The 57223-nt window shown below is 65.3% G+C and carries 50 protein-coding genes (2 of these 50 cut by a window edge); 32 read left to right on the plus strand and 18 right to left on the minus strand.

Translation table 11 applies throughout. From position 1 onward, the window contains the following. On the plus strand, positions 1-753 hold the 3' portion of the coding sequence (locus V9L21_RS09720) for an NAD(P)/FAD-dependent oxidoreductase (protein WP_337311304.1). Its footprint begins 615 nt before the window's first position; only the last 753 of its 1368 coding nucleotides appear in the window; its start codon lies off the left edge, out of view; the stop codon is at positions 751-753. Here the strand turns inward: V9L21_RS09720 and V9L21_RS09725 are convergent. Together V9L21_RS09725 and panE are read right to left on the minus strand one after the other, a co-directional pair. Beyond that, the gene (locus V9L21_RS09725; RefSeq protein WP_337311306.1) at positions 740-1462 is read right to left on the minus strand and encodes an Asp/Glu/hydantoin racemase; all 723 of its coding nucleotides are present in this window, start codon (positions 1460-1462) and stop codon (positions 740-742) included. The genes V9L21_RS09720 and V9L21_RS09725 overlap by 14 nt on opposite strands. A gap of 13 nt (positions 1463-1475) precedes the next feature. Next, positions 1476-2408: a 2-dehydropantoate 2-reductase gene (gene panE / locus V9L21_RS09730; RefSeq protein WP_337311308.1), complete on the minus strand. Its 933-nt coding sequence runs from the start codon at positions 2406-2408 to the stop codon at positions 1476-1478. 178 nt (positions 2409-2586) lie between these two features. Between panE and V9L21_RS09735 the strand changes: the two genes are divergently transcribed. Beyond that, a complete protein-coding gene (locus V9L21_RS09735; protein WP_157613754.1) occupies positions 2587-3144 on the plus strand; it encodes an NADPH-dependent FMN reductase in 558 nt (185 codons plus the stop codon). A gap of 75 nt (positions 3145-3219) precedes the next feature. Here V9L21_RS09735 and V9L21_RS09740 read toward each other — a convergent pair whose 3' ends face one another. Next, positions 3220-3867, minus strand: coding sequence for an FMN-dependent NADH-azoreductase (locus tag V9L21_RS09740; protein ID WP_337311311.1), 648 nt, complete (start codon positions 3865-3867; stop codon positions 3220-3222). 130 nt (positions 3868-3997) lie between these two features. Here V9L21_RS09740 and V9L21_RS09745 point away from each other — a divergent pair, with 130 nt between their 5' ends. The 8 genes from V9L21_RS09745 (at position 3998) to V9L21_RS09780 (ending at position 10761) form a co-directional block, all read left to right on the plus strand. Then, entirely contained in the window at positions 3998-4912 is a 915-nt protein-coding gene (locus V9L21_RS09745; RefSeq protein WP_337311313.1) for a LysR family transcriptional regulator, read from the plus strand. A gap of 126 nt (positions 4913-5038) precedes the next feature. After that, entirely contained in the window at positions 5039-5680 is a 642-nt protein-coding gene (locus V9L21_RS09750; protein ID WP_258506056.1) for a peroxiredoxin, read from the plus strand. Between the two features lie 19 nt (positions 5681-5699). Further along, a complete protein-coding gene (locus V9L21_RS09755) occupies positions 5700-6275 on the plus strand; it encodes an RBBP9/YdeN family alpha/beta hydrolase (RefSeq protein WP_337311315.1) in 576 nt (191 codons plus the stop codon). Next, on the plus strand, positions 6272-7288 hold the full coding sequence (locus V9L21_RS09760) for a sulfate ABC transporter substrate-binding protein (protein ID WP_337311317.1): 1017 nt from the start codon (positions 6272-6274) through the stop codon (positions 7286-7288). Before V9L21_RS09755 ends, V9L21_RS09760 begins: the two co-directional genes overlap by 4 nt. Further along, complete coding sequence (cysT, locus tag V9L21_RS09765; RefSeq protein WP_337311319.1) at positions 7289-8176, plus strand: sulfate ABC transporter permease subunit CysT; 888 nt, start codon at positions 7289-7291, stop codon at positions 8174-8176. 1 nt (position 8177) lies between these two features. Then, on the plus strand, positions 8178-9071 hold the full coding sequence (gene cysW, locus V9L21_RS09770) for a sulfate ABC transporter permease subunit CysW (RefSeq protein WP_337311322.1): 894 nt from the start codon (positions 8178-8180) through the stop codon (positions 9069-9071). 89 nt (positions 9072-9160) lie between these two features. Further along, positions 9161-10258: a sulfate/molybdate ABC transporter ATP-binding protein gene (locus tag V9L21_RS09775; RefSeq protein ID WP_337311325.1), complete on the plus strand. Its 1098-nt coding sequence runs from the start codon at positions 9161-9163 to the stop codon at positions 10256-10258. Further along, positions 10255-10761 carry a disulfide bond formation protein B gene (locus V9L21_RS09780; protein ID WP_337311327.1) on the plus strand — a complete coding sequence of 169 codons (507 nt, stop codon included), beginning with the start codon at positions 10255-10257 and terminating at the stop codon, positions 10759-10761. The genes V9L21_RS09775 and V9L21_RS09780 overlap by 4 nt, the downstream gene beginning before the upstream one ends. Positions 10762-10769: 8 nt before the next feature. On the opposite strand, the gene V9L21_RS09785 is transcribed toward V9L21_RS09780, so the two are convergent. From V9L21_RS09785 to V9L21_RS09800, 4 genes are all read right to left on the minus strand, one after another. After that, complete coding sequence (locus V9L21_RS09785; protein WP_126746403.1) at positions 10770-11462, minus strand: mobilization protein; 693 nt, start codon at positions 11460-11462, stop codon at positions 10770-10772. A gap of 75 nt (positions 11463-11537) precedes the next feature. Next, positions 11538-12836 (minus strand): type II toxin-antitoxin system HipA family toxin, encoded by a 1299-nt coding sequence (locus tag V9L21_RS09790; RefSeq protein WP_337311328.1) that lies wholly within the window; start codon positions 12834-12836, stop codon positions 11538-11540. Further along, the gene (locus V9L21_RS09795; protein WP_337311330.1) at positions 12833-13153 is read right to left on the minus strand and encodes a helix-turn-helix domain-containing protein; all 321 of its coding nucleotides are present in this window, start codon (positions 13151-13153) and stop codon (positions 12833-12835) included. Before V9L21_RS09795 ends, V9L21_RS09790 begins: the two co-directional genes overlap by 4 nt. 60 nt (positions 13154-13213) lie before the next feature. Beyond that, positions 13214-13972, minus strand: coding sequence for a hypothetical protein (locus tag V9L21_RS09800; protein ID WP_337311333.1), 759 nt, complete (start codon positions 13970-13972; stop codon positions 13214-13216). A gap of 113 nt (positions 13973-14085) precedes the next feature. Here V9L21_RS09800 and smc point away from each other — a divergent pair, with 113 nt between their 5' ends. From smc to def, 5 genes are all read left to right on the plus strand, one after another. Continuing rightward, positions 14086-17601 (plus strand): chromosome segregation protein SMC, encoded by a 3516-nt coding sequence (gene smc, locus V9L21_RS09805; protein WP_337311335.1) that lies wholly within the window; start codon positions 14086-14088, stop codon positions 17599-17601. A 14-nt stretch (positions 17602-17615) separates the two neighbouring features. Beyond that, positions 17616-18722 (plus strand): cell division protein ZipA C-terminal FtsZ-binding domain-containing protein, encoded by a 1107-nt coding sequence (locus V9L21_RS09810; RefSeq protein WP_337311337.1) that lies wholly within the window; start codon positions 17616-17618, stop codon positions 18720-18722. A gap of 23 nt (positions 18723-18745) precedes the next feature. After that, positions 18746-20830: an NAD-dependent DNA ligase LigA gene (gene ligA / locus V9L21_RS09815; protein ID WP_337311339.1), complete on the plus strand. Its 2085-nt coding sequence runs from the start codon at positions 18746-18748 to the stop codon at positions 20828-20830. 110 nt (positions 20831-20940) lie between these two features. Then, positions 20941-21384 carry a hypothetical protein gene (locus tag V9L21_RS09820; RefSeq protein WP_337311341.1) on the plus strand — a complete coding sequence of 148 codons (444 nt, stop codon included), beginning with the start codon at positions 20941-20943 and terminating at the stop codon, positions 21382-21384. 55 nt (positions 21385-21439) lie between these two features. After that, positions 21440-21979: a peptide deformylase gene (gene def / locus V9L21_RS09825; protein WP_337311343.1), complete on the plus strand. Its 540-nt coding sequence runs from the start codon at positions 21440-21442 to the stop codon at positions 21977-21979. Between the two features lie 35 nt (positions 21980-22014). On the opposite strand, the gene V9L21_RS09830 is transcribed toward def, so the two are convergent. Then, positions 22015-22410: a DoxX family protein gene (locus tag V9L21_RS09830; protein WP_337311345.1), complete on the minus strand. Its 396-nt coding sequence runs from the start codon at positions 22408-22410 to the stop codon at positions 22015-22017. Between the two features lie 174 nt (positions 22411-22584). Between V9L21_RS09830 and V9L21_RS09835 the strand changes: the two genes are divergently transcribed. From V9L21_RS09835 to V9L21_RS09845, 3 genes are read left to right on the plus strand one after another with little or no spacing between them, the layout of a single operon-like run. Next, entirely contained in the window at positions 22585-23619 is a 1035-nt protein-coding gene (locus V9L21_RS09835; protein WP_337311347.1) for an amino acid ABC transporter substrate-binding protein, read from the plus strand. Continuing rightward, positions 23616-24614, plus strand: a complete 999-nt coding sequence (locus V9L21_RS09840; RefSeq protein WP_337311349.1) for an amino acid ABC transporter permease — start codon at positions 23616-23618, stop codon at positions 24612-24614. Before V9L21_RS09835 ends, V9L21_RS09840 begins: the two co-directional genes overlap by 4 nt. Beyond that, complete coding sequence (locus V9L21_RS09845) at positions 24611-25669, plus strand: amino acid ABC transporter permease (protein WP_337311351.1); 1059 nt, start codon at positions 24611-24613, stop codon at positions 25667-25669. The genes V9L21_RS09840 and V9L21_RS09845 overlap by 4 nt, the downstream gene beginning before the upstream one ends. A 22-nt stretch (positions 25670-25691) precedes the next feature. Here V9L21_RS09845 and pgm read toward each other — a convergent pair whose 3' ends face one another. The 3 genes from pgm to map form a co-directional block, all read right to left on the minus strand. Beyond that, entirely contained in the window at positions 25692-27347 is a 1656-nt protein-coding gene (gene pgm, locus V9L21_RS09850; protein ID WP_337311353.1) for a phosphoglucomutase (alpha-D-glucose-1,6-bisphosphate-dependent), read from the minus strand. An 84-nt stretch (positions 27348-27431) separates the two neighbouring features. Beyond that, the gene (locus V9L21_RS09855; RefSeq protein WP_337311355.1) at positions 27432-30038 is read right to left on the minus strand and encodes a [protein-PII] uridylyltransferase; all 2607 of its coding nucleotides are present in this window, start codon (positions 30036-30038) and stop codon (positions 27432-27434) included. Between the two features lie 34 nt (positions 30039-30072). Beyond that, positions 30073-30897, minus strand: a complete 825-nt coding sequence (gene map, locus V9L21_RS09860; protein WP_337311357.1) for a type I methionyl aminopeptidase — start codon at positions 30895-30897, stop codon at positions 30073-30075. 154 nt (positions 30898-31051) lie between these two features. On the opposite strand from map, the gene purL reads away from it, so the two are divergent. Beyond that, positions 31052-35035, plus strand: coding sequence for a phosphoribosylformylglycinamidine synthase (purL, locus tag V9L21_RS09865; RefSeq protein ID WP_337311473.1), 3984 nt, complete (start codon positions 31052-31054; stop codon positions 35033-35035). Positions 35036-35154: 119 nt separating this feature from the next. Here purL and V9L21_RS09870 read toward each other — a convergent pair whose 3' ends face one another. Continuing rightward, complete coding sequence (locus tag V9L21_RS09870) at positions 35155-35838, minus strand: GntR family transcriptional regulator (RefSeq protein ID WP_337311359.1); 684 nt, start codon at positions 35836-35838, stop codon at positions 35155-35157. 118 nt (positions 35839-35956) lie between these two features. Here V9L21_RS09870 and V9L21_RS09875 point away from each other — a divergent pair, with 118 nt between their 5' ends. From V9L21_RS09875 to V9L21_RS09885, 3 genes are read left to right on the plus strand one after another with little or no spacing between them, the layout of a single operon-like run. Beyond that, complete coding sequence (locus V9L21_RS09875; RefSeq protein WP_337311361.1) at positions 35957-36643, plus strand: DUF2848 domain-containing protein; 687 nt, start codon at positions 35957-35959, stop codon at positions 36641-36643. A 17-nt stretch (positions 36644-36660) separates the two neighbouring features. Then, positions 36661-38028 (plus strand): amidase, encoded by a 1368-nt coding sequence (locus V9L21_RS09880; protein WP_337311363.1) that lies wholly within the window; start codon positions 36661-36663, stop codon positions 38026-38028. Between the two features lie 37 nt (positions 38029-38065). Beyond that, positions 38066-39061, plus strand: a complete 996-nt coding sequence (locus V9L21_RS09885) for a Bug family tripartite tricarboxylate transporter substrate binding protein (RefSeq protein WP_337311365.1) — start codon at positions 38066-38068, stop codon at positions 39059-39061. A 49-nt stretch (positions 39062-39110) separates the two neighbouring features. On the opposite strand, the gene V9L21_RS09890 is transcribed toward V9L21_RS09885, so the two are convergent. The 6 genes from V9L21_RS09890 to V9L21_RS09915 form a co-directional block, all read right to left on the minus strand. Beyond that, complete coding sequence (locus V9L21_RS09890; RefSeq protein ID WP_337311367.1) at positions 39111-39896, minus strand: peptidylprolyl isomerase; 786 nt, start codon at positions 39894-39896, stop codon at positions 39111-39113. Between the two features lie 158 nt (positions 39897-40054). Beyond that, positions 40055-40336 (minus strand): BolA family protein, encoded by a 282-nt coding sequence (locus tag V9L21_RS09895; RefSeq protein ID WP_337311368.1) that lies wholly within the window; start codon positions 40334-40336, stop codon positions 40055-40057. Further along, a complete protein-coding gene (locus tag V9L21_RS09900; RefSeq protein ID WP_126746384.1) occupies positions 40333-40872 on the minus strand; it encodes a septation protein A in 540 nt (179 codons plus the stop codon). Before V9L21_RS09900 ends, V9L21_RS09895 begins: the two co-directional genes overlap by 4 nt. A gap of 33 nt (positions 40873-40905) precedes the next feature. Continuing rightward, positions 40906-41316 carry a peptide-methionine (R)-S-oxide reductase MsrB gene (msrB, locus tag V9L21_RS09905; RefSeq protein WP_126746383.1) on the minus strand — a complete coding sequence of 137 codons (411 nt, stop codon included), beginning with the start codon at positions 41314-41316 and terminating at the stop codon, positions 40906-40908. After that, on the minus strand, positions 41313-42806 hold the full coding sequence (locus tag V9L21_RS09910) for a protein adenylyltransferase SelO (RefSeq protein ID WP_337311372.1): 1494 nt from the start codon (positions 42804-42806) through the stop codon (positions 41313-41315). Before V9L21_RS09910 ends, msrB begins: the two co-directional genes overlap by 4 nt. Positions 42807-42881: 75 nt before the next feature. Beyond that, positions 42882-43958: an AraC family transcriptional regulator gene (locus V9L21_RS09915; protein ID WP_337311474.1), complete on the minus strand. Its 1077-nt coding sequence runs from the start codon at positions 43956-43958 to the stop codon at positions 42882-42884. A 150-nt stretch (positions 43959-44108) separates the two neighbouring features. Here V9L21_RS09915 and V9L21_RS09920 point away from each other — a divergent pair, with 150 nt between their 5' ends. From V9L21_RS09920 to V9L21_RS09965, 10 genes are all read left to right on the plus strand, one after another. After that, entirely contained in the window at positions 44109-45926 is a 1818-nt protein-coding gene (locus V9L21_RS09920) for a carboxylesterase/lipase family protein (RefSeq protein ID WP_337311374.1), read from the plus strand. Between the two features lie 117 nt (positions 45927-46043). Beyond that, complete coding sequence (locus V9L21_RS09925) at positions 46044-47687, plus strand: 3-(methylthio)propionyl-CoA ligase (protein WP_337311376.1); 1644 nt, start codon at positions 46044-46046, stop codon at positions 47685-47687. Between the two features lie 151 nt (positions 47688-47838). Then, positions 47839-49068, plus strand: a complete 1230-nt coding sequence (locus V9L21_RS09930; RefSeq protein WP_337311378.1) for a branched-chain amino acid ABC transporter substrate-binding protein — start codon at positions 47839-47841, stop codon at positions 49066-49068. A gap of 201 nt (positions 49069-49269) precedes the next feature. Beyond that, positions 49270-50511, plus strand: a complete 1242-nt coding sequence (locus tag V9L21_RS09935) for a branched-chain amino acid ABC transporter substrate-binding protein (protein ID WP_337311381.1) — start codon at positions 49270-49272, stop codon at positions 50509-50511. 78 nt (positions 50512-50589) lie between these two features. Then, positions 50590-51543 carry a branched-chain amino acid ABC transporter permease gene (locus V9L21_RS09940; RefSeq protein ID WP_258506096.1) on the plus strand — a complete coding sequence of 318 codons (954 nt, stop codon included), beginning with the start codon at positions 50590-50592 and terminating at the stop codon, positions 51541-51543. 73 nt (positions 51544-51616) lie between these two features. After that, positions 51617-52906, plus strand: a complete 1290-nt coding sequence (locus V9L21_RS09945) for a branched-chain amino acid ABC transporter permease (protein WP_337311476.1) — start codon at positions 51617-51619, stop codon at positions 52904-52906. After that, on the plus strand, positions 52906-53688 hold the full coding sequence (locus V9L21_RS09950; protein ID WP_337311383.1) for an ABC transporter ATP-binding protein: 783 nt from the start codon (positions 52906-52908) through the stop codon (positions 53686-53688). Before V9L21_RS09945 ends, V9L21_RS09950 begins: the two co-directional genes overlap by 1 nt. A 3-nt stretch (positions 53689-53691) precedes the next feature. Further along, positions 53692-54387, plus strand: a complete 696-nt coding sequence (locus V9L21_RS09955) for an ABC transporter ATP-binding protein (RefSeq protein WP_337311385.1) — start codon at positions 53692-53694, stop codon at positions 54385-54387. Between the two features lie 152 nt (positions 54388-54539). Continuing rightward, the gene (locus tag V9L21_RS09960; protein ID WP_337311387.1) at positions 54540-56645 is read left to right on the plus strand and encodes a 3-hydroxyacyl-CoA dehydrogenase NAD-binding domain-containing protein; all 2106 of its coding nucleotides are present in this window, start codon (positions 54540-54542) and stop codon (positions 56643-56645) included. Between the two features lie 20 nt (positions 56646-56665). After that, positions 56666-57223, plus strand: partial view of a M20 family peptidase gene (locus V9L21_RS09965; protein WP_337311390.1) — the start only. The gene runs 927 nt beyond the window's last position; only the first 558 of its 1485 coding nucleotides appear in the window; the start codon lies at positions 56666-56668; the stop codon falls past the right edge of the window.

Genomic DNA, 57223 nt, shown 5'->3' on the forward strand with positions numbered 1-57223 from the left:
TTCACCAACGCCGAAAGGCTCGAGGGCAAGAAGGAAGGCAACATCAGCATCTGCTGGTTTCCGCACGGCTGGTTCTGGTTCATTCCGCTGGCAGACGGCACCACCAGCGTGGGCGCGGTTTGCTGGCCTTACTACCTGAAGACGCGCGACAAGCCGCTGAAGGACTTTTTCTACGACACCATCGCGCTTTGCCCTGTGCTGGTAGACCGGCTGAAAAACGCCACGCTGGTCGACGACGCGGTGCACGCCACCGGCAATTTCTCGTACTCGAGCACCCATGCCACGGGCGACCGCTACCTGATGCTGGGGGATGCGTTCACCTTCATCGACCCGATGTTCTCGTCCGGCGTGTACCTGGCCATGCACAGCGCCTTCGACGGCGCCGAGCTGGTGGCCACGGCGCTCGACAAGCCGGCCGAGCTGGCGCCCGCGCGCAGGGATTTCGAAGCCATGATGCGCAAGGGCCCGCGCGAGTATTCGTGGTTTATCTACCGCGTGACCAACCCGACCATCCGCGACATGTTCATGCACCCGGGCAATCCGTTCCGCGTGAAGGAAGGGTTGATGTCGCTGCTGGCCGGCGACATCTACCGCGGCACGCCGATCTGGCGCGCGCTCGGCATGTTCAAGTTTCTCTATTACTTCATCTCCATTACCCACATGCGCCGCACGTGGGAGGGATGGAAGCGGCACCGCGTCAACATCCGCGACATGGGCGCGCTGAAGGGCGAGACGATTCTCAAATCGGAGTAGCGGAAGCAGCGAGGCTGCCTAGAGCGGCCGCCTGCGCGGCCCATGCCGTGCGCGAGGCGCGCAGCGTTGCCACCGCATGCGCAACGCCGGTGGCGGGACTCGCGAGCACCTCGATGCCCAGGTCCGCCAGTTCATGCGCGACCGGCGCCATGGAGGCCTGCGCCAGAACCACCGCGTCGGCGGCGACAGCGGCGGTGCGAATTGCCTTGGCCAGCGTCTCGATGTAGCGGGCGGTGTCGCCGGCCTCGAAGTACGGCCAGGCCTCCTCGACCCAGAGCACGCTCGGCTTGACGCCCGCGCCGGCCTGCGCCGCGGTTGAAAGAATCAGCGCCGTGGTGGGTTCCAGCGTGCTTTCTAGCGCAGCCGCAATCAGCACGCGCGGACCGGCACGCACCGCGCGCTCGGCCATGGCGCGGTCGATGCGCTGGGCGGTGAAGGCGCCGCCCGTCGCGGTTTTTTCCGCAATGCCGCCGATGGTGGAGCAGGTGCATGCGACCACGGCGGCGCCGTCGGATGCGGCCTCGCGCATGGCGTCGTGCACGCGGGCAGCCAGCTTCGCGTTGTCGATGCCGGAAGCGCGGGCTTCGTGCAGCAGTTCTTCCCTTACCAGGTGGCGCACCTCCAGTTCGGGCGCAATCTCGCGGGTGAGGCGCTCGAAGGTCGGCACATGAACCTGTGCGGTGTGGAGGAAGGCGATGGCGTCGGTCATCGGGGAACCCTCGTCAGGTGGCTTGGCGGGCGCGCTGCGCCTCGTAGGCTTTCAGGTGGATGTAGGCGATGCGCAGCACCGAAGGCGTGGCCGAGCGGCCTGCCGGTGCGCGGCCCAGCAGGTCTCCCAGAATGTGGTCGGCCTCGACCGGCGCGCCGCGCACGATGTCCTTGTACATCGACGCCGTCATCGGCGAGCCCGGCGCCGTCATGATGGCGCGTCCGCGCTCGATGGCTGCCGGGCGCGGCGCAAAGCCGTTGTGCGCGGCAATGGCGCAGCATTCGTCGAAGATCGCAAGCGCCACGTCCTGGCCGCCCGCACTTGCGATGTCGCCGATGGAGGCTCGCATCAGGCTCGTGAGGCCGGCCGCCGAGGCGATGAAGACCCATTTTTCCCACATGTCCTGCGAGATGGTTTCGCTTGCGGTGGCATCGAACTTCGCACCCGCGAACTGGGCTGCAATGGCATCGACGCGGGCCGAACGTCCGCCGGCGCGCTCGCCGTAGCTCAGGCCGTGCATGTCGTTGAGATGCAGCACGCGGCCTTCGTCGTCCAGCGTGGCGGAGATCATGCAGAGGCCGCCCAGCACGCGCTCGTCGCCGAAGCGGGCGACCAGGCGCTCGATGTGGCTCATGCCGTTGAGCAGGGGGAGGATGACCGTGTTCGGCCCGACGGCCGGTGCGAACGACTCCATGGTCGAGTCGAGGTCGTAGGCCTTGCTTCCGACCACGATCACGTCGAATGGCGCCTTGATGTCTTCAGCCAGCACGTGGGGCGGCGAGGGCAATTGCAGATTGCCGAACGGGCTCTGGACGACCAGCCCTGTCTTCTCGATTTGCGCCGCGCGCCGGGGGCGCAGCAGAAAGGTGACATCGCGTCCCGCCTCCAGCAAGCGGCCGCCAAAATAACCGCCGAGTGCGCCGGCACCCACCATCAAGAATCTCATCGTGCATTGCTCCTGGGTCGAAAGGACCGGGACGATGATGCCTTCGATTCAAAGCGCCTGCTTGAGGCGCCGAAAAGGCGGGCGCAGGGGAAGAGCTTTTCTGGAAAAGGTCTTGGACGCTTCGCATAATGGTTTTCGCCATCTGGATTCCCTTCACTCATCTCAAGGAGCTTCATTCATGAGCCAGACCCGAATTGCCGTGATCGTCGGCAGCCTTCGCAAGGATTCGTACAACCACAAGTTGGCCCTTGCGCTGGCGCACCTTGCACCGTCGGACTTCACCTTCGAGCATCTGCGCATTGACGATCTGCCCCTGTACAACCAGGACGACGACGGCAACCCGGCGGCTTCGGTGAAGCGACTGAAGACCGAGATTGCGGCAGCGCAGGGCTTGTTGTTCGTAACGCCCGAATACAACCGCTCGTTCTCCGGCGTGCTGAAGAACGCCATCGACCATGCGTCGCGGCCCTATGGGCAGAGCGCCTGGGGCGGCAAGCCCGCCGCCGTGGTGGGTATCTCGGTTGGGGCGACCGGCACCGCGCTGGCGCAGCAGCATCTGCGCAATGTGCTGGCTTACCTGGACGTTCCGACGATGGGCTCGCCCGAGATATTCCTGCAGTTCAAGGACGGCCTGTTCGACGACAAGGGCCACATCGGCAACGAGGGCACGAAGAAGTTCCTGCAGGGGTGGATGGACAAATACGTCGCCTGGATCAAGACCCACTCGGCCGTCTGATGCAGCGACCAGTTATTGGGCACGCATGAAAAAAGCCGCTCCTGGGAGCGGCTTTTGTTTTGACGCGAGCCAGGCTCAGGCGGCTTGTGCCACGTCCTTCTGGTTGGCGGCTTCGGCCGTTGCCGTGAGGATGTCGGCGCGGGCGGCAGCCAGCGCGGCGGCCTTGGGTGCGTCACCCATGGCCAGGCCTTCGGCGCGCACGAAGCGCACGTCGGTAACGCCGAAGAAGCCGAAGATCGCCGTCAGGTAGCTCTCTTGATGCTCCAGTGCCCGGCCGCCTTCGGTGGTCGAGTAGATGCCGCCGCGGCTGGACGCCACGATCACGGTCTTGCCGCCGGCCAGGCCCACCGGGCCCTTGTCGGTGTACTTGAAGGTGCGGCCGATCTGGGCGAGGCGGTCGATCCAGGCCTTGAGCTGGGTCGGGATCGAGAAGTTGTACAGCGGCGCGCCCACCACGATCACGTCGGAGGCGAGGAACTGGCTCACGAGCTTTTCGGAGAGCTCGTTTTCGCGCTGCTGAGCTTCGGTCGGCTGGGCCTGCACGCCTGTCTTGATGCCCAGCGCATCGGCGCTGAAATGCGGCGGGGTGTTCACGGCGAGGTCGAGATATTCGACCGTGGTGTCCGGATGCGCGGCTTTCCACGCGGCCACGATCTCGGCCGTGAGGAGGCGGGAGGTCGAGTTGGTACTCAGGATGCTGGAATCGACGTGGAGCAGTTTCATGGTGAATCGCTTTCGTGTGGTGGTCGACGCTCAAAAGTGGCCGACGATGTGAGAATTCTATTTTTGATGCGAGTCTTCGATAAGTAGGCGAAATTTGCCTACATCGTTCTATCTACAGGACAATAAAGGCATGCAGGACCTCAACGACATGGTTTTCTTTGCTGAAGTGGCGGAGCGGGGCGGCTTTGCCGCGGCAAGCCGCGCGCTTGGCGTTCCCAAGTCACGGCTGTCGCGCCGGGTGGCCGATCTTGAAGAGCGGCTGGGCGTGCAGCTCATGCAGCGCAGCACGCGGCGGCTTTCGCTCACGCCGGCGGGCGAGATCTACCTGAGGCATTCGGCGGCCATGCGCGACGCAGCGCAGGCGGCGGCCGAGGCGGTGGCGCAGGTGCAGACGGAGCCGAGCGGCACGGTGCGGCTGAGCTGCCCCATTTCCATCGCGCACAGCGGGTTGGGCCGGTTGCTGCCGCAGTTCATGGAGCGCTATCCGGGCGTGCGTGTCGACCTGCGGGTGATGAACAGGCCGGTCGACCTGATCGAGGAAGGCATCGACATCGCCTTGCGCGTGCGGCCGGCCATCGAGGACAGCACCACCCTGGTCGCCAAGGTGCTGGGAACGAGCCGCGCGGTACTTGTGATGAGGCCGGACTTGCTGAAGCGCCAGGGGCCGGTGAAAACGCCCGCCGACCTTGTGCGGCTCCAGACCGCGGCCATGTCGGCCAACGGCGAGGGGCGCAGCGAATGGCGGCTTGAAGGGCCGAACGGCGAGATTTACACGCACGTTCATACACCGCGCTATGTGGCGGACGATCTCGCGACACTGCAGATCGCTGTGCTCGAGGGCGCGGGTGCAACCCTGCTGCCCGGCTACATGTGCCGTGACGACGTGGAGGCGGGCCGCCTGGCGAGAGTGCTGCCCGAGTGGGGACCCCCAGCCGTCATTGCGCACATGGTTTTTCCGGCGCGGCGGGCGCTGGTGCCGGCGGTGCGGCGGTTGATCGACTTCCTGGCCGAGCACCTGCACGGGAGCGAAACCGGCATGTACTAGCGGCTGCCAATGACCGCCCGAGCGGTCGTTATGCGAAAAACGCCATAACCAAACAAGTAGATATTCGTTTGGCATTGAAGCAGGCCTTCGCACAATCCCAGGTCCCATTCCACCCAAGGAGCGACCATGGCGACCCTGCGACTCGGCGACACAGCCCCCAATTTCACCCAGGATTCCAGCGAAGGCCCCCTCGACTTCTATCAGTGGGCCGGCGATTCGTGGGTCGTGTTCTTCTCGCACCCGGCCGACTTCACGCCTGTTTGCACCACCGAGCTCGGCAAGACCGCGGCGCTGTCGGGCGAATTTGCCAAGCGCGGCGTGAAGCCCATTGCGCTGAGCGTCGATCCGGCCACCAAGCACAAGGAATGGATCGGCGACATCAACGAGACGCAGAACACCACGGTGAACTTCCCGATCGTGGCCGACCACGACCGCAAGGTGGCCGACCTGTACGACCTGATTCACCCCAACGCATCGGCCACGGCCACGGTGCGCAGCGTGTTCATCATCGATCCGAAGAAGGTGATTCGCGCGACCATCACGTACCCGGCTTCCACCGGCCGCAATTTCGACGAAATCTTGCGGGTGATCGATTCGCTGCAGCTCACCGACAGCCACAAGGTGGCCACGCCCGTTAACTGGAAGGACGGCGACGACGTGGTCATCATCCCGAGCATCCAGGACCCGGCTGAACTGGCGGAGCGCTTTCCCAAGGGCTTCAAGGCCGTGAAGCCTTATCTGCGCATCACGCCGCAGCCCAACAAGTAAGCGGGCCGGACAGCGCCGCATGCAGACTTCCGTGATCATCGTGCCCGGCTGGCGCGACTCCGGGCCCGGCCATTGGCAGAGCCTGTGGGAGCAGCGCATTCCGGGAGCGGCACGGGTGGTGCAGGACGATTGGGCTTCGCCCAAGCGCGAGGCCTGGGTGGCCACGCTGGCCAGGCTGGTGCTCGAAAGCCCCGGGCCGGTGGTGATTGCCGCGCACAGCCTGGGCTGTATTGCCACGGCGCACCTGCCGGCCGAGGCCGCCGCGCGCATCCGCGGGGCGCTGTTGGTGGCGCCGGCCGACCCCGAGCGCCGGGCAGTGCTGTCCGACTTTGCGCCGGTGCCGTACGCGACCCTGCCGTACCGCAGCATCGTGGTGGCAAGCAGCAACGATCCGTATTGCCCGATCCGCCTGGCCGGCGCATATTCCCGCGCCTGGGGCAGTGAGTTTGTCCGCATGCAGAATGCGGGGCATATCAACATCGATTCGGGGCATGGAGACTGGCCGCTTGGCCTGGCCTTGCTCCAGTCGTTGACCGACGAGCCCGCCGCCTGGCCGGCGGGCCGTGAATTTTCAGAAAACTTGGCAACCACATGACTTCCAGACTCAAGACCTTCGCCGCCGTGCTCGCGTTGGCGTCCTCCGCATTCGCGGGCAGCAACGCCTTTGCACAGGGCACCACGCTGCTGAACGCCTCGTACGACGTGGCGCGCGAGTTCTACAAGGACTACAACGCGGCGTTCGTGGCCCATTACAAGAAGGCCACGGGCAAGGACGTGAAGATCGACCAGTCGCATGGCGGCTCCAGTGCGCAGGCGCGCGCTGTGGCCGACGGCCTCGATGCCGATGTGGTGACCATGAACACCTCCACCGACATCGACTTTCTGGCCAACACCGGCGTGGTCGCGAAAGACTGGAACAAGCAATTCCCCGAAAACGCATCGCCGACCACCTCGACCATGCTGTTCCTGGTGCGCAACGGCAATCCCAAGGGCATCAAGGACTGGGAAGACCTGGTCAAGCCGGGCGTGCAGGTCGTCATCGTCAACCCCAAGACGGGCGGCAACGGGCGCTATGCCTACCTTGCGGCCTGGGGCTACGTGAAGAAGAAGGGCGGCACCGACGCCCAGGCGGCCGAGTTCGTGGGCAAGCTGTTCAAGAACGTGCCGGTGCTGGCACGCGGCGGCCGCGACGCGACCACCGCTTTCCTGCAGCGCAACATCGGCGACGCGCTGATCACCTTCGAATCCGAAGTGGTGTCGATCGACCGCGAGTTCGGCACGGGCAAGGTCGACTCGGTCTACCCGTCGATCAGCATCGTGGCCGAGAACCCGGTGGCACTGGTCGAGCGCACGACCAAGAAGAAGGGCACCGGCGAGCTCGCCAAGGCCTATCTCGACTGGCTCTATTCCGAAGAGGCGCAGGAAATTGCGGCCAAGCATGCGCTGCGCCCGCGTTCGCAAGCCGTGCTGAAGAAGCACGCCGCCACGTTCAAGCCGCTGCAGCTGTTCACGGTGCAAGAGCTTTTTGGCAGCCTTGGCGATGCACAGAAGGTGCACTTCAACGACGGCGGCCAGTTCGACAAGCTCTACACCCCTGGCGCAAAGTAAATGAGCGGCGCTGTTTCTTCGGCGCTCCCGTCCGCGGGAGCGCCGCTTTCGCATGTGAACCGGGCAGGGGGCTCCAGGCGGGTGCTGCCGGGCTTTCACATCACGCTCGGCTTTTCGATTTTCTATCTCTGCCTGATTGTTCTGATCCCGCTGTCGGCACTGGTCTTCAAGACCTTCACGCTGAGCTGGGAGCAGTTCTGGGTGGCCGTGACCGCGCCGCGTGTCATGGCCTCTTACCGGCTCACGTTCGGCGCATCGCTGCTTGCAGCCATGGTGAATGCGGTGTTCGGCCTGCTGGTGGCCTGGGTGCTGGTGCGCTACAAGTTTCCGGGCAAGCGCATCGTCGATGCGCTGGTCGACTTGCCTTTTGCGCTGCCCACGGCGGTGGCCGGCATCTCGCTGACCGCGCTGCTCGCGGGCAACGGCTGGATCGGCCAGCTGCTCGAGCCGCACGGCATCAAGCTCGCGTTCACGCCGGCCGGCATCGTGATTGCGCTGATCTTCATCGGGCTGCCCTTCGTGGTGCGCACCGTGCAGCCGGTGCTCGAAGACGCCGAGAAAGAGCTTGAAGAAGCAGCCACCTCGCTCGGCGCGACACGCCTTCAGACTTTCACGAAAGTGATCTTCCCGTCGATTGCGCCCGCGCTGTTCACGGGCTTTGCGATGGCTTTCGCGCGGGCCATCGGCGAATACGGCTCGGTGATTTTCATCGCCGGCAACATGCCGATGATCTCGGAAATCACGCCGCTCATCATCATCGGCAAGCTGGAGCAATACGACTTCGCCGGCGCAACCGCGGTCGCGCTCGTGATGCTGGTGATTTCGTTCATCCTGCTGCTCGTCATCAACGGCTTGCAAGCCTGGCAGCGCCGCCGCGCAGGAGCTTGAGATGAGCGCCCCTTCCAAAATCATTCGCCGCGCGCAGGCCGGCACCACCGAGTCGCCTTGGGTGCGATGGCTTTTGATCGGCCTTGCGCTCGCGTTCATGTTCCTGTTCCTGGTGCTGCCGCTCGCGGCCGTGGCGACCGAGGCCTTGCGTAAGGGCCTTGGCGCCTACCTCGAAGCGCTGAAGGAGCCCGACGCCTGGAGCGCGATTCGCCTCACGCTGATCACGGCCGCCATTTCGGTGCCGCTGAACCTGGTGTTCGGCGTTGCCGCGGCGTGGGCCATTGCCAAGTTCGAATTCCGCGGCAAGGCCTTTCTGACCACGCTGGTCGATCTGCCGTTTGCGGTGTCGCCGGTGGTGGCGGGCCTGATCTACGTGCTGGTGTTCGGCGCGCAAGGCTGGTTCGGCCCATGGCTTGCGGAACACGACATCAAGATCATCTTCGCGGTGCCCGGCATCGTGCTTGCGACGGTGTTCGTGACCTTTCCGTTCATTGCGCGTGAACTCGTGCCGCTGATGCAGGCGCAGGGCACCGACGAAGAGCAGGCCGCCATCGTGCTGGGCGCGACCGGCTGGCAGACCTTCTGGCGCGTGACGCTGCCCAACATCAAGTGGGGGCTGCTGTACGGCGTGATTCTTTGCAACGCACGCGCCATGGGCGAGTTTGGCGCGGTGTCGGTGGTGTCCGGCCACATCCGCGGGCAGACCAACACCATGCCGCTGCATGTGGAAGTGCTCTACAACGAGTACCAGTCTGTGGCTGCGTTTGCCGTGGCCTCGCTTCTGGCCATCCTGGCGCTGGTCACACTGGTGATCAAGTCGGTCATCGAATGGCGCCACGAGCGCGAAATGAAAGCCATCGCCGAGCTGCCGCCGGAACGTCCCACGCAAGCTTGAAAAGTCCCGCGGTGAGGGGAGAACCCTCACCCCGACCCTCTCCCCAAGGGGAGAGGGAGTCATCAGAAGAAGGCAGAGGAAGAGATTCCATGAGCATCGAAATCCGCAACATCAGCAAGCAGTTCGGCGACTTCCGGGCGTTGAACAACGTGAACCTCGATGTCGAATCGGGCGAACTCGTCGCACTGCTCGGCCCGTCAGGCTGCGGCAAGACCACGCTGCTGCGCATCATCGCGGGGCTGGAAACGTCCGATACCGGCAGCATTCTTTTTTCGGGCGAAGACACCACCGACGTGCATGTGCGCGAACGCCAGGTGGGCTTCGTGTTTCAGCACTACGCGCTGTTCCGCCACATGACGGTGTTCGAGAACGTGGCTTTCGGACTGCGCGTGAAGCCGCGCAAGGAGCGCCCGAGCGAAACGCAGATCAAGCAGAAGGTGACCGACCTGCTCAAGCTGGTGCAGCTCGACTGGCTGGCCGACCGCTATCCGTCGCAGCTCTCGGGCGGCCAGCGGCAGCGCATTGCGCTGGCCCGGGCGCTCGCAGTCGAACCCAAGGTGCTGCTGCTCGACGAGCCCTTCGGCGCGCTCGACGCCAAGGTGCGCAAGGAGCTGCGCCGCTGGCTGCGCCGGCTGCACGACGAGCTGCACGTCACGTCGATCTTCGTCACGCACGACCAGGAAGAAGCGCTCGAAGTGGCCGACCGCGTGGTGGTCATCAACAAGGGGCGGATCGAGCAGGTCGGTTCGCCGCAAGAAGTGTGGGACCAGCCCGCAAGCCCCTTCGTCTACGGCTTCTTGGGCGACGTGAACCTGTTCCATGGCCGGGCCGACAACGGCGCAGTGCAGCTGGACGGCATGCGCCTGGATTCGCCCGAGCACAGCGGCGCGCGCGACGCCAAGGCCATGGCCTATGTGCGCCCGCATGACCTGACCGTGGAGCGCTACACCGCCGGTGCCACCGGCATCGTGGCGACCTTGTCGCGTGCCATCGTGGTCGGCCCCATCGCTCGGCTGGAACTTGAGCCCACCGAAACGAATCCAGATAATCCGGGCTCCGGAACCATCATCGAAGCGCAAATCCCTGCGCAACAGTTCCGTGAACTGGGCTTGAACGAGGGCGACACAGTGGTCGCCACGCCGCGCAAGGCCCGGGTGTTCGTAGAAGAAGATTGGGTTTCCCCTTGATCGATTGGTACTTCGGCGCGCCGCGCCGTGCGTATGGGCTGATTTGCCTGGCCTGTGTTCTCATGCTGGCCTTCGGGCTCTATCTGCAGCATGTGGTGGGCCTGGAGCCGTGCCCGATGTGCATCGTGCAGCGGTATGCCCTGGTTCTGGTGGCGCTCTTTACCGGGCTGGCAGCCGTGTTCCGCAGCCGCGGCTTGCAGGTGGCGGGTGGGGTGCTGGCATTGGTGTCGGCCATCGGCGGTGCCTACACGGCCGCCGCACAGAGTTGGCTGCAGTGGTATCCGCCCGAGGTCGTCTCGTGCGGACGCGACCTGTACGGAATGATCGAGACTTTCCCGCTCAAGCGGGCGCTGCCGATGATCTTCCGCGGCGGCGGCGATTGCTCGAAGATCGACTGGTCGCTGTTCGGGCTGACGCTGGCGAACTGGTCGTTCGTCGCCTTCTTCGTTCTTGCAGTTCTGCTGCTTGTGCTGATCTTCCGCAAGCGCCCAGTGGCGCGTTGAACTGCCGCCTAGAGCGGCAAAGTGTCGAAAGCCGCGTAGGCGGTGGCAAGCCACGACTTCACGCGCTGGCGTTCCAGCAGGCCCAGCGCGTGCGGCCCTTCGCGGTCGTTCACGGCCTTCCAGAAGCTGGTGTTCTGCGCATCGATCTTGCGCATGCTCGCCTCGTGCAGGCGCGGCAGCGTGATCACGCGGGCGCCGTTCGCGGTCGCCTTGGAGAGCGATTGCGACGCGAGCAGCATGCCAAAGTCGCTGCCGCGGCCGTAGTTCTGCACCACGATGTAGTTGGGCCGGTTGCCGAAGGTGTCGATCAGCGTGCCGAGCAGGTCGGTGGAGTCCTTGCCGTCGTCCAGCACATGCCAGAAGTTGACGGCCACGCCCAATTCGACGAACACGTCGAACAGATCCGATTCCTTGATCCAGCGCGATAGCGGCGCCAGTGTCTGGGCGGCCAAGTCGACGATGACGCTTTGCTGCGGATTGGTTTCGAAACCGTTCACCACGGTGTCGAGCCCCTCGAAGCTGTCGACCACGATGGGCGACGCAAAGCCTTCGTAGAAGCGGGTGAACGAGCTGTGCGAGCGGTCGGTGTCAAAGCCCGTGAAAGGCCGGCTGTGGTCGATGAAGTACTGCGCCAGCACGCGCGCGGTAACCGACTTGCCGACACCGCCTTTTTCGCCGCCGATGAAATTGATGGAGCTCATGAGTTGCTGCTGCCTCGAATGGGTTGAGGAGTGAAGGGCTGATTCATTCTAGGGGCGTGTTTTCCTTTCTTTTTCTCATTTGCCGCGCTTCGCCATCCCTTGCAGCAAGGGGTGTGCCTGCAAGCGCTGCTGCAGCCGCTTTTTCCACGGCGCAGGCAGCGTCGATGCATCGATCATTGCGGGCCATTGGCTGCGCGCGAGCCGCGCGGTATCTGCAATGACGCGTCGGACCAGCGGCTCGTGCAGCCCGGTCGAGAAGCAGAAGGCGCGTATGTTGGCGGGCGTGAACAATGCCGTGCGTTTGGGTGCGGCACCTCCGCCCGCCGCTGGCAGAAGAGGCAAGGCATGGCCGTCGACGCCCTGGAGCGCGGCATACGCCACGATGTCGTAGGCCGGCGCCAGCCGCGGCGCGATACCGTCCGGATAGATCACGCCTAAATTCTTCAGGTGTGCATCGGGGTTGCCGAGCAGGTCGTTCACCGCCAGGCGCCGCACGAGTTCGAGCACCGCCTCTTCGCCCATCGAAGGAAAGGCGCGCATGGCAAGCGCCATGTCGAGGTAGCTGGCGCTGTACTTGTGCATCGGGTCGACCGCGAGCACCTGCGCAAAATCTTCGAAATGAATGCGGCGCGCGCCCTCACGGTCGAAGCGCGTGACCGCGAGGAAATCAGGCTCGTCGGGCAACGCGTAGCTGTGTTCGGCCGCAATGGCGGAGAGCGGTGCCAGTTCGGCATGGCAGACCTCGACACCGGCCGCGCCCGCCATTTGGAGCGAAAGCATTTCGAGCTGCGGCATGTGCGGACGGCCGGCCATGGGCAGCTTGGCGATCACGCGGGTGCTTGCCCCGGCACGCGTGCGGGCCACGTAGCGGCCGCCCTGGCGGCGCAGGCCGAGCTTGGGCTGCACACCCGACACTGAAATGCCCTGCGGCATGGGCAACTCGACCACCGACATCTCGAGCGCATCCTGGTCCTGCGTGATGAGCCGCTGCAGCGTTCCGCGGTCGACCGAGACCGGCCGGGCGCTCACAGCGCCGGGGAGGTCGCCCCCGCAAGCCGCGAGGAGCTCGAAATGGTCGTTTTCGCGGCAGCCGCGCAACTGCGCGATATGGCTGCGCAGAACGCCTTCGGGCAAGAGGTTCTGAAAGAAGCGCGGAAGCTGGCCACCCTGTGCATTGAAGAGCGGGTTCTTCACGTCGCTCCACAGTGCCGCCTGGGTGGCTGGATCGCTTGCCACCATTGAAAGCGACAGCACTTCAGCCGGCGGAGCGGCCACCAGTTCGGGTTCCGCCACGAAGCGGCACAGGTCGGCGTATTGAAAGAGCTTGCCGAAGCGCCGCGAGCCTAGCGAAATTTCAAGGATCTTGACGTTCATGGCGAACGGCGCCGCTTGTTGGCGTATGGCGGCGGGGAGGGCGCCTGCGCGATGGCGTGGCCCACGCGGGTGGCGACCGGGCGGTAGCCGTCATCGGTGGCCGTGCTCTCGCCGAAGCCCTTGGGCGCAAGCTGCAGTTCGAGGCCGATGGCGTCGACCAGAGCCAGCAGCGAAGACAGCTGTGGATTGCCCTTGAGACTCAGCGCGTTTCGCACCGAGCGCTCGGTCAGGCCGGAGCGTTGCGCGATATCTGCGTTGGAGAGACCCGCGGCATCGCGGCGGGCGGTGAGAGCGGCGATGAGTTCCTGTTTGATCACGGAAACATATTACCGCAAGCTGATGTTTGGGAAATATATTTCCGAGATGTGCCTATTGCCTTATCGGGGAATCAAGGTGAAGAAGGGCATGATCACGCCCATGATCCAGTTCTGTCCGAAGTCGAGCGCCGCGCGGCGGTATTTCTCGTCGGCCTGGGCGGCGAGCAGGTCGAGCCGCGCCACCACCTTCGACAGCTCACGGTCGGCCACGAGGTTGCGCCCACGCTCGCTGATTTCGGTGGCCAGCAGCAAGGGCTGGCCGTCAGGTCCGGTCTTCGAGGAGATCAGCCACAGCGATATTTCGAAGTTGCGCGCGGCGCGGTAGCTGTTTTCGGCATTGACGCCATCCAGCATGGTCTGGTCCCAGGTGTCGCCATTGGCTTGCTTGAGCATGGACGCCCAGCCAACGACCAAGGCTGCAACCCGGTCGCCCTGGTACCCCTGCGGGCTGGTGTCGAAGGCCAGGCGTATGGCGTCGATGCCGGTGGCGCCACGCAGCTCGGGCAGGGCGGGGCCTGTCAGCACCGCGTCCCAGGCGCGCTGGGTGGCCGCTTCGATGCTTGCCGCCGATTTGCGCCATTCGCGCGGGTTGCGCCGGTACAGCGTGGTTTGCACGCGCCGGATCGATTGCAGGTTGTCGCGCAAGGAAAGATTGGCAATGCGGTTGGCGCTCGATTGCAACCATTCCTGGTTGGCATAAGGTTCGGCGCGCTCGGTGGAACGGGTGGCCGCGCAACCGCCAAGGCCCAGCAGTGCAGCTGCGCCGGCAAGCAGGTAGCCGCGGCGCGCGGTGAAGGGTGAAACCAGGGAATCGCTCATGCCCTGACGTTATCATCCACAGCTGGGGCGGCGGCCTGCTTCAAGCGGCAGGCCCGTGCAATTTTCCTTACAAATCAATACCTTGGCGCTATGCCAAGGCAGGCCGACAAGTCGTGCGTCTCAATTCCATCAAGCTTTCAGGCTTCAAGTCGTTCGCCGAACCGACCAACTTCCTACTGCCAGGCCAACTGGTCGGCGTTGTCGGGCCCAACGGTTGCGGCAAGTCGAACATCATGGATGCGGTGCGCTGGGTGCTGGGCGAGTCGCGCGCGTCGGAGCTGCGCGGCGAGTCGATGCAGGACGTGATCTTCAACGGCACGACCACGCGCAAGCAGGCCAGCCGTTCGAGCGTGGAGCTGGTGTTCGATAACGCCGACCATCGCGCGGGCGGCCAGTGGAACCAGTTCGGCGAAATTGCCGTGCGGCGTGTGCTCACGCGCGACGGCACCAGCAGCTACTACATCAACAACCAGCCAGTGCGCCGGCGCGACGTGCAGGACGTGTTCCTGGGCACCGGCCTCGGCCCGCGCGCCTACGCCATCATCGGGCAGGGCACGATCAGCCGGATCATCGAATCCAAGCCTGAAGAGCTTCGCCTGTTCCTGGAAGAAGCCGCGGGTGTTTCCAAATACAAGGAACGCCGGCGCGAAACCGAGAACCGCCTGGGCGACACGCGCGAGAACCTCACGCGCGTCGAAGACATTCTTCGCGAACTGAACGCGAACCTCGAAAAGCTGGAAAAGCAGGCCGAGGTGGCCGCGCGCTACAACACGCTGCAGGGCGAAGCCACCAAGAAGCAGCACCAGTTGTGGTTCTTGAAGCGCAGCGAAGGCGATGCCGATCAGGCCAAGATCAAGGCCGACTCCGAAAAGGCGATCAACGACCTGGAGTCGCGCACCGCCGACCTGCGCCGCATCGAATCCGAACTCGAAACCGTGCGCCAGGCGCACTACGCGGCCGGCGACCAGGTCAACCAGGCCCAGGGCAAGCTCTATGAAGCCAGCGCCGAAGTCGGCCGCCTCGAGGGCGAAATCCGTTTCGTGGTCGAAGGCCGCCAGCGCGTGGAGCAACGGCTCGTTCAGCTGCGCGAGCAAATGGGCCAATGGGGTCGCCGCCGCGAAGAGGCCGAGGCAGAGATTGAAACGCTGGCCGGCCAGGGCGTCGATGCCGAAGAGCAGGCCGTCATGCTGGCCGCGCAGCTCGAAGAGCACGACGCCCGCATGCCCGAACTGGAAGAAGCGCAGCAGCGCGCCCAGGACGAAGCCAACGCGCAGCGCGCCGCGGTGGTGCAGATTCAGCAGCAGATCCAGGTGTTGGCGGCCGACCAGCGCAACATCGAAGACCAGAGCCGGCAGCTCACGCAGCGCGGCGAACGCCTGCGTGCCGACCAGAGCGCGCTGGCCGCGCCCGACGAAGCCCGCCTGCAATCGATGCAGGAAGAGCACGCCGCCGCTCAAGAAGCCGCGAGCGAAGCCGACGCGCGCCTGCATGAACTGCAAGAGTCGGTGCCGCAGCTCGACGACGACCGCCGGACGAAGCAGCAGGCCGTCAATACCGAGAGCGCCCGGCATGCCGAACTTTCGGCACGCCTCGAAGCACTGCGCGCGCTGCAGGAAAAGGTCAAGACCGACGGCAAGCTCGCGCCCTGGCTCGCCAAGCACGGGCTTGAGGGCATGCAGGGCCTTTGGAGCCGTATTCACATAGAGCAGGGCTGGGAAAACGCGCTCGAAGCGGCGCTGCGCGAGCGCTTGGGTGCACTTGAGGTCAGCCGGCTCGACATGGTGCGTGCCTTCGGCAGCGATGCGCCGCCCGCCAAGCTGGCGTTCTACAGCCCGCCCGATGCCGGTGTGCCGCCAGGCGCTGCCGCGCTACCGCGCCTGTCCAGCCTGTTGCGCCTGAACGATGCGGGCCTACAAGCCCTGCTGACCGACTGGCTCCACGGCTGCTATACGGCCCAGAGCTTCGAAGAAGCCCTTGCGCAGCGCGGCACGCTGCAGCCGGGCGAAGTGATCTACGTGCAGAGCGGCCACGCTGTGTTCTCGCACAGCGTGAACTTCTACGCCCCCGATTCCGAGCAGGCCGGCCTGCTGGCACGCCAGCAGGAAATGGAAAACCTGGAGCGCCAGCTGCGCGCCCAGACGCTCATCAGCGAAGAAGCGCGCACCGCGCTCGTCCGCGCCGAAGCCGCCTACGCCGATGCTGCGCAGCGCCTTGTGACGGCACGCCGTGAAGCAGCCGAGACGCAATCGCGTGCGCACGAACTGCAAGTCGAAACCCTGCGCATGACGCAGCTTGCCGAACAGACGCGGGCGCGCAGCGAGCAATTGGCCGCCGACCTCGCCGAAGTCGATGCGCAGCTCGAAGAGCTGCAGGAAAAGCGCATGGCCGCCGAAGGCCGCTTCGAAGAGCTCGACATGCAGCTGGCCGACAGCCAGGAGCGCCACGCGCAACTCGACGAACGCGTGATCGAGGCCGGCCGTGCATTGGCCGCCAGCCGCGAGCAGCACCGCAGCCTGGAGCGCCAGGCGCAGGAAGCCACTTTCTCGCAGCGCACGCTTGAAGCCCGCCGCGGCGAGCTGAGCCGGGCCATCGAAACTGCATCGCAGCAGGTGGTCGCACTAACAGACGAAGACGAGCGCGCCAGGGCCGAACTCGGTCGCCTGTCGGACGCCGCGGCCCAGGCCGGGCTGCAGGACGCACTGGCACTCAAGCTCGAGCGTGAAGGTGCGCTGGGTGCGGCACGCAGCCAATACGACGACCTCACGCTGAAGCTGCGCGCCAGCGACGAGCGCCGGCTGCAGCTCGAACGCGAGCTTGATCCGCTGCGCCAGCGCATCACAGAATTCCAGCTCAAGGAACAGGCCGCGCGGCTGGGTGTCGAGCAATACCAGCAGCTGCTGGACGACGCGGGCGCCGATCTCGAAGCGGTAGCCCAGTCGATCGAAACCGACAAGGTGCGCCTTACCGGCCTGCAAAGCGAAATCGACCGCCTGAACCGCGAAGTGGTCGCGCTGGGCGCGGTCAATCTGGCGGCGCTGGACGAGCTTGCCATTGCCAGCGAGCGCAAGACCTTCCTGGATGCGCAGTCGGCCGACCTGAACGAGGCCATCGGCACGCTCGAAGACGCCATTCGCAAGATCGACGGCGAAACGCGCGAGCTTCTCGGGGGCACCTTCAAGATCGTGAACGAGCACTTCAGCCGCATGTTCCCCGAGCTCTTCGGCGGCGGAAACGCAAGGCTGATGATGACGGGCGACGAAATCCTGGATTCGGGCGTGCAGGTGATGGCACAACCGCCGGGCAAGAAGAACCAGACCATCCACTTGCTCTCGGGCGGCGAAAAAGCGCTCACGGCCATTGCGCTGGTGTTTGCCATCTTCCAGCTCAACCCCGCGCCTTTCTGTCTGCTCGACGAGGTGGACGCGCCGCTGGACGACGCGAACACCGAGCGCTATGCCAAACTCGTGACCGCCATGAGCCGCGAAACCCAGTTCCTCTTCATCAGCCACAACAAGATCGCCATGGAAATGGCCGAGCAGCTGATCGGCGTAACCATGCAGGAACAGGGCGTGTCCCGCATCGTTGCGGTCGACATGGAATCGGCCGTCTCGATGGTCGAAGCTGCTTAAGCCGAGCAGCGCGCATGAGCAATCTCACTCTCGCCCTGGCCATCCTCGGCGGCCTCGTTCTCGCGGCCGTCGTGGCCTACAACACCGTCACTTCGCGCCGCAATGCGCCGCGGCAGCCCGACGCCGCCAGCGACGATTTTTCCGATGCGGAACGTTCGCCGGCGTCTGCGGCAGATGGCGTGGAGCCGATGCTCCACATCGATCCGCACCAGATGCCGCCGGGCCAGGAGCGGCACGAGCCCTTGTTCGACCCTGATCTGCCGGCGCCCAGCGCCAGCCCGCTGCCCACCGCCGAGCGTCGCGGCGGGCTCGATCCGCTCATCGATGTGATCGCACCGGTGTCGCTGGACGGCCTTGCATCGGGCGATGCGGCCATCGCGGCCATGCCGCCCACCCGCCGCGCGGGCAGCAAGCCCGTTGCCATCGAAGGCCTGAACGAGCACACCGGCCAATGGGAGCCGCCCGTGGCGGGCCAGCGCTACAGCGCCTTCCAGGTCGGCGTGCAGCTGGCCAACCGCACCGGCGCGCTCAACGAAATCGAGTATTCCGAATTCGTGGTGAAGGCGCAGGCGTTTGCCGACGCCGTCAACGGCGCACTCGAGTTTCCCGAAATGCTCGACGAAGTGGCGCGAGCGCGCGAACTCGACCAGTTCGCCAGCGCGCACGATGCGCAGCTGGGTTTTGTGCTGCGCGCGCTGCACGCGGCCTGGAGCCCTGGCTATGTGCAGCAGAACGCGGCGCGGTTGGGCTTTGTGGCGGGCATCATCCCCGGCCGCATGGTGCTGCCGACCAGCGAAGTCGGGCTGCCGCCGATCCTCGGGCTTTCGTTCGACACCCAGGCCGCGCTGGCCGACGATCCGGCGCAGTCGGCCATTCGCGAGCTCAGCCTGAGCCTGGACGTGCCGCAGGTCGACCGTGCCGAGCAGCCGTTCCGCCGCATGCGCGAAGCCGCCGCCACGCTGGCGCGCGAGATGGACGGCGTGGTGACCGACAGCGACGGGCAGCTGCTGCGCGAGGAAACCATGGACGTGATCGGCGCCGACCTCGAACAGCTCTACGACACGCTCGAGTCGCGCGACCTCGCCGCCGGTTCGCCTTTGGCGCGACGCCTCTTCAGCTGATCCGATTTCTTCGGGAGACACCCATGACAACGCGCGACGAAGCGGCACGCGAAGCCGCCGCACTGAGCGAACTGCTCCACAAGCACGCCCACCTGTATTACGTGCTCGACGCGCCCGAGCTGCCCGACGCCGAGTACGACAAGCTGTTCCAGCGCCTGCAAGCCATCGAAGCCGAGTTTCCCGACCTGCGGACGCCCGATTCACCCACGCAGCGCGTGGGCGGCAAGGTGCTCGACGGCTTCGTGAAGGTGCGCCACAAGGTGCCGATGCTGTCGATTCGCACCGAGACCGACATCTCGCCCGGCGGCGCCAGTGCTTTCGATGCGCGGGTGCGCAAGGAACTGGGCCTGGCTGAAGACGGGCCTCAGGTCGAATACGTCTGCGAACTCAAGTTCGACGGCTTGGCCATGAACCTGCGCTACGAGAACGGCGTGCTGGTGCAGGCCGCAACGCGCGGCGACGGCGAGGTGGGAGAAGACGTCACGCAGAACATCCGCACGGTGCGCGATATTCCGCTGCGGCTCAACGGCAAGGCGCCGCCCGTGGTCGAGGTGCGCGGTGAGGTCTACATGAAGCGCGCCGACTTCGATGCGCTCAACGAGCGTCAGCGAGAGAAGATTGCGGCCGGCCAGAAGAACGAGAAGGTGTTCGTCAATCCGCGCAACGCGGCGGCCGGCGCGGTGCGGCAGCTCGACCCGGCTATCGCCGCGGCGCGCCCGCTCAGCTTTTTTGCCTATGGCCTGGGCGAGGCCACGCCGGCCAGCGAGGGCGGCCCGGATTTTCCGACGCAGTTCGACTGGCTGCAGCAGTTCGACGCATGGGGTTTTCCGGTGGCCAAGCAGACGGCGCGTGCGAGGGGGGCGATTGAGTTGATCGCGTTCCACGAGAACATCGGCCGTCAGCGCGATGCCTTGCCCTACGACATCGACGGCGTGGTCTACAAGGTCGACAGTCTGGAGCTGCAGCGGCAGCTCGGCTTCGTCTCGCGCGAGCCGCGCTGGGCCGTGGCGCACAAATACCCGGCCCAGGAACAACTCACCGAGGTGCTCGGCATCGAAGTGCAGGTGGGCCGCACCGGCAAACTCACGCCGGTGGCCAAGCTCGCACCCGTGTTCGTCGGCGGCGTGACCGTGACCAACGCCACGCTGCACAACGAGGACGAGGCACGCCGCAAGGACGTGCGCGTGGGCGACCAGGTCATCGTGCGACGCGCGGGTGATGTGATTCCCGAAGTGGTCGGCGTGGTGCCCGAGAGCCTGGCCAAGCCCGAGGGCGAGCGCGGCCCGCTTTTCACCATGCCGCGACAGTGCCCGGTGTGCGGATCGGAAGCGTTGCGCGAAGAGGGCGAGGTCGACTACCGCTGCACTGGCGGCCTGTTCTGCGCCGCCCAGCGCAAGGAAGCCATCCTGCACTTTGCGGCACGGCGCGCGGTCGATATCGACGGGCTCGGCGACAAGCTGGTCGAGCAATTGGTCGATGCCAACCTGATCCGCACCTTGCCCGACCTGTACAGGCTCGGCTTCACCACCTTGGCGGGCCTGGACCGCATGGCGGAGAAGTCGGCCAAGAACCTCGTCGACGCGCTGGAAGCATCGAAGAAAACCACGCTGCCGCGCTTCCTGTTCGGCCTGGGTATCCGGCATGTGGGCGAAAGCACCGCGAAAGACCTGGCCAAGCATTTCGGCAAGCTCGACGCGATCATGGATGCGACCGAAGAACAGTTGCTCGAGGTCAACGACGTCGGTCCCGTGGTGGCGCAAAGCCTGCGCACCTTCTTCGACCAGCCGCATAACCGCGAAGTGGTCGAGCAGCTGCGCGCCTGCGGCCTGACATGGGAAGAGGGCGAACCCGCCGCCCGCGCGCCCAAGCCGCTGGCGGGACTGACCTTCGTCATTACCGGCACCCTTCCTACGCTCAGCAGGGACGAAGCAAAGGACAAACTGGAAGCAGCCGGTGCCAAGGTGGCCGGTTCCGTCAGCAAGAAGACCAACTACCTGGTTGCGGGCGAAGAGGCCGGCAGCAAGCTCGACAAGGCCCGCGAACTCGGCGTGAACGTGATCGACGAGGCGGGTATGCTGGAGATACTCGCCAGCGGCGTGCCAGGCTGAAGAGGGTGGAGGCTCGGCGTCCTTACCGCTGGTTACGTGACTTCACACCAGCGCAGTCAACAGGGACTACAAGCTGGCGTTGAAGACAAAAGGCTGACAAGGAGTCCCTTATGCAGAAAATTCGTGTTCTCGGTACCTGCGTCGCCATCGGCGGCATCGCGCTGCTCGGCGGCTGCGTTGCGGTGCCCGGCGATCCTTACTACAACGGGGGCTATTCGCAGCCGTATTACGACAACCCGGTGGTCGTGCAGCCGGCGCCCGTCTACATCGAAGGCGGCGCCTACTACGAAGGCCGCCGGCCTTACTACGGTGGGCGGCCCTATTACGGCGACCGGCCGTACTACGGCCGGCCAGGTTATCCGGCGGTGCGGCCGGGCTACCCCGCGGGACGCCCGGGCTGGGGCGGCGGACGGCCGCCTGGTGGTGGCGTGATCGTGCCGCCGACCGGGAATACCGGCGTTTCCCCATTGCCGCAGTACCGCTCGGCGCCGTCAAACACCCGTCAACGGCTTCAAACCACGCCCGATTCGGCGAGGAACCAAACCCCTCCCTGATCGCGGCGCAGGCAGGTAGCCCATGGCAGCACTTGGCTGTCGCGATAATTCCGCCATGGCCATTCGCGAAATCCTGAAAATGGGCGACCCCCGGCTGCTGCGCGTTGCGCAGCCGGTGGCCGCTTTCGACACCGACGAACTGCACCTGCTGGTGCGCGACATGTTCGAGACGATGATTTCGGTCAACGGGGCCGGGCTGGCCGCACCGCAGATCGGCGTCGATCAGCAGTTGGTCATTTTCGGCACCGACGTCGTCAATCCACGCTACCCCGACGCACCTCCGGTGCCCCGCACCGTGCTGCTGAATCCCGTCATCACACCCATCGGCGACGAGGAAGAAGAGGGCTGGGAAGGGTGCCTTTCGGTGCCGGGCCTTCGCGGCGTGGTGCCGCGCTTTTCGAACATCCGCTATACCGGCTTCGATCCGTATGGCGATCCGATCGACCGGACCGTAAGCGGTTTTCATGCACGCGTGGTGCAGCATGAGGTCGATCACCTGCTTGGCAAGCTCTACCCGATGCGGGTGCGCGACTTTTCGCGCTTTGGCTACACCGACGTGTTGTTTCCTGGGCTCGACGCCAACGACGACGACTGAAAAAAAGCGGCCGGTTCATCACCGGCCGCGTGCGTTCAGTTGTACTTGCCGCCCAGGCCGAATCGGCCACCGCCGAAGAGCGCGACGGCGATTGCCGAGAACAGGTACATGCCCTGCAGCTCCAGCGCCCAGCCGCCTTGGCCATTGAGGGCGCCCAGGTCCTTCTGGTGCACCAGCCAGATCGCCACCACCATGTTGATTGCAACGATCAGCGCTGCGGGGCGGGTGAAAAGTCCCACGATCAGCAGCACAGGAGCGAGGATTTCACCGACGTAGACCAGGTATGCCATGGCCGCCGGCAACCCTTGCGAGGCCAGCATGCCGCCGATGCCGTCGACGCCCTTGCCGACCTTCGCAATGCCGTGCAGCAGGATAAGAATGCCGAGTGCGACGCGCAGAACGAGCTTGCCGGTGTCATCGGATTTGGTCATGAGCAGATTCCTGGTGAAAGTGATTGAAGGGCCATATGTTAGTGAATGTGCCGCGGGCAGGAAAAGCCCGGGCCGGCGCGCGATGCGGCATATGCATTCAACCGTCCGTTCTTTGGCAGAGTCGTGCGCGGCCCCGTACACTGCCTTTTGCTTGTTGTTGAGGAGAACACACCAATGAAGAGTCGATTCCGTCCCGCGCTGGCCGTTGCCGCATCCGCCTTTGCTTTTGCAGCCGCCGCACCGGCCTTCGCCGGCAAGACCCTCGATGCCGTCAAGCAGCGCGGCACCGTGAAATGCGGCGTGACGAACGGCGTAGCCGGCTTTTCCGCACCTGATACGCAGGGCAACTGGTCGGGTCTGGACGTGGACACCTGCCGCGCCATTGCCGCTGCCGTGCTGGGGGATGCGAAAAAGGTTGACTTCGTGCCGCTCAATTCGCAGCAGCGCTTCTCGGCCCTGCAGGCCGGCGAAATCGACATCCTCGCGCGCAACACCACGTGGACGCTGACGCGCGACGCTTCGCTGGGCTTCAACTTCACCACCATCACCTATTACGACGGCCAGGGCTTCCTGGTGCCGAAGAAGCTCAAGGTCACCAGCGCCAAGCAGCTCAAGAACGCGACCATCTGCACGCAGTCGGGCACCACCAACGAGAAGAACGTGTCCGACTACTTCCGCGCGCAGAACATCCCGGTCAAGACGGTGGTGTTCGAAAGCTTCGAGGCTTCGTTCAAGGCCTTTTTCTCGGGCCGCTGCCAGGCTTTCACCACCGACGCTTCGGCGCTCGCGGGCCTGCGCAACAAGGAGGCGCCGAACCCCGACGACTACGTCATCCTGCCCGAGCTCATTTCCAAGGAGCCGCTTGCGCCGCTGGTGCGCCGCGGCGACGACGAATGGTTTGCCATTGCCAAGTGGGTGCCCAACGCGCTCATCGAGGCTGAAGAGTTCGGCGTCACCCAAGCCAATGCCGATGAGCTCAAGGCCAACAGCAAGGACCCGGCGCAGCAGCGCCTGGTCGGCACCGGTGAAGACCTGGGCAAGCTGCTCGGCCTCGACAAGGACTGGTCGTTCCGCGCCATCAAGGCTGTGGGCAACTACGGCGAGATGTTCGAGCGCAACGTCGGGCCGAAATCGGTGCTCAAGCTGCCGCGCGGCTCGAACAACCTCTGGAACAAGGGCGGCCTGATCTACGCACCACCTGTTCGATGAGCCGGGAAGCCTCGCGCCGCGGCGCCTGGCTGGCCTGGGGTGTCCAGGCGCTGCTGGTGCTGGCCGTGCTGGCCGGCGCCGTCTGGGTGGTGAACCATGCGCTCGAAGTCCTGCGCTCGCGCGGGGTTCGTTCGGGCTTCGACTTTCTGACGGAGCCCGCGGGCTTTTCCATCAGCGAAGGCTGGCTCGACTTCGATGCCAGCCAGCCGTTCTGGCGCGCCTTCCTGGCAGGGTTGATCAACACCGTGCGGGCGGCGGTGCCCGCGGCCGTCTTTGCAGTCGTGCTCGGCACCTTGATTGGCATCGGCCGGCTCGCGCCGCACGTGCTCTTGCGCGGCATTTGCACGGCATACGTTGAAGTGCTGCGCAACGTGCCCCTGCTGGTGCAGCTGTTGATGCTGGCCTTTGCCATGGCCAACCTGTTGCCCGACCCGACCGAGCCCGTGCGCCTGCTGCCCGGGGTGTGGCTCAGCAAGGGCGGCTTGAGCGTGCCCTGGCCTGCATCGGGCGAGGGCGGCTGGTGGCCCACGCACTTCGAATGGCCCGAGAAGGGCGACTTCGGCGTGAGCGGCGGTGCGGCGCTGAGCCCGGAGTACGTGACCATCGTCGCGGGGCTGTCGTTTTACTCGGCGGCTTTCGTGGCGGAAATCGTGCGCGCCGGCATCCTGTCGGTGTCGCAGGGGCAGGTGCTGGCCGGGCAGGCGCTGGGCCTCACGCCGGGGCAGCAATTGCGCATCGTGATCCTGCCGCAGGCGCTGCGCGTGATCGTGCCTTCGCTCACCAACCAGTTGCTCAGCCTTACCAAGAATTCATCGCTTGCGGTGGCCGTGGGCTATCCGGAACTGGTGTCGGTGGCCAACACCACCATCGGCTCGAACGGGCGCGCTTTCGAGTGCATTGCGATCATCATGGCGGTGTACCTGCTGCTGTCGCTGCTGATTTCATTCGGCATGAACCGCTACAACGCACGCGTTGCGCTCAGGGGCTGGCAATGAGAAACGCCGCTCAAGGCCCCATTGCGTGGCGCAGCGAGCTGTGGGGTTCGCCGCTGCGGGCATTGGCCACGGTGCTGCTGCTCGCGCTGCTTGCATGGGGCGGCTTTCAAGCTTTCGAATGGGGCGTGCTGAATGCGGTGTTCCGGCCCGACGCCGAAGCCTGCCGCGCCGTGCAGCATGGCGCTTGCTGGGGCGTGGTGGCTGAAAAATGGCGGCCAATGCTGTTTGGCCGATTTCCCTATGACGAGCAATGGCGACCTGCCATTGCCGTGGTCGTGTTGTCGGCCGTCACGGTGCTCAGCGCCTGGCCGCGCAGCTGGCGCTGGTGGCTGGTGCCGCTCTGGATCGTGGCTTTGCTGCTTTTCGTGCTGCTGATGCGCGGCGGCGTGGCTGGCTTGGTCCATGTGCCGACCAGCCGCTGGGGCGGCTTGCCGCTCACCATCGGCCTTGCGGTGGTGGGCCTGGCGCTGGCATTTCCGCTGGCGCTGTTGCTTGCGCTGGGGCGCCGCTCGGGCTGGCCGGTGGTTCGCACGCTGAGCGCGAGCTACATCGAGCTGGTTCGCGGCGTGCCGCTCATTTCAGTGCTCTTCATGGCTTCTTTCCTGCTGCCGCTGCTGTGGCCCGCGGGCTGGCAGCCCGATGTGCTGGTGCGCGTGCTGGCCGGTCTGACGCTTTTCGTGGCCGCCTATCTGGCCGAGATCATTCGCGGCGGCCTGCAGGCCGTGCCGCGCGGGCAGACCGAAGTCGCCATGGCACTCGGCTTTGGCCGCTGGCCGGTGCAGCGAGACATCGTGCTGCCGCAGGCGCTGCGGCTCGTGGTGCCCGCGCTGACCAACAGCGTGGTCGGCACGCTGAAAGACACATCGCTGGTCACCGTGGTGGGGCTGTTCGAGCTGACCGGCGCGTTGGGCCTGGCCCTCGGCGGCGACCCGACCTGGCGGCCGTTCTACCTCGAGGGGTACCTCTTCATTGCTGCGGTGTACTGGGTGCTGTGTTTCGGCCTGTCGCGCTACAGCGTGTGGCTGGAGCGGCGGCTGGGGGAGGGCACGCGCTGAAGCAGCGCTGCCCCGCCTTTCATCAGGCTGCCGACAGCGCCTTGTCCACCAGCTGCTGCGCTTCATCGAGGATGCGCCCGAGGTGTTCGGCACCGAGAAAGCTCTCGCCGTAGATCTTGTAGATGTTCTCGGTGCCGGAGGGCCGAGCGGCAAACCAGCCATTTTCCGTGACCACCTTCACGCCGCCGATGGCTGCGCCGTTACCCGGCGCATGGCTCAACACGTTCTGGATTTTCTCGCCCGCAAGCTCCGTCGACAGCACCTGCTGCGGCGACAGGCTCGAAAGCTTCTTCTTCTGCTCGACTGTGGCCGCTGCGTCGACGCGGTTGGACACGGGCTTGCCCAGCGCCTGTGCCAGTTCGGCAAAACGCTCGCCGGGGTCGCGGCCCGTGCGCGCGGCAATCTCCGCCGAGAGCAGTGCGGGGACCATGCCGTCCTTGTCGGTGGTCCACACCGAACCGTCGCGCCGCAGGAAGGTCGCGCCCGCGCTTTCTTCGCCGCCGAAGCCGAGCGACGAATCCACCAGCCCGTCGACGAACCACTTGAAGCCGACTGGCACCTCGTACAGCTTGCGGCCCAGGTTTGCGGCCACGCGGTCGATCATCTGGCTGCTGACCGCCGTCTTGCCGACGGCCGCATGCGCCGCCCACTTCGGCCGGTGCGTGAAGAGATAGTCGACCATCACGGCCAGGTAGTTGTTCGGCGGCAGCAGCCCTGCACTGCGCGTGACGACGCCGTGCCGGTCGTGATCGGTATCGCACGCAAAGGCAATGCCGAAGCGGTCCTTGAGGCCGATGAGCTGGTGCATCGCATCGGGCGACGAGGGGTCCATGCGAATGCGGCCGTCCCAGTCGAGCGACATGAAGCGGAAGGTCGGGTCGACCTCCTGGCTGAGCACGTTGAGCCGGTCGAGCTTGTAGCGCGCGGCAATGGCGGGCCAGTAGCGCACGCCGGCGCCGCCCAGCGGATCGACGCCCAGGTCGATCGGCACGCCGCGAATCGCGTCCATGTCGAGCACTTGCGCCAGGTCTTCCACATAGGTGTTCAGGTAGTCGTGGCGGTGCGTGGTCGAAGCGCGCAGCGCCTGCGCGAGCGGCAGGCGCTTCACGCCCTGCAGACCGGCGGCAAGATAGCCGTTGGCCGCGGCCTCGACGGCCGAGGTGATGTCGGTGCCCGCGGGGCCACCGTTGGGCGGGTTGTACTTGAAGCCGCCGCTTTCGGGGGGGTTGTGCGAAGGCGTGATCACGATGCCGTCCGCCAGCCCGGTCGTGCGTCCGCGGTTGTAGACGAGGATGGCGTGCGAAACGGCGGGCGTCGGCGTGTACTCGTCGTCCTTCGAGAGCATCAGCTCCACGCCGTTGGCCGCCAGCACTTCCACCGCGCTGTTGAATGCGGGCGTGGAGAGTGCATGCGTGTCGATGCCCAGGAACAGCGGGCCGTCGATGCCTTTCTGCTTGCGGTAGTCGGCAATCGCCTGGCTGATGGCCAGCACATGCCACTCGTTGAAAGCGTCGTCGAAGGAGGAGCCGCGGTGCCCCGATGTTCCAAAGGCGACGCGCTGGGCTGGCACCGAAGGATCGGGCCGGCCCGTGTAGTAGGCCGAGATGAGGCGCGGGATGTTGACGAGCAGGTCCAGCGGTGCGGGCTGGCCTGCGAGAGGGTTGGTCTTTTGGCTCATGTCGAGTGTTGCCGTTCGAGTTGAATCAAGTCGGCAACATCATGCCGCAGGATGCGCCTGCGAACGAAACAAGCGGAAAGCGCCTCAGGAGGCCAGCGCCTCCATCAGCTCCGTCTCGATGGCCAGTTGGGTCTTCTGTCCCTGCAGCTCGGGGCCGCTGATAAGGAACGTGTCTTCCACGCGTTCGCCGAGCGTGGTGACCTTGGCGAGCTGCAGGTTGAGGTGGTGTCGTGCAAGCACCCGCGCCACCGAATACAGCAGCCCCGCGCGGTCGCTGGCCGAGATGTTGAGCAGCCAGCGCTGCGCCTTGTCGTCGGGCAGCAGGCTGATGCGCGGCTTGATGGGAAAGCTGCGCACCCGGCGCGACACCCGGCCCACGCTGGGCGGGGGCAGGGGACCGGCCTCGGTGAGCGTCTGAGCAAGGCCCAGCTCGACCATGCTGATGAGATCGCGGTAATGGTCGGGCAGGAAAGTAGTTACAACCTGGAAGGTATCGAGGCCGTAGCCGTTGCTGGTGGTGTGTACTTTTGCGTCAAGAATGCTGAACGACGACTGGTCGAAATAGCCGCAGATGCGCGCGAAGAGGTCGGGCTGGTCGGGCGTGTACACCACCACTTGCAGCCCTTCGCCCACCGGCGAAAGGCGCGCCCGCACGATCGGCGGCGCCTTGGGGTCCACCGGCACGTTGGGCGGCGGCACGAAGCGCGAAAGCTGCTTGGCGTGCCAGGCGATTTCGCTGGCCTCGTGGCGCATGAAGTAGCCGACGTCGAGCGTGTCCCACAGCGCCTTGTGCGCTTCGAAGCGCTGCGCATGCAAAGCAAGCTGCACCAGCGCCTCGCGCTTGCGCGACTCCACCTCTGCGTCCGGATCGGGCATGCGGCCACCCAGCGCGCGCAGGGTGTAGCGGTAAAGGTCTTCGAGAAGCTTGCCCTTCCAGGCATTCCACACGCGCGGCGATGTGCCGCGAATATCGGCAATGGTGAGCAGGTAAAGCGCCGTGAGGTAGCGCTCGTTGCCCACGCGCTTGGCAAAGGCGCCAATCACTTCCGGGTCGCTCAGGTCTTGCTTTTGCGCCACCTGGCTCATCACCAGGTGTTCGGCGACCAGAAATTCGATCAGCTTCGCGTCTTCGCGCGCAATGCCGTGCTGCTTGCAGAAGCGCTGCACGTCGCGCGCGCCGAGCGTGGAGTGGTCGCCGCCGCGGCCCTTGGCAATGTCATGGAACAGCGCGGCCACGTAAAGAATCCACGGCTTGTCCCAGCCGGCCGCAAGCTGCGAGCAGAACGGGTATTCGTGCGCGTGCTCGGCAATGAAGAAGCGCCGCACGTTGCGCAGCACCATCAGGATGTGCTGGTCCACCGTGTACACGTGGAACAGGTCGTGCTGCATCTGCCCGACGATGCTGCGAAACACCCGCAGGTAGCGCCCCAGCACCGAGGTCTGGTTCATGAGCCTGAACGCATGCGTAATGCCGTACGGCTGCAGCAGGATGCGCATGAACGTCTCGTGATTGGCCGGGTCGTTGCGGAACTTGCTGTCCATGACATGCCGCGCGTTGTAGAGCGCGCGCAGCGTGCGTGCCGACAGGCCCTTTACGCCGATGGTCTTCTGGTAGAGCAGGAAGGTCTCGAGAATGGCGCGCGGCTCCCGCTCGTACAGGTCGTCGCTTGCAATCTCGATCAGGCCGGCCCGTTCGTAAAAGCGCTCGTTGATCGGCGTGTGCTGCTCGTCGCTGGGCTGCAGCCGCTCCGAGATGTTGAGCAGCAAGATCTGGTTGAGCTGCGTGACCGCCTTGGCCGCCCAGTAGTAGCGCCGCATCAGCGCTTCGCTCGACTTGCGCTGCGATTCACTCTCGTAGCCAAAGCTCGCGGCCACGGCGGTCTGCAGGTCGAACACCAGCCGGTCTTCGCGCCGGTTGGCAATCACATGCAGCCGCGCGCGAATCAGCGAAAGCAGCGCCTCGTTGCGCTTGATCTGCTGCGCCTCGAAAGGCGTGGCCAGGCCATTCTTTGCCAGGTCGTCCCAGCGGCTGCCGTAGCCGGCGGCCTTGGTCATCCAGAGAATGGTCTGCAGGTCGCGCAGGCCGCCCGGCGATTCCTTGCAGTTGGGTTCGAGCGCGTACGGCGTGTTGTCGAACTTCTGGTGGCGGTGCCGCATTTCCTGCGACTTGGCCACGAAGAAAGCCTGCGGATCGATGGCGCGGGTGAAGCGGCGGCGGAAGCCGACAAAGAGCTTCTTGTTGCCCGCGATCAGCCGTGCCTCGAGCAGCGAGGTCTGCACGGTGACGTCTTTTTCGGCCTCGGCCAGGCATTCTTCGACCGTGCGCACGCTCGAACCAATTTCAAGCCCCGCGTCCCAGCAATGCCCGATGAAGGCCTCGATGCGCGCCGGATCGATTTCGCTGGCATGGCCCTCGGGCGGCAGCAGCAACAGCACGTCGACGTCGGAATACGGAAACAGCTCGCCACGGCCAAAGCCGCCCACGGCCGCCAGCGCGAGCGAATCGCCAAAGTCGGCCTCGCGCCAAAGCGCGCACAAGGTCTGGTCGGCCAGCGCCGATAGCTGCCGCAGCACCGTATGCACGCTGCGCGTGGGTGCGCGTGCAAAACGCAGAGTTTCGAAGAGCGCGAGCTTCTTTGCGCGATAGGCTTCGCGCAGCGTTGCCACGTCGATCTTGGCTGGTTCGATCACGGCTTTGTCCGGGGCCGTGCGCCGCTTGCACGGCTCACGTTTTCGTGGAGGTGACGAAGGAGGGCAGGGGCGGGCTGCCTTCAGACAGCGTGAGCACCTCGTAGCCCGTTTCGGTGACCAGCACCGTGTGCTCCCATTGCGCCGAGAGCGAATGGTCGCGCGTGACGATGGTCCAGCCGTCGTATTGGCCGCCCTTGAAGTCTTCCTTCACGTCGCGCTTGCCGGCATTGATCATCGGTTCGATGGTGAAGATCATGCCGGGCTTGAGTTCTTCGAGCGTGCCCGGGCGGCCGTAGTGCAGCACCTGCGGTTCTTCGTGGAAACGCTGGCCCACGCCGTGGCCGCAGAACTCGCGCACGACGGAAAAACCGTGGCCTTCGGCAAATTTCTGGATGGCGTAGCCGATGTCGCCCAGGTGGGCGCCCGGGCGCACTTGCAGAATGCCGTGCCACATGGCTTCGAAGGTGATGCTGCACAGCCGCTTGGCCGCAATGGAAGCGTCGCCGATGATGTACATGCGGCTGTTGTCGCCAAACCAGCCGTCCTTCACCACCGTGACGTCGACGTTCATGATGTCGCCCTTCTTCAAGGGCTTGTCATTCGGAATGCCGTGGCAGACCACGTGGTTGACCGAGGTGCAGAGAGACTTCGGAAAGGGCACGCTGCTGGCGCCCATGTAGCCCACCGTGGCCGAGGTGGTGCCCTGCTTGACCATGTATTCGGCGGCGAGCCGGTCGATTTCGTTCGTGGTGATGCCCGGCTTGATGAACGGCGTGAGGTAGTCCAGCACCTCGGAGGCCAGGCGGCAGGCGACGCGCATGGCTGCGATGCCCGCTGCGTCTTTGTAGGTAATGCTCATCCCGGAATTATCCCATTCAGCAAGCTAAAATTCCGGGTTAACGCGGATGACCCCAGTCAGCGGTCTTCCGCCTCGATTCTTTGATTCCCAACGCGGCCCCAAGGCCCCATCGACCGTGACGCAGCCCGCATCCCAAGCCCTTCCTGTCGTAACCATGTTCGAGGGCGGCAGCGCACTCAGCGATTTCCGCGCGCGGCAGCTGCTGCCCAAGCTGCAGGCCGTCGAGCCGCGCATCGAGGGCATTTCAGCCCGCTTCGTGCACCTGGTGGTCACCGACGCGGCGCTGAGCGCTGCCGAGCACGACCGCTTTGCCGCGCTGCTGACCTACGGCGAGCCCTTCGAGGCACCGGCCAAGGCAGCCACCTCGGTGGTCGTCACGCCCCGCCTGGGCACCGTGTCGCCCTGGGCCTCCAAGGCCACCGACATCGCCCACAACTGCGGCCTTGCGCTGCGCCGGGTCGAGCGCGTGACGCAATACCACCTGAAGCTCAAGGCCCCGCTGATCGGCAAGGCGCCCGTGCTGGAAGGCGACACGCTCGCCGCCGTGGCAGGCCCGCTGCACGACCGCATGACCGAATCGGTGCTTGCCACCGTCGAGCAGGCCGCGAGCCTCTTCAGCGAACTGCCGGCCCAGCCGATGGCGCTGGTTGACGTGCAGGGCGGCGGCCGTGCCGCGCTGGTGGCGGCCAACACGGGTTTTGGCCTGGCGCTGGCCGAAGACGAGATCGACTACCTGGTCGATGCCTTCACCCGGCTCGGGCGCAATCCGAGCGACGTCGAACTGATGATGTTCGCGCAGGCCAACAGCGAGCACTGCCGCCACAAGATCTTCAATGCCCAGTTCACCATCGACGGCAAGGCACAGCCCCAAAGCCTGTTCTCGATGATTCGCCACACCGAAAAGCAGAACCCGCAGCACACGGTGGTTGCCTACGCGGACAACGCCTCGGTCATGGAGGGCACGACCGTCGAGCGCTTCATCCCGGCTTCGGGTTCGCAGGGCTATCAAAAAGATAGCGCGCTGAGCCATGTGCTGATGAAGGTCGAGACGCACAACCATCCGACCGCCATCTCGCCGTTCCCCGGCGCCTCCACCGGTGCCGGCGGCGAGATCCGCGACGAAGGCGCCACCGGCCGCGGCTCCAAGCCCAAGGCGGGCTTGACCGGCTTCACGGTATCGAAGCTCTGGCCCGAAGAGGGCCACTACGGCAAGCCCGAGCACATTGCCAGCCCGCTGCAGATCATGACCGAGGGCCCGCTGGGCGGCGCCGCGTTCAACAACGAATTCGGCCGGCCCAACCTGCTGGGCTACTTCCGCGAATACGAGCAAACGGTGGCGAGCGACATCGATACCGTGCAGCGCGGCTATCACAAGCCCATCATGATCGCGGGCGGCCTTGGCAGCATCGACGCCACGCAAACCAAGAAGATCCAGTTCCCGGCCGGCTCGCTGCTCATTCAGCTCGGCGGCCCCGGCATGCGCATCGGCATGGGCGGCAGCGCTGCGAGTTCGATGGCGACCGGCGCCAACGCAGCCGAGCTCGACTTCGACTCGGTGCAGCGCGGCAACCCCGAAATCGAACGCCGTGCGCAAGAGGTCATCAACCACTGCTGGCAGCAGGGCGCGGCCAACCCGATTCTCGCGATCCACGACGTGGGCGCAGGCGGCCTGAGCAACGCCTTTCCTGAGCTGACCAACGACGCCGGCCGCGGCGCGCGCTTCGATCTGCGCGCGGTGCCGCTCGAAGAATCGGGCATGGCGCCCAAGGAAATCTGGTGCAACGAAAGCCAGGAGCGCTACGTGCTGGCCATCGCGCCGGAATCGCTCGAGCAGTTCAAGGCTTTCTGCGAGCGCGAACGCTGCCCGTTCTCGGTGGTGGGCGTGGCAACCGAAGAGCGCCAACTGCTGGTGGCCGACGAAGGCGCCGCGGTACAGCCGGTCGACATGCCCATGGACGTGCTGCTCGGCAAGCCGCCCAAGATGCATCGCGACGTGAAGACCGTCGCGCGCAGCTTCAAGCCGCTCGACCTGACCGGCGTCGATCTGCAGAAGGCTGCGATCGACGTGCTCTCGCACCCGACCGTCGCCTCCAAGCGCTTCCTGATCACCATCGGCGACCGCACCGTGGGCGGCCTGAGCCATCGCGACCAGATGGTCGGCCCGTGGCAGGTGCCCGTGGCCGATTGCGCCGTGACGCTGGCGGACTACAAGGGCTTTGCGGGCGAAGCCATGAGCATGGGCGAACGCACGCCGCTGGCCGCGCTCGACGCACCGGCCTCGGGCCGCATGGCGGTGGCAGAAGCCATTACCAACCTGCTGGCCGCGCCCATCGAACTCTCGCGCGTGAAGCTCTCGGCCAACTGGATGGCGGCCTGCGGCGAGCCAGGCGAAGACGCCGCGCTGTATGAAACCGTCAAGGCCGTGGGCCTGGAGCTGTGCCCGGCACTGGGTGTGTCGATTCCGGTCGGCAAGGATTCGCTGTCGATGCGCACGCAATGGAACGACGATGGCGAAGCCAAGAAGGTCACTTCTCCCGTCAGCCTGATCGTGACCGCGTTCGCAACGCTGGCCGACGTGCGCGGCACGCTCACGCCCCAACTCGATGCGCAAGAGGCCGACACCACGCTCGTGCTCGTCGACCTGGGCCGCGGCCAGCACCGCATGGCCGGCAGCATCCTCGCGCAAACGCTCGGCCAGAGCGGCGACACCGTGCCCGATCTCGACGATCCGGCCCAGCTCGTGGCGCTGGTGAATGCCGTGAACGCACTGCGCGCCGACGGCAAGATCCTCGCCATGCACGACCGCAGCGATGGCGGCCTGTTCGCCACCGCCTGCGAAATGGCCTTTGCCGGCCATGTGGGCGTGGCGCTCAATGTCGACATGCTGGTCACCGAAGGCGACGGCATTTCCGACAGCCGCATGGAAACCGGCGACGCCAAGAACTGGGCGCAGCAGGTCAGCGCGCGGCGTGAGGAGCTCACGCTCAAGGCGCTGTTCAACGAAGAACTCGGCATGCTGCTGCAGGTGCGCACGGCCGAGCGCAACGACGTGATGCAGGTGCTGCGCGCCCATGGCCTCAGCGCGCACAGCCACTTCGTCGGCAAGACGCGTCCGGCCAGTTCGACCATGGAGGCGGGCAAAGGCAAGATCGAAGTCTGGCGCGATGCCAAGTCGGTGTTCAGCGCCAGCCTGCACGACCTGCACCAGGTGTGGGACTCCGTCAGCTGGAAGATCGCCCGCGAGCGCGACAACCCCGCCTGCGCCGATGCCGAGCACGCCGCAGCCGGAGAGCCTTCAGACCCCGGCATGCACGTATTTCTCCCTCTGCCTCCGGGTGAGGGCAGCAGCCTCAACGCCCCCGCCATCCTTCAGCACCGCCCCAAGGTCGCCATCCTGCGCGAGCAGGGCGTCAACTCGCATGTCGAAATGGCCTACGCCTTCACCGAGGCGGGTTTCGAGGCCTACGACGTCCACATGACCGACCTGCAGACAGGCAGGGCGGACCTCGCCAACTTCAAGGGCGTGGTCGCGTGCGGCGGCTTCAGCTACGGCGACACCCTGGGCGCGGGCATCGGCTGGGCGCGCAGCATCACCTTCAATCCGAAGCTCGCCGAACAGTTCAAGTCCTTCTTCGGCCGCGAAGACACCTTTGGCCTCGGCGTGTGCAACGGCTGCCAGATGTTCGCCGAGCTGGCCGACATCATCCCGGGCGCCGAAGCCTGGCCGCGCTTCACTACCAACCAGAGCGAACGCTTCGAAGCGCGCCTGTCGATGGTCGAGGTGCTCGAGTCTCCCAGCATCTTCTTCGCGGGCATGGCCGGCAGCCGCCTGCCGATTGCCGTGGCGCACGGTGAGGGCTATGCCAACTTCAAGCACCGCGGCGATGCCGCCAAGGCCATTGCGGCCATGCGCTTCGTGGACAACCACGGCAAGCCTACCGAGCAATACCCGTTCAACCCGAACGGCAGCGCGGGCGGCCTGACCTCGGTGACCACGCCGGATGGCCGTTTTACCGCCGTGATGCCGCACCCGGAACGCGTGTTCCGCAACATCCAGATGAGCTGGACGCCGGGCGACCGGAGCGAGCTCAGCCCCTGGATGCAGATCTGGCGCAACGCGCGCAAGTGGGTGGGGTGATCGGTCGGCGCGGCCACAGTCAGGCCGTGCAGGCGGCCTGAATGGGGTCAAAAGAAATGCCCTCCAGACCTGGTCTGGAGGGCATTTTTCCTGGGGAATGGCGCCTGAAGCGCTGCCGGTCAGCGCTGGCTGTTCAGCATCGACACCTTGAACGACAGCACATGCGTCCTTGCCGCTTCGGCCGCCGCTTCGGCATCGCGCCGCTGCAGCGCAGCGACGATGGTGCGGTGCTCCTCGATCACCTCCGCCAGATGTCCCTCGGCAGCCAGTGAAATCGCCCAGAAGCGCTGCGAGCGGGCATGCAGCACGCTCAGGATGTCCTGCAGCATCGCGTTGCGCGCCGCCGCCGCAATTTTTTCGTGGAAGAGCCGGTCGAGGTTCATGACCGACATTGCATCGCGCCGCTGCGCTGCGGCCTCGAACTGCTCGGCGATGGCCTGCAGTTCGGCCAACTCAGCCTCCGTGATGGCCGCCGCGGCCAGGCGCATGCACAGCACTTCGTTCACCAGCCGGACCTCGATGAGTTCCAGCGCGTCGTTGATCGACAGCGGCGAGGCCATCGCGCCCTTGCGCGGAATGATGTGGACCAGGCCCTCGGCCGACAGGCGGTGCAGCGCCTGGTTGACCGGCGTGCGGCCCACGCCCAGCCGCTCCATCACCTGGGCGGTGTTCAGGTACTCCCCGGGCTTGTAGGCCAGGGTCACCAGGGCTTCCTTCAGGCGCAGGTAGGCGGTCTCGTTCAGGGAAATGGCTGCTTCGGGCCGCCGGGCGGGGCTTTTGCGGGCGGGCGTGGCTGCTTTCATCGGCGCGCGGTGGTCATGGTTGGGGTTGCTGATGGTACCCGCGGCAAATCTCTTTGAAGTTTTTGTGAACTCACTGTAATATCATTGTGAAATTTCACTGAAACTTCAACAAGGCCACATGAAACTGTCTTTCGAACTTCCCGAGGGAAGCGCCCCGCGAACGCTCGACTTCGAAGCCCGGCACCTCGTCGTCGCCGGTTGGACCGGGCGCGACACCGCCGCCATCGAGCACCATATCGAGGAACTCGCCGAACTCGGCGTGCCGGCGCCCAGCGCCGTGCCGCTCTTCTACCGGGTCGCCACCCAGCAACTGAGCCAGGCCGACGCGGTGCAGGTGGTCGGGGCCGACACCTCAGGCGAGGTCGAGCCGCTGCTGTTCCTGCACGAGGGCGAGTTCTTCGTTTCGATCGGCTCGGACCACACCGACCGCGCCCTCGAAGCGCACAGCGTGGCGCTCTCCAAGCAGATCTGCGCCAAGCCGGTGGCTCGCAGTGCCTGGCGGCTGGCGGACGTGCAAGACCGCTGGGACACGCTGGTGCTGCGTTCGTGGATCGAGGAGGGCGGCGAATGGCGCCTGTACCAGGAAGGCACGCTGGCCGCGTTGCGCCCCCCGGCCGATCTGCTGGCGCGCTGCGCAGCGGCCGATGGCGAGCCGTCGGACGGCTTCGCGATGACCTGCGGCACCGTCGGCGCCATCGGCGGCATTCGTCCGGCCGCGCGTTTTCGCATGGAGCTGGTGGACGGGCACACTGGCCGCCGCATCGCGCACGAGTACCGCGCGGTTTCGCTGCCGGTCGTCGCCTGACACGCAAGGGACCGCACATGCCTGCCGCGATCTCCCTCGAAGTGGCCCGCGCCGAACTGGCCGCGGGCAGCATCACCTCCGCCGAGCTGACTGCATCGGCGCTGCAACGCATCGCCGACCCTTCCGGTGAGGGCGCGCGCACCTTCACCCGTGTGCTGGCAGACCGCGCCCAGCACCTGGCGCGCGCCTCCGACAGCCTGCGCAAAGCCGGCTTCATGCGCTCGCCGCTCGAAGGCCTGCCGGTGTCGGTGAAGGACTTGTTCGACGTGGCCGGCGAAACAACGACCGCCGGCTCCGTCGTGCTGCGCGATACGCCACCCGCCGCGCATGACGCCGAGGCCGTGCAGCGCCTGCTTTCGGCGGGTGCGGTGGTGGTCGGCAAGACCAACATGACGGAGTTCGCGTACTCCGGCCTTGGCCTCAACCCGCACTACGGGACGCCGGCCAATCCGTGGCAGCGCGGCGAACGGCGCATTCCCGGCGGCTCGTCTTCGGGCGCGGCCGTGGCTGTGGCCGACGGCATGTGCGTTGCGAGCGTAGGCAGCGACACCGGTGGCTCGGCACGCATTCCGGCGGCGCTGTGCGGCATCACCGGCTTCAAGCCGACGGCGCGGCGCATGCCGGGTACCGGGCTCGTGCCGCTGTCGCACAGCCTCGACGCGGTGGGCGTGATGGCCCTCGACGTGGCCGGCTGCGCGGCAATGGATGCGGTGCTGTCCGGTGTGTCAGGTGCGTCTGAAATGCCCCGACCGCAGCGCCTGCGGCAAGCGCGCTTCGCGGTGCCGACCACCTTGGTGCAGGACGGCATGGACGCACACGTCGCTGCAACGTTCCAAAGAGCGCTGCAGTGCCTCTCGGCCGCCGGCGCACAGCTGGTCGAGCTGGCGGTGCCCGAGTTCGACGAGCTCGCCGCCATCAATGCCGCGGGCGGCTTCAGCGCCGCCGAGTCATGGGCGTGGCACGCCGAGCTGATCGAACGCAGCGGCAGCGGCTACGACCCGCGCGTGATCAGCCGCATCCTGCGCGGCAAGGACTTCACGGCGCGGGCCTACCTCACGCTGCAGGCGCAGCGGGCCGACTGGCAGCACCGCGTAGCCGCGCGCCTGGGCGAATTCGATGGCTGGCTCATGCCGACCGTGCCGCTCGTGGCACCGCGCATCGAAGCCCTCGAAGCCGACGAGGCGCAGTACTTCACCGCCAACGCCGCGATGCTGCGCAACCCCTCCATCGTCAACTTCATGGACGGCTGCGCCATCTCCTTGCCCTGCCACGCGGCCGGCGAAGCGCCCGTAGGCCTGAGCCTTGCAGGCCTGCCGATGCGCGATGCCGCATTGCTCGCCTGGGCCACCGACATCGAACGCGCCCTGCGCGCCACCGCCGATTGACCCATCTGCCAACCCTCAAGAAACCCCGGAGAACTCCATGAACAAGCGTTTTCGTTTCCCGTTCGGCTCATTCGTCTCGTTCGCGTGCCTTGCCGCCGGCCTGGCGGGCATCGTGCCTGCGGCCCATGCGCAGGACGCCTATCCGTCCAAGTCGATCCGCATGGTGGTGCCGTTCCCGCCGGGCGGCAGCATCGACATGACGGCGCGCCTGGTTGGCCAGAAGCTCTCGACGGCCCTGGGCCAGCCCGTGCTGGTGGACAACCGTCCCGGCGCCAGCGGAAACATCGGCATGGACTACGTCGCCAAGGCACCCAAGGACGGCTACACCCTGCTGATGGTGCACACCGGCCTGGCCTCCAACGCCCACATGTTCGCCAAGCTGCCCTACGACCCGATCAAGGACCTGGCGCCCGTAATCCGCGTGGCCGACCAGCCCAACGTGCTCATCATGAATCCCAAGTGGTCGTTCAAGAATGTCAGCGAGCTGGTGGCCTACGCCAAGGCCAACCCCGGCAAGCTCAGCGTCGGCACCTCGGGCGTGGGCGGCCCGCAGGACGTGGCCGCGCGCCGCTTCATGCGCATGACCGGCACCGATCTGCTCAACGTCGCCTACAAGGGCGGGGCGCCCGCACTGTCCGACCTGATCGGCGGCCAGATCGACCTGATGTTCGAAACCTCGCCGACCGCGGTGCCCTATGCCAAGAGCGGCAAGCTGAAGGCGCTGGCGGTGACGGGCGACAAGCGCGTTCCGACCTTGCCCGAGGTGCCGACGGTGGCCGAGTCCGGCGTGCCGGGCTACAGGTTCATGGGCTGGGTCGGCCTGGTGGCGCCGGCCGGAACCCCGGCACCGATCATCGCCAAGCTCAACGAGCAAGTGCAGGCGCTGCTCAAGAATGCCGACACGCAGAAGCAGCTCGCCGACCTCAGTCTCGAAGTCATCGGTGGCTCGGCGCCGGACTTCACGGGCTTCGTGCGCAAGGAGTCGGACGACTACGCCCGGTTCGTGAAAGACTTCGACATCACGCCGCAATAAAAAAAGCCCCGCGACCGCGGGGCTTTTTTCTGATGCAATGGCCGCAGGCTTACTCGACCTTGGCCTTCGCACGCAGCTCTTCCTGGTACTTCTGCAGGCGTTGCTGCTGCAGCTGCTGCGTGATTTGCGGCTGCACTTCTTCCATCTTCGGCAGTTGTGCCTGGCGGATGTCGTCCACGCGGATGATGTGGTAGCCGAACTGCGTCTTGACGGGCGTTGCGGTGGTTTCGCCCTTCTTGAGCTTGATCATCGCTTCGGAGAACTCGGGCACGAAGCTGGAGGGGTTGGCCCAGTCGAGGTCGCCGCCGTTGGCGCCCGAACCCGGGTCCTTGCTCTGCTTCTTGGCGATGTCTTCGAACTTGGCGCCCTTCTTCAGGTCGGCCATGATCTTCTTGGCCTGGTCTTCGGTCTCGACCAGGATGTGGCGGGCCTTGAATTCCTTGCCGCCATTGGCCGCCACGAACTTGTCGTATTCGGCCTTGATGTCGGCTTCCGACACGGCGTTGGTCTTGCGGTAGTTTTCGAACAGCGCGCGGATCAGGATGGCCTGGCGTGCGAGCTCGAGCTGGTTCCGGTAGTCATCGGTCGCGTCCAGACCTTGCTTCTGCGCTTCTTGCATGAACACCTCGCGCGCGACGATTTCTTCGCGCAGCTGGCCTTGCATTTCCGGCGTGACGGGCCGGCCGGCGGCCGCCAGTTGCTGCGCCAGCACGTCCATGCGCGCCTTGGGCACGGGCTTGCCGTTGACGATGGCTGCGTTCTGCGCCACTGCCGCCAGGGGAATCGCACCGAGCAGCGCTGCGGCCGCAACGGCCGTCAAGATTTGTTTTTTCATGGAATGAATATCAGGCTGGATGGGAAAATGCGCGTGTAGAAAAAAAGCGCGTGGAAAAAGCGGGAAAGACGAAAGAACCAAAAGGGAAATGAGGAGGGCGGAGCCGCCGCGGCGAAAGCCGCGTGGCATTTGATCGACCCGGTGATCGATCGAACGACTCAGAGCACCTCGATGGCGATGGCGTGCAGACCCTGCGCGATAAAAACTTGGAGGGCATCATACACAAGGCGATGGCGCGCCACGCGGGGCTTCCCTTCGAACAGTGGGGAGGCAATGCGAACCCGGAAGTGGGTGCCGTAGCCCTCTGCGTTGGCGCCCGCATGGCCGGCGTGGGCGCTGCTCTCGTCGATCACCTCCAGCGTGGTGGGCTGCAGCTTCTGGCGCAGCACCGCCTCGAGGGCCTCTGCCGTCGGCAGCGGGTGGGTCGCGGCGGCGCTCATGCCGTGGGCTCGTCGCTCTTGAGGTGCGGCGAGATATACAGGCCCTGCGCCACCAGGAAGACGATGGGGAACACATAGCCCCAAAGCTTGAAGTTGACCCAGGCCTCGGTGGTGAAGTACGCCGCCACGTAGGCATTGATGAGGGCCATGAAAAGGCAGTAGCCGATCCACGCCACGTTCAGGCGGCTCCAGATGCGGTCGGGCAGCTGCAGCTGCGAGCCCAGCAGCATTTTCAGGAAGTTCTTCTTCAGCGCCCAGAGCGCCACCGCCAGCGCCACGGCCATTGCGCCGTAGAGCACCGTGGGCTTCCACTTGATGAAGCGGTCGTCATGCAGCACCAGCGTGAGCGTGCCGAACAGCAGGATCAGCACCAGCGTGGCCTTCTGCATGGCCTGCAGCTTGCGCTCGGTGGCATAGATGATGCCCATCTGCACCACGGTGGCGCCCATGAGCACGGCGGTGGCGGTGTAGATGTCGCCCAGCTTGTAGGCGCCGAAGAACAGCAGGATCGGAAAGAAGTCGAGGAGCAGTTTCATGCGCTGGGCGGGAGCCTGTGGTGGTTTGTTCGGTTATTTCTTCTGGAAATCGAGCGAAGCCGAGTTCATGCAGTAGCGCAAGCCGGTTTCGGTCGGGCCGTCGGGGAACACGTGGCCCAGGTGGGCGCCGCAATTCGCGCAGACGTTTTCGGTGCGCACCATGCCGTGCGAACGGTCGACGATGTTCTTGATGGCGCCCGGCACGGCTTCTTCCGAGAAACTGGGCCAGCCGCAACCGGCGTCGAACTTGGTCGACGCCTCGAACAGCTTGGCGCCGCAGCAGATGCAGTGGTAGGTGCCGTCTTCCCAGTGCGCCTCGTACTTGCCGGTGAAGGGGCGCTCGGTGGCCGCGTGGCGCGTCACTTCGAAGGCCGCGGGCTCCGCGCCTTTTTCAGCGAGCAGTGCTTTCCATTCGGCATCGGTTTTCTGGATGGGTGCGGTCATGATGAGCAGCTGATTTCGATCGTGGAGGCCCAGTCGGGCGGGAAGCCGGCGTAAGCGTCGGCACCGGGATGTTCTTCAAATGGGGTTTCGAGCAGGTTCAGCAAGGTTGCCACATCCGAGAAGTCCTTCTGCGCAGCCGCTTCGATGGCTTGCTGGCCCAGGTGGTTCCGCAGCACGAATCTGGCGTTGGATTTGAGCATCAAATCGGCAGCTTCCGAGCGTTGGCCCGTCGATGGCGTCTTTGCATGCCGCTCCGAAAACGATAGCAACCACGCATCGAAGCCGGCGCGGTCCAGGAAGAGGTCGCGCACAGGTTCGGCATTGCCGTCCGCCATGTGCTGCGAAAGGCGGCGCCAGAAGATTGTGTAGTCGACCTTTTCGGCGGCCAGGAGCTTCAGCACGCCCTCGATGAGCGCACGGTCGCCATCGGCCGAATCGGCGAGCCCGAGCTTGGCACGCATGCGGCCTTCGAACTCGCGCGGGAACACCGTCTTGTAAGACTCCAGCGCGGCCACGGCAACCTCCTGGTCGGCGATCAGCGGCAGCAGCGCCTGCGCCAGGCAGAACAGGTTCCAGTAGGCCACGTTGGGCTGCTGGTTGAAGGCGTAGCGCCCGCTGGTGTCGCTGTGGTTGCAGATATGGCGCGGATCGAAGCCGTCCAGAAACTGGAACGGCCCATAGTCGATGGTGAGCCCCAGGATGCTCATGTTGTCGGTGTTCATCACGCCATGGCAAAAGCCGACGGCCTGCCACTGCGCCAGCAGCGCGGCGGTGCGCTCGCTCACGGCTTCCAGGAAAGCCGCGTAGGCATTGCCGCCGAAGCGGTCGGTCGTGCGGCACGCCGGGTAGTAGCGGTCGATGACGTAGTCGGCCAGCGCACGCAGTTCAGCATCGCGCTGGTTGGCCGCAAAGTGTTCGAAGTGGCCGAAGCGGATGAAGCTGGGTGCCACCCGGGTCACGACGGCCGCGCTCTCGGGCTCTTCGCGGTACACGCGCGCGTCGGAGCCGGTGACGCACAAGGCGCGCGTCGTGGGAATGCCAAGGCCGTGCATTGCCTCGCTGCAAAGGAATTCGCGGATGCTGGAGCGCAGCACGGCGCGGCCGTCGCCGCCGCGCGAGTAGGGCGTGCGGCCCGCGCCCTTGAGTTGCACTTCCAGGCCGCCCTCGGTTTCGCCGAGCATGATCGCGCGGCCATCGCCAAGCTGCCCGGCCCACACGCCGAATTGGTGGCCGCTGTACACGGTGGCGAAAGGCTGGGTGCCGGCGACGGGCAGGCTGCCGGTCAGGGCCGCCAGCGTGCTGTCCGATTGCCGCCAATCGGCGGGCAAACCCAGCAAGCCGGCCACCGCGTCGCTGTGGCCGACCCAGTAGGGATCGGGCAGCGGCGTCGGCCGCAGGTCGGTAAGAAAGGCGGGGCCCAGTGCCCGGAACCCGGGTTTCCAGCGCACCCCCAGGTCGGCGGCGGCCGTGTCTTCAGCAAGCAAGCTCATGCCCGGATTGTCCGGCAGAGCATGAGACCCCTTGCGGCGCGGGCCATCGGCAAACGCGAATCCGCTCAAGCCTCCTCAGTGGGCAAGCGCCGGCGTGTCCCAGATGCGCGCCCGGTACTGGGCGGGCGGCAGCCCGAACCAGCGTTTGCAGGCGCGAAAGAAGTTGCTGCTGTCGACAAAGCCGAGCATGTCGGCCACGTCGGTGAGCGTGTGGCGGTCTTCGGCCAGGTACTGCTGCGCCAGCTCGCGGCGGGTGCGGTCGAGCAGCGCCTGGAAAGACACCGACTCTTCCTGCAGCCGCCGCTGCAGCGTGCGCTCCGCCAGCCCAAGGCCGGCGGCCACGTCCTGCCGGCGCGGCTCGCCATGGGGCAGGCGGCGCGCGATTTCGGCGCACACCAGGGTGCTGGTGGTGGTCTGGCCCAGCAGGTTCAGCTGCTCGTCCAGCAAGTGCTCCTGCATCTCGCCCAGGGTGGGGTGGTAGGTGGGCAGCGGCATGGACAAGTCGGCCGTCGACAGCAGCAGGCGGTTGGCCGGCGCGTTGTAGCGAATCGGGCAGCCGAAGGCCTCGCGGTGCAGGCGGTCATCGGCCGGTGGCGGGTAGACGAACTCGAGGGCCAACGGCTGCAGCTCGCGCCGGGTGAGCCACTGGCACTGCATGAAAACGGTGAGCAGTGCGTACTCGACGCGCTGGCGCGGAATCGGCAGGCTGCCGCCGGTGTGCTCCATCACCATCCAGGCGCCGCGTGCCTCCGGCTGCATCGAGAAGGCGGTTGCGTCCGAAATCACGGCCATGTAGCGCGTGAGCCGGTTGAGCGCCTCGCTCAGATCGGCGCTGCACGACATGGCGTGGCCCACCGTGCCGAGCTTGCTGTGCGTCGCGGCAAGGTCGCGGTGCAGGCCCAGCGTGGGCTTGCCGGCACGCGCCACGGCCAGCTGCCACAGCACGGAGACTTCGTCGACCGGGATGCGCGCGTTCTGCCGGTGCAGGGAATCCGGGTCGAAGCCGGCTTCGCGCAGCAGCGAGACCACGTCCAGCCCTTCGGCCGCAAACATCGAGAGCACGCCTTCGAGCCACGCGGCCGAGCTGGTTCGAAGTTCCGGCTGCGCTGCGCACCCCGGCCGGCGTTGCGGGCGGCGCTGGGCATGCGGCATGGAGGCTCCTGAAGTCATTGAATTGGCTCGCTTGCGATAGCGGGGAAAACGCAGCCGGTTCCTAGAATTTTCTGGCGGATCCAGCCCGGCGGAGTATGGCGGGCGGACACCGATGGAGTCATTCCGATTAACCCGGTGTGGAGACAAACAATGAACACGGCAGAGACAACGGAAGTCCGGGGCGCAACCCTGCACAACGCGGCAAGAACCGCCGCGCAAGCGGTAGCGATCACAGCCTGCATCGCGCTTTCCGCTTGCGGCGGCGGCTCCGGCGGCGGTTTCTCGTTCACCCCGACCGCTCCCGCAGCGCCGCCGCCTCCACCCGCCGATGGGCCCATGGTGCGCACGACCACCGCCGGCAAGATCGAGGGCGTGGATGACAGCGCTCGCACGGGCACCTGGTTCTGGAAGGGCATTCCGTTCGCCCAGCCGCCGGTCGGCGCGCTGCGCTGGCGCGCGCCGGTCGAGCCCGAAGCCTGGAGCGGCATCCGCCCGGCCACGCAATTCGGCAATTCGTGCCTGCAGATCGGCCGGCTCTTCAGCCCTGGCACCAACAACACCTTCGACGCGACTGTCGGCACCAACCTGGGCAAGCCGGTCGGCAGCGAAGACTGCCTGTTCGTCAATATCTGGCGCCCGGCCACCGAAGAGAAGAACCTGCCCGTGCTGCTGTTTGTGCACGGCGGCAGCAACATCTCGGGCTACACGGCCGATCCCCTGTACGACGGCGCGGCGCTGGCGAAGGCCGCCAACGCAGTGGTCATCACCACCAGCTACCGCCTGGGCATTCTGGGTTTCATCAACATGCCGCAGCTGCGCCCGGGCGGCACGGCGGGCGACGATTCGGGCAACTTTGCGCTGCTCGACATCATGGCGGCGCTGCGCTTCATCCGGAGCAACGCCGCGAGCTTCGGCGGCGACGCGGCCAACGTCACGCTTTCGGGCGAGTCGGCCGGCGCCACCAACCTGCTGGCGGTCATGACCTCGCCCATGGCCAAGGGGCTGTTCCACAAGGCCTTCGAGATGAGCGGCGGCATTTCGCTTGCGAGCAACTTGCCGCCCGGTACGCTCCCCACGCTGGCCCCGGCGTCGGCCTCGCTCGCGCAGGGCCAGGCGATCCTGGAGAGACTGCTCGTTGCCGACGGCACCGTGGCTGATGCCGCCGCGGCCAAGACCTACATCGCCACCCGCACGCCGGCGCAAATTGCCGACTACATGAGGGCGCAGGAGGGCGGGGCACTGCTCACCAAGGTGGTTGCCGCCGGGCTGGGCTCGGTCGCCCCCATTCCGGACGGCACGGTGCTGCCGGTCGATCCGATCGGCGCCATTGCGGCCGACCAGTACAACAAGGTGCCCATGCTCGCGGGCAATACGCGCGACGAGGGCAAGCTCTTCGCCTCGCTGCTGGGCACCATCGGCTTTCCGAAGCCGGGCTGGATCGTGACCGATGCGCAGCGCTTCTCGATGATGTTCAGTTTCGACCCCGACGCGCCGTCCGCGCTCACCGTGGCCGACATCATCGATGCGTCCTACCTTCCGGTAGACAGGCCGGGCACGGGCTACAACGCGGCCACCGACGTCATCACCCAAGGGCTTTTCGGCGCGAGCCGAGACAACCTGCTCAACACGATGAAGACGCGCCAGCCGAACATCTGGCACTACCGCCTCGACTGGGCGCAGGAGGCACCGCCGTGGAACGACGTGTACGGCGCGGCGCACGCATTTGACCTGCCGTTCGTCTTCGGCAACTTCAGCGGCTCGCTGCTCAGCAGCGTGATGGGCGGCAAGGCCAACCAGCCAGGCCGGCTCGCGCTTTCCAGCGCCGTGATGGCGAGCGTGGGTGCCTTCCTACGCAAGGGCGATCCGAACACGCCCGAACTTGGCGTCACCTGGGGGACATGGCCTTCGCAGCTGTTGCTCGACGCAACGCCCACGGCCGCCAGAATCACGCCGGTGAACGCACCTTGATGAGGCGCTTCGTTCCATTCAGCAGTGCGGGTTTGTGTCATTGTGGAAGCGGCCGAAGCTTGCGTGAATCTGTGCTTTGCAAGCTTTCATGAAGTCATTTCCTTTAGGAGTCCGTAGATGCTGGGTTTGATGCAAGACCAACCGCTTTTGATCTCGTCGCTGATCGAGTTCGTCGAGCGCCACAACGGCGATGGCGAGATCGTCTCGCGCCGGGTAGAGGGCGACATCCACCGCACGACGTGGGGCGGCATCGCATCGCGTGCGCGGCAGGTGGCCAACGCGCTGGACGGCGAGCAGCTGCTGTTCAGCGACCGCATCGCCACGCTGGCCTGGAACGGCTACCGCCACCTGGAGCTGTACTACGGGGTGAGCGGCAGCGGCCGCGTGCTGCACACCATCAACCCGCGCCTGCACCCCGACCAGATCGCATGGATCGCCAACCACGCCGAAGACCAGATCCTGTGCTTCGACCTGAGCTTTTTGCCGCTAGTGCAGGCTGTGCATGCCAAGTGCACCACCATCCGGAAATGGATTGCACTGTGTGACGCAGACAAGCTCCCCGCAGACAGCGGCATTCCCAACCTCGTGAGCTACGAAGGCTGGATGGGCGCGCAGCCCACCGCGTACGACTGGCCCACCTTCGACGAGAACTCGGCCTCGAGCATGTGCTACACGAGCGGCACCACGGGCAACCCCAAGGCCGCGCTCTACAGCCACCGTTCGACCATGCTGCACGCCTACGCCGCGGCGCTGCCCGACGTGATGCGCCTTTCGGCGCAAGACTCCGTGCTGCCGGTGGTGCCCATGTTCCACGTCAATGCCTGGGGCATTCCGTACTCGGCCGCGCTGGTGGGCTGCAAGGTGGTGTTTCCCGGCCCGGCGCTGGACGGCAAGTCGGTGTTCGAGTTGATCGAATCCGAAGGCGTGACCTTCGCGGCCGGCGTGCCCACCGTGTGGCAGATGATGCTGGGCCACATGCAGGCCAACAGCCTGAAGTTCAGCAAGCTCAACCGCACCGTCATCGGCGGCTCGGCCTGCCCGCCGGCCATGATCACGGCGTTCCAGGAGAAGTACAACGTCGAGGTGCTGCATGCCTGGGGCATGACCGAGATGAGCCCGCTCGGCACGCTGTGCACGCTCAAGAACAAGCACCTGTCGCTGCCGCCCGATGCGCAGCTGCAAATCCGCATGAAGCAAGGCCGCGCCATCTTCGGCGTCGACATGAAGATCGTCGACGGCAATGGCAAGGAACTGCCCTGGGACGGCAAGGCCTTTGGCGACCTGCTGGTCAAGGGGCCGTGGATCGTGAAGGAATATTTCAAGGGCGAGGGCGGCGACCCGCTCATTCGCGACGAGCAGGGGCGCGGCTGGTTTCCCACCGGCGACGTTGCCACCATCGACGCCGAGGGCTACCTGCAGATCACCGACCGCAGCAAGGACGTGATCAAGTCCGGCGGCGAATGGATCAGCTCCATCGAGATCGAGAACATCGCCGTTGCGCATCCGGCCGTGGCCATGGCGGCCTGCATCGGCGTGTATCACCCCAAGTGGGACGAGCGGCCGATCATCGCGGTGGTCAAGAAGCCCAACGCGGAGGTCGCGCGCGAAGAGCTGTTGAAGTTCTACGAAGGCAAGACCGCCAAGTGGCAGGTGCCGGACGACGTGGTGTTTGTCGATGCCATTCCGATCGGTGCGACCGGAAAGATCCTGAAGACCCGGCTGCGCGAAATGCTGAAGGACTACAAGCTGCCGACCGCCTGACGCACCGCCCTGGACCCACCGCACTGTCGCGCACGCGATAGCAAGGCCGCTTCGGCGGCCTTCCTTCCGGGCAATCCCTGTGCGGCGAAGAAAAGGGCGCTTGTACGCTGGCATCCCGCTTCATACCCGCCAATCATCCAGGAGACTCTTCATGCAATTTGCCATCAAGTCCGTAGCTGCTTGCGCCATGCTGGTGAGCGCCGCGGCCGCATTCGCCCAGAAGGGCGAGACGGTCAAGATCGCCTGGCTGGACCCGCTCTCGGGGCTGATGGCCGCGGTTGGCACCAACCAGCTCAAGACCACGCAATTCCTGGCTGAAGAGTTCAACAAGAAGAATGCCTCGGGCGTGAAGTTCGAGATCATTGCCATCGACAACAAACTGAGCCCGCAGGAGACCACCGCCGCGTTGCGCTCCGCGCAGGACCAGGGCGCGCGCTACATCACCCAGGGCAACGGCTCGGGGCCGGCGCTGGCAATTATCGACGCCATCGAGAAGAACAACGCACGCAACCCGGGCAAGGAACTGCTCTACCTGAACTATGCGGCGGTCGACCCCGACCTCACCAACAGCAAGTGCAGCTACTGGCACTTTCGCCTGGACGCCGACACCTCCATGAAGATGGAGGCACTGACCACCTGGATGAAGGACCAGACCGACATCAAGAAGGTCTACATCCTTGGCCAGAACTATGCGCACGGTGTGCAGGTGTCCAAGTTCGCCAAGGAGAACCTCAAGACCAAGCGCCCCGACATCCAGATCGTGGGCGACGACCTGCATCCGCTCGCGCAGGTGCGTGACTTCTCGCCGTACATCGCCAAGATCAAGGCCTCGGGCGCGGACACCGTCATTACCGGCAACTGGGGCTCCGACCTGTCTCTGCTCATCAAGGCGGCAAACGACTCCGGCCTGGACGTCAAGTTCCTCACCTACTACGCATTCGGCACCGGCACCCCGACGGCCATGGGCGCCACCTCGGCCGGCAAGATCTACACGGTGGCCTATGGCCACTACAACATGGGCGGCGAAATCCAGAAGCTGCTCGCCGGCTACAAGAAGAAGATGAACGACGACCTGACGCAATCGTCGATCTATCACACGTTCGCGCTGCTCGATGCCGCCTTCGTGCAGACCAAGTCGACCGATCCGGTCAAGGTGGCGGCCGCGCTCGAGGGCATGAAGATCAAGAGCTTCAACGGCGAGGTCGAGATGCGCAAGGCCGACCACCAGCTGCAGCAGGGCCTCTACATCTCGCGCTGGGAGAAAGCCAGCGCCAAGTTCCCTTATGACGCCGAGAACACCGGCTACACCAATGTTCCCGTGAAGTACTACGAGTCGTATGTGGCCAGCACGCCGACGACCTGCCAGATGAAGCGCCCTTGAGCGTCTTTGTGAACGCATTTCCTACTCGTGGGTAGAAGACATCTACCCGTGGGTAGCAATTGGAGAAATGCGCTGTCGCCTGTGCGATAGAAACGGGCCTTTGCGGCCACCCCCTCCGGGCATTCCCTGAGGGGAGGGTCAGTGAACGCTTGTACGCTCGTGCAAGGCTTTTTGATTCGGTTTGACCAGGAGATATAGATCGTGAAGTTCGCTCTGAAAATCGCTACCGCAGCCATCCTTGCCGCAAGCGCCACCGGCGCCCTGGCCCAGAAGGGTGAAACCGTCAAAATCGCGTGGCTCGACCCGCTCTCGGGCCTGATGGCCGCGGTCGGCACCAACCAGCTCAAGACCTTCCAGTTCCTCGCCGAAGAATTCAACAAGAAGAACGCGGCCGGCGTGAAGTTCGAGATCATCGGCATCGACAACAAGCTCAGCCCGCAAGAAACCACCGCCGCGCTGCGCTCCGCCATGGACCAGGGCGCGCGCTACGTGGTGCAGGGCAACGGCTCGGGCCCCGCGCTCGCCATCATCGACGCGCTCGAAAAGCACAACGCCCGCAACCCGGGCAAGGAAGTGCTGTACATCAACTACGCGGCCGTCGACCCCGACCTCACCAACAGCAAGTGCAGCTACTGGCACTTCCGCCTCGATGCCGACACCTCCATGAAGATGGAAGCGCTGACCACCTTCATGAAGGACCAGCCGGACATCAAGAAGGTCTACCTCATCAACCAGAACTACTCGCACGGCCAGCAGGTGTCCAAGTTCGCAAAAGACAACCTCAAGGCCAAGCGCCCCGACGTGGAAGTGGTCGGCGACGACCTGCATCCGCTCGCGCAGGTGCGCGACTTTGCGCCGTACATCGCCAAGATCAAGGCATCGGGTGCGGACACCGTCATTACCGGCAACTGGGGCTCCGACCTGGCGCTGCTCATCAAGTCGGCCAACGACTCGGGCCTGAACGTCAAGTTCTACACCTACTACGCGGTGACCAACGGCACGCCGACCGCCATGGGCGCGGCTTCGGACGGCAAGGTCTACCAGGTGGGCTACAGCCACTACAACGCGCCGGGCCCGGTGCAGCCGCTCATGAACGAGTTCAAGAAGCGCTTCAACGACGACATGTACACCACCGACATCTACACGGTGTACGCCATGCTGAGCGAAGCCTTCGTGCGCACCAAGTCGACCGAGCCCGTCAAGGTGGCGGCCGCCATGGAAGGCATGAAGTTCAAGAGCTTCAACGGCGACGTCGAGATGCGCAAGGCCGACCACCAGCTGCAGCAGGGCCTGTGGATCACGCGCTGGCAGAAGGCCGACGCCAAGAACCCGTACAGCCCCGAAAACACCGGCTACACGCTGGCACCGGTGAAGTACTACGAGGCCTATGTATCGAGCACGCCCACGTCCTGCCAGATGAAGCGGCCCGGCGGCGCCTCGTGACCGCTTCGGTCGCCTGACCGGTCGAGGCCCGACTTCAACACTCGGGCCTCTTTCTTTTTTCACGCATCCGAAAGACCGATGAACGTCGAATTCTTCGTCATCTCGCTGCTCAACGGCGTCAGCTACGGGCTGCTGCTGTTCATGCTGAGCTCTGGCCTTACGCTGATCTTCAGCATGATGGGCGTGCTCAACTTTGCGCACGCCAGCTTCTACATGCTTGGCGCCTACATCGCCTACACGCTGTCGGGCATCATCGGCTTCTGGCCGGCGCTGTTCATTGCGCCGCTGCTGGTGGGCCTTCTGGGCGCCGCGTTCGAGCGCTACAGCCTGCGCCGGGTCCACAAGTTCGGCCACGTGCCCGAACTGCTGGTGACCTTCGGCCTCTCGTACCTCATCCTCGAAGTGGTGCAGCTCGCCTGGGGCCGCTCCACCGTGCCCTACGGCCTGCCGCCGCAACTGCAGGGGCCGCTCTTTTCGCTGTACGGCACGCAGTTTCCGAAGTCCCGCTCCTTCATCATGCTGGTGGCGGTGCTGATGCTCATCTCGGTGTGGCTGCTGCTCACGCGTACCCGCATCGGCCTGGTCATCCAGGCGGCGCTCAAGCATCCCGACATGGTCGAGGCGCTGGGCCACAACGTGCCGCGCGTGTTCATGCTGGTGTTCGGCGGCGGCGCCGCGCTCGCGGGCCTGGCGGGCGTGGTGGGCGGCAACACCTACGTGACCGAGCCGGCAATGGCCGCGTCAGTCGGCTCGATCATCTTCGTGGTGGTGGTGGTCGGCGGCATGGGGTCGCTGGCAGGGGCTTTCCTCGCGTCGCTCCTCATCGGCATCATCCAGACCTTTGCGGTGGCCATGGACCAGTCTCTGGCCACGGGCCTGCGCGCCATCGGCGTTGCCGTGACAGACCAGACCTTCGGCTACGAGCTGCTCAAGCTCACGATCTCGCAGGTTGCGCCGATCCTGCCGTACCTGTTCCTGGTGCTGATCCTCATCTTCAGGCCCAAGGGTCTTCTTGGAACCCGGGAGGACTGACGCCATGACCGCAGCAACCACATCCACTACCCAGAACGAGCAGGGCGTGCAAAGCCCGCAGAGTACGCAAAAAATGCAGTACTACCGCTTCAAGCCCTGGAACATCGGCCGCTACCTGGTCTGGACGCTTTTTGCCATCGTGCTGATCGTCTCGCCGCTCCTGTTCAAGAGCAGCCTGGCACTCACGATGCTCTCGCAGATGGGCTATCTCATCATCATCTGCCTGAGCTACAACATCCTGCTGGGGCAGGGCGGCATGCTGAGCTTCGGCCACGCGGTGTATGTCGGCCTCGGCTCGTTCCTTGCCATTCATGCCATGAACATGGGCGGCAAGGGCGGCCTGCAGATTCCGCTGGTGCTCATCCCGCTGGTGGGCGGCCTGGCCGGTATGTTCTTCGCCGTGATCTTCGGCTTTGTGACCACCAAGAAGTCGGGCACCACCTTCGCGATGATCACCATGGGCATCGGCGAGCTCGTGGCCTCCATGGCGCTGATGTTCCCGAGCTTCTTCGGCGGCGAGGGCGGCATCACCACCGACCGCGTGTACGGCCCGACCTTCTTCGGCTTCAACTTCGGTCCGCAGATCCAGGTGTACTACCTGATCGCCGCGTATTGCTTCGTTTGCACAGGGCTGATGTATGCCTTTACCGGCACGCCGCTCGGCCGCATGCTGAATGCGGTGCGCGACAACCCGGAGCGCGTGGAGTTCATCGGCTACAACACGCAGCGCGTGCGCTACTTCGCCTTCATCATCGCAGGCTTCTTCGCGGGTATTGGCGGCGGCCTGGCTTCGATCAACTTCGAGATCGTGAACGCGGCCGACAGCCTCAACGCCATCCGCTCGGGCGGCTACCTGCTGTTCACCTTCCTTGGCGGCGCGGTGTTCTTCTTCGGACCGATCATCGGTGCGGTGCTGCTGGTGTTCGCATCGATCCTGCTGTCCGAACTGTCGAAGGCCTGGCAGCTGTACTTCGGCCTGGTGTTCGTGTTCATGGTCATGTTCGCGCCCGGTGGCATCGCAAGCCTGGTAATGATGAACCTGCGCGTTGCCAAGTTCGGCAAGTTCGACCGCTTCTGGCTGCTGTACCTTGCGCTCGCCGTGGCGCTGGTGCCGGTGGTCGTCGGGGCCGCGGCGCTCATCGAAATGATCTATCACATCCAGCTGAACGCAGCGATGGGGCCCACGCTCAACTTTTTCGGCGTGGCGCTCGACACCTCGGGCGTGGGCAGCTGGCTCGGTGCCCTGGCGATCCTGGCGGTGGGCCTGGGTGCGCTGGAAGTGGCGCGGCGCCGCTTCGTGCGCGTCTGGGGGCGTGCGCAGGAAGAAATCGAAGCAGAAATCAAGCGTCGGGAGGCGGCGTAATGAGCGCGCAACATGCACTGGAACTGAAGTCGCTGCGCAAGAATTTCGGCAAGACCGAGATCATTCGCGGCGTGGACCTGGCGGTGAACGCCGGCGAGCGCGTGGCCATCATCGGCCCCAACGGGGCGGGCAAGTCGACGCTGTTCAACCTCATCAGCGGCCGCCTTGCGCCCACCAGCGGCGAGGTGCTGCTGAACGGCGAGCGCATCGACGGCAAGAAGCCCTATGAGATCAACCGGCTGGGCCTTTCGCGCAGCTTCCAGATCACCAACATCTTCCCCAAGCTGAGCGTGTTCGAGAACCTGCGCTGCGGCGTGCTGTGGAGCCTGGGCTACAAGTACACCTTCCTGCGCTTTCTCTCCAACCTGGACGATGCCAATGCGCGCACCGAAGAGCTCATCAAGCAAATCGGCCTGGAGCGCAAGCGCGACGTGCAGGCGGTGAACCTCACCTATGCCGAACAGCGCGCACTTGAAATCGGCGTGACCATTGCGGGCGGCGCCAACGTCATCTTGCTGGACGAGCCCACGGCGGGCATGAGCAAGACCGAGACCTCGCATTTCATCTCGCTCATCAAGCACGTCACCGTCGGCAAGACGCTGCTGACGGTGGAGCACGACATGGGCGTGGTCTTCGGCCTTGCCGACAAGATTGCGGTGGTGGTGTATGGCGAAGTCATTGCCTTCGACACGCCCGCTGCCGTTCGCGCCAATGCGCGCGTGCAAGAGGCTTACCTTGGCTCGGCCGTTGCCGATGCACAAAGCCAAGGCCAGGGACACTGACACATGCTGAAGCTTCACGACATTCACGCCTACTACGGCAAGAGCCATGTGCTGCATGGCGTTTCATTCGAGGTTGGCGCCGGCGAAATCGTTGCGCTGCTGGGGCGCAACGGCTCGGGCCGCTCGACCACCGCCAAGGCCATCATGGGCCTGGTGCATGCCGAAGGCACACTGCGCTGGAAGGACCAGGACGTCCTTCGCAAGAAGGCCTACGAAATTGCCCACCTGGGCATCGGCTACGTGCCCGAGAACCGCGACATCTTTCCCAAGCTCACCGTGCACCAGAACCTGTTGCTCGGGCAAAAGGGCTCGGGCAAGGGCAGCCGCTGGTCCTTCGACGACATGTACGGCATGTTCCCGCGCCTGAAGGAGCGGCAGCACACCGAAGCCGGCGTGCTCTCGGGCGGCGAGCAGCAGATGCTCACGCTGTGCCGCACGCTCATGGGCGACCCCGACCTCATCATCATCGACGAGCCGACCGAAGGCCTTGCGCCGAAGATCGTCGAGCTGGTGGGGCAGTACCTGAAGACGCTCAAGGACAAGGGCATTTCGGTGCTGCTGATCGAGCAGAAGCTCACCATTGCAATGCAGATCTCCGACCGTGCGCTGGTCATGGGCCACGGCAGCATCGTGTTCGACGGAACGCCCGATAGCCTCAGGGCGGACGCCACCACTCGCAAAGAGTGGCTCGAGGTCTGAAGAAGCCCTCCGAGGATCCGGGCCGCGCCCCGGATCCTCTTGTCCCAACAGCGACTGCGTGCCATTGTTGAGCCACGCGAAACGCCTAGAATCCCTCGAAAAAGAACACTCGTGCTTTTTCTTCTTTTTCTTCACACACCAAGGAACGCAGCATGACGGCTGAATACAAAGTGCTCGGCGATGTCGCCGTGATCACACTGACCAACCCGCCGGTCAACGGTCTCGGTTTCTCGACCCGCATCGGCATCACCGATGGCCTGTCGAAGGCCAATGCCGACGACGCCGTCAAGGCCATCGTCATCACCGGCGCCGGCAAGGCGTTCTCGGGCGGCGCGGACATCAAGGAGTTCGGCACGCCCAAGGCGCTGCAAGAGCCCAACCTGCTGAGCGTGATCCTCTCGCTCGAGGCTTCGCCCAAGCCCATCGTCGCTGCCATTCATTCGGTGTGCATGGGCGGCGGGCTCGAGCTGGCGCTGGGCTGCCACTACCGCGTGGCGGCTCCCGGCACCAGCATTGCGCTGCCCGAGGTCAAGCTGGGCCTCATTCCGGGCGCTGGCGGCACGCAGCGCCTGCCGCGCGTGCTGGGTGTGGAAACCGCGCTCAACATGATCGTGAGCGGCGAGCCGGTCAAGAGCGAGCTGCTCGCCAGCCTGCCGGGCCAGAAACTGTTCGACAAGCTCGCGGCGTCGCCCGAATCGGTGTTCGAAGAAGCCGTGGCCTTTGCCAAGAGCGTGGCCGGCAAGACTGGCGACGCATTGCCGCTGGTGCGCAACCTGCCGTGCAAGCATCCGCAGGGCGACGCCTACTTCCAGTTCGCCAAGAACATGGTGGGCGGCATGTCGAAGAACTACCCCGCGCCTCTGCAGTGCGTGGAGGCCGTGCAGGCCGCCACCAAGATGAAGTTCGACGCCGGCATGGCCGAAGAGCGCCGCATCTTCACTTCGTTGATGTTCACGCCCGAGTCGCTCGCGCTGCGCCACCTGTTCATGGCCGAGCGTGCAGCCTCCAAGATTCCCGACGTGGCCGACGACACGCCCAAGCGCGAGATCAAGTCGGTCGGCGTGATCGGCGCCGGCACCATGGGCGGCGGCATTTCGATGAACTTTTTGAACGCGGGTATCCCCGTCAAGATTCTCGAGATGAAGCAGGAAGCGCTCGACCGCGGCATTGCCACCATCAAGAAGAACTACGAATCGCAGATCAAGAAGGGCAAGCTCAAGCAGGACAAGTACGAGCAGCGCATGGCGCTCCTGAGCACCACGCTGAGCTACGACGACCTGAAGGACGCCGACCTGATCATCGAAGCCGTGTTCGAGGAACTCGGCGTGAAGGAGAAGGTGTTCAAGGAGCTCGACCGCGTCGCCAAGAAGGGCGCCATTCTGGCTTCGAACACCTCCACGCTCGACGTCGACAAGATCGCATCGTTCACCGAGCGTCCGCAGGACGTTGTCGGCATGCACTTCTTCAGCCCTGCCAACGTGATGAAGCTGCTCGAAGTGGTGCGCGGCAAGCAAACGGGCAAGGATGTTCTGGCCACCGTCATGGACATCGGCAAGAAGATCAAGAAGACGGCCGTGGTCTCGGGCGTGTGCGACGGCTTCATCGGCAACCGCATGATCGAGCAGTACTCGCGCCAGGCCGGCTTCTTGCTCGACGAAGGCGCCACGCCGCAGCAGGTCGACAAGGCCATCGAGAAGTTCGGCTTTGCCATGGGCCCGTTCCGCATGGGCGACCTGGCCGGCAACGACATCGGCTGGGCCATTCGCAAGCGCCGCGCCGTGGAGCATCCGAACATGAAATACAGCCGCACGGCCGACAAGCTGTGCGAACTGGGCCGCTTCGGCCAGAAGACCGGGGCAGGGTGGTACGACTACCAGGCCGGCAAGCGCGACGCGATTCCTTCGGACCTGGTCAACAAGATGATCGAGGACCACCGCAAGGAACTGGGCATCACGCCGCGCAAGATTTCCGACGAAGAAATCGTGCAGCGACTGGTGTATGCACTCGTCAACGAAGGCGCGCACATCCTTGAGGACGGCATTGCCTCGAAGGCGGGCGACATCGACATGGTGTACCTCACCGGCTACGGCTTCCCGATCTGGCGCGGCGGCCCCATGCACTACGCGTCGCGGGTCGGCCTCTACAACGTGGCCGAAACCATGAAGCGCTTTGCCAAGAACCCGCGCGACGACGCCGAGTTCTGGCAACCCGCGCCGCTGATCCAGAAGCTGGTGGCCGAAGGCAAGTCCTTCAGCTGATGCGGAAAGCCTGACCGCCCATGTTGAAACGCATCTTTGCCGGATTGCTGCTGGTGCTTGTGGTGCTTGTGGTGCTGGTGGCAGCCGTGGCGGTCAAGACCTGGCGCACGCCGTCGCAGCAACTGGCGGTGGCGCCCGCTCCCAAGCTGGAGATGGACGTGCAGGCCGCCGCCAGGCGGCTGGCCGGCGCGATTCCGATCCGAACTATTTCCAGCCTTGACGATCCGGCTGCCAACCTGGCCGAGTTCGACAAGCTGCATGCCTACCTGGAGCAGCAGTTTCCCAAGGTCCACGCCACCCTGAAGAAGGAAGTGGTGGGCCAGAAGGCGCTGCTCTACACATGGGCCGGCACCGACGCGGCGGCCAAGCCCATCGCGCTGATGGCGCACCAGGACATGGTGCCGATCGCACCGGGCACCGAGAAGGCATGGTCCGTCGACCCCTTCGCCGGCGAGATCAAGGACGGCTTCGTCTGGGGCCGCGGCACGCTCGACAACAAGAGCAACCTGTTCGCTCAGATGGAAGCCATCGAGCTGCTGATTGCTAGCGGCTTCAAGCCGAAGCAGACCGTCTACCTC

Source organism: Variovorax sp. CCNWLW235, from assembly GCF_037204085.1.
Lineage (GTDB): Bacteria > Pseudomonadota > Gammaproteobacteria > Burkholderiales > Burkholderiaceae_C > Variovorax.

Excerpts from the sequence above, each read along its gene's own strand:
- V9L21_RS09725 (WP_337311306.1), bottom strand. The coding sequence starts at position 1,462 with ATGACCGACGCCATCGCCTTCCTCCACACCGCACAGGTTCATGTGCCG.
- panE (WP_337311308.1), bottom strand. The coding sequence starts at position 2,408 with ATGAGATTCTTGATGGTGGGTGCCGGCGCACTCGGCGGTTATTTTGGC.
- V9L21_RS09735 (WP_157613754.1), top strand. The coding sequence starts at position 2,587 with ATGAGCCAGACCCGAATTGCCGTGATCGTCGGCAGCCTTCGCAAGGAT.
- V9L21_RS09740 (WP_337311311.1), bottom strand. The coding sequence starts at position 3,867 with ATGAAACTGCTCCACGTCGATTCCAGCATCCTGAGTACCAACTCGACC.
- V9L21_RS09745 (WP_337311313.1), top strand. The coding sequence starts at position 3,998 with ATGCAGGACCTCAACGACATGGTTTTCTTTGCTGAAGTGGCGGAGCGG.
- V9L21_RS09750 (WP_258506056.1), top strand. The coding sequence starts at position 5,039 with ATGGCGACCCTGCGACTCGGCGACACAGCCCCCAATTTCACCCAGGAT.
- V9L21_RS09755 (WP_337311315.1), top strand. The coding sequence starts at position 5,700 with ATGCAGACTTCCGTGATCATCGTGCCCGGCTGGCGCGACTCCGGGCCC.
- V9L21_RS09760 (WP_337311317.1), top strand. The coding sequence starts at position 6,272 with ATGACTTCCAGACTCAAGACCTTCGCCGCCGTGCTCGCGTTGGCGTCC.
- cysT (WP_337311319.1), top strand. The coding sequence starts at position 7,289 with ATGAGCGGCGCTGTTTCTTCGGCGCTCCCGTCCGCGGGAGCGCCGCTT.
- cysW (WP_337311322.1), top strand. The coding sequence starts at position 8,178 with ATGAGCGCCCCTTCCAAAATCATTCGCCGCGCGCAGGCCGGCACCACC.
- V9L21_RS09775 (WP_337311325.1), top strand. The coding sequence starts at position 9,161 with ATGAGCATCGAAATCCGCAACATCAGCAAGCAGTTCGGCGACTTCCGG.
- V9L21_RS09785 (WP_126746403.1), bottom strand. The coding sequence starts at position 11,462 with ATGAGCTCCATCAATTTCATCGGCGGCGAAAAAGGCGGTGTCGGCAAG.
- V9L21_RS09790 (WP_337311328.1), bottom strand. The coding sequence starts at position 12,836 with ATGAACGTCAAGATCCTTGAAATTTCGCTAGGCTCGCGGCGCTTCGGC.
- V9L21_RS09800 (WP_337311333.1), bottom strand. The coding sequence starts at position 13,972 with ATGAGCGATTCCCTGGTTTCACCCTTCACCGCGCGCCGCGGCTACCTG.
- V9L21_RS09810 (WP_337311337.1), top strand. The coding sequence starts at position 17,616 with ATGAGCAATCTCACTCTCGCCCTGGCCATCCTCGGCGGCCTCGTTCTC.
- ligA (WP_337311339.1), top strand. The coding sequence starts at position 18,746 with ATGACAACGCGCGACGAAGCGGCACGCGAAGCCGCCGCACTGAGCGAA.
- V9L21_RS09820 (WP_337311341.1), top strand. The coding sequence starts at position 20,941 with ATGCAGAAAATTCGTGTTCTCGGTACCTGCGTCGCCATCGGCGGCATC.
- def (WP_337311343.1), top strand. The coding sequence starts at position 21,440 with ATGGCCATTCGCGAAATCCTGAAAATGGGCGACCCCCGGCTGCTGCGC.
- V9L21_RS09830 (WP_337311345.1), bottom strand. The coding sequence starts at position 22,410 with ATGACCAAATCCGATGACACCGGCAAGCTCGTTCTGCGCGTCGCACTC.
- V9L21_RS09835 (WP_337311347.1), top strand. The coding sequence starts at position 22,585 with ATGAAGAGTCGATTCCGTCCCGCGCTGGCCGTTGCCGCATCCGCCTTT.
- V9L21_RS09840 (WP_337311349.1), top strand. The coding sequence starts at position 23,616 with ATGAGCCGGGAAGCCTCGCGCCGCGGCGCCTGGCTGGCCTGGGGTGTC.
- V9L21_RS09845 (WP_337311351.1), top strand. The coding sequence starts at position 24,611 with ATGAGAAACGCCGCTCAAGGCCCCATTGCGTGGCGCAGCGAGCTGTGG.
- pgm (WP_337311353.1), bottom strand. The coding sequence starts at position 27,347 with ATGAGCCAAAAGACCAACCCTCTCGCAGGCCAGCCCGCACCGCTGGAC.
- map (WP_337311357.1), bottom strand. The coding sequence starts at position 30,897 with ATGAGCATTACCTACAAAGACGCAGCGGGCATCGCAGCCATGCGCGTC.
- purL (WP_337311473.1), top strand. The coding sequence starts at position 31,052 with ATGTTCGAGGGCGGCAGCGCACTCAGCGATTTCCGCGCGCGGCAGCTG.
- V9L21_RS09870 (WP_337311359.1), bottom strand. The coding sequence starts at position 35,838 with ATGAAAGCAGCCACGCCCGCCCGCAAAAGCCCCGCCCGGCGGCCCGAA.
- V9L21_RS09875 (WP_337311361.1), top strand. The coding sequence starts at position 35,957 with ATGAAACTGTCTTTCGAACTTCCCGAGGGAAGCGCCCCGCGAACGCTC.
- V9L21_RS09880 (WP_337311363.1), top strand. The coding sequence starts at position 36,661 with ATGCCTGCCGCGATCTCCCTCGAAGTGGCCCGCGCCGAACTGGCCGCG.
- V9L21_RS09885 (WP_337311365.1), top strand. The coding sequence starts at position 38,066 with ATGAACAAGCGTTTTCGTTTCCCGTTCGGCTCATTCGTCTCGTTCGCG.
- V9L21_RS09890 (WP_337311367.1), bottom strand. The coding sequence starts at position 39,896 with ATGAAAAAACAAATCTTGACGGCCGTTGCGGCCGCAGCGCTGCTCGGT.
- V9L21_RS09895 (WP_337311368.1), bottom strand. The coding sequence starts at position 40,336 with ATGAGCGCCGCCGCGACCCACCCGCTGCCGACGGCAGAGGCCCTCGAG.
- V9L21_RS09900 (WP_126746384.1), bottom strand. The coding sequence starts at position 40,872 with ATGAAACTGCTCCTCGACTTCTTTCCGATCCTGCTGTTCTTCGGCGCC.
- msrB (WP_126746383.1), bottom strand. The coding sequence starts at position 41,316 with ATGACCGCACCCATCCAGAAAACCGATGCCGAATGGAAAGCACTGCTC.
- V9L21_RS09910 (WP_337311372.1), bottom strand. The coding sequence starts at position 42,806 with ATGAGCTTGCTTGCTGAAGACACGGCCGCCGCCGACCTGGGGGTGCGC.
- V9L21_RS09915 (WP_337311474.1), bottom strand. The coding sequence starts at position 43,958 with ATGCCGCATGCCCAGCGCCGCCCGCAACGCCGGCCGGGGTGCGCAGCG.
- V9L21_RS09920 (WP_337311374.1), top strand. The coding sequence starts at position 44,109 with ATGAACACGGCAGAGACAACGGAAGTCCGGGGCGCAACCCTGCACAAC.
- V9L21_RS09925 (WP_337311376.1), top strand. The coding sequence starts at position 46,044 with ATGCTGGGTTTGATGCAAGACCAACCGCTTTTGATCTCGTCGCTGATC.
- V9L21_RS09930 (WP_337311378.1), top strand. The coding sequence starts at position 47,839 with ATGCAATTTGCCATCAAGTCCGTAGCTGCTTGCGCCATGCTGGTGAGC.
- V9L21_RS09940 (WP_258506096.1), top strand. The coding sequence starts at position 50,590 with ATGAACGTCGAATTCTTCGTCATCTCGCTGCTCAACGGCGTCAGCTAC.
- V9L21_RS09945 (WP_337311476.1), top strand. The coding sequence starts at position 51,617 with ATGCAGTACTACCGCTTCAAGCCCTGGAACATCGGCCGCTACCTGGTC.
- V9L21_RS09950 (WP_337311383.1), top strand. The coding sequence starts at position 52,906 with ATGAGCGCGCAACATGCACTGGAACTGAAGTCGCTGCGCAAGAATTTC.
- V9L21_RS09955 (WP_337311385.1), top strand. The coding sequence starts at position 53,692 with ATGCTGAAGCTTCACGACATTCACGCCTACTACGGCAAGAGCCATGTG.
- V9L21_RS09960 (WP_337311387.1), top strand. The coding sequence starts at position 54,540 with ATGACGGCTGAATACAAAGTGCTCGGCGATGTCGCCGTGATCACACTG.